The 49,598-nt window shown below is 17.5% G+C and carries 47 protein-coding genes (1 of these 47 cut by a window edge); 28 read left to right on the forward strand and 19 right to left on the reverse strand.

Translation table 11 applies throughout. The annotated features are described in order from the left end of the window. Nucleotides 1–71, reverse strand: partial view of a Nif3-like dinuclear metal center hexameric protein gene (locus tag GJT89_RS01990; RefSeq protein ID WP_168894921.1) — the 5' portion only. The gene continues 676 nt to the left of window position 1, outside the view; 71 of the gene's 747 nt are visible here — the first part of the coding sequence; it begins with the start codon at nt 69–71; the stop codon falls past the left edge of the window. Between the two features lie 187 nt (nt 72–258). On the opposite strand from GJT89_RS01990, the gene ffh reads away from it, so the two are divergent. From ffh to rplS, 5 genes are read left to right on the forward strand one after another with little or no spacing between them, the layout of a single operon-like run. Then, entirely contained in the window at nt 259–1,635 is a 1,377-nt protein-coding gene (ffh, locus tag GJT89_RS01995) for a signal recognition particle protein (RefSeq protein ID WP_168894862.1), read from the forward strand. A 26-nt stretch (nt 1,636–1,661) separates the two neighbouring features. Further along, nucleotides 1,662–1,895 (forward strand): 30S ribosomal protein S16, encoded by a 234-nt coding sequence (rpsP, locus tag GJT89_RS02000; protein WP_168894863.1) that lies wholly within the window; start codon nt 1,662–1,664, stop codon nt 1,893–1,895. A gap of 22 nt (nt 1,896–1,917) precedes the next feature. Further along, complete coding sequence (gene rimM / locus GJT89_RS02005) at nt 1,918–2,442, forward strand: ribosome maturation factor RimM (protein ID WP_168894864.1); 525 nt, start codon at nt 1,918–1,920, stop codon at nt 2,440–2,442. A gap of 27 nt (nt 2,443–2,469) precedes the next feature. After that, the gene (gene trmD / locus GJT89_RS02010; protein ID WP_168894865.1) at nt 2,470–3,246 is read left to right on the forward strand and encodes a tRNA (guanosine(37)-N1)-methyltransferase TrmD; all 777 of its coding nucleotides are present in this window, start codon (nt 2,470–2,472) and stop codon (nt 3,244–3,246) included. After that, complete coding sequence (rplS, locus tag GJT89_RS02015; protein ID WP_168894866.1) at nt 3,243–3,605, forward strand: 50S ribosomal protein L19; 363 nt, start codon at nt 3,243–3,245, stop codon at nt 3,603–3,605. The genes trmD and rplS overlap by 4 nt, the downstream gene beginning before the upstream one ends. Nucleotides 3,606–3,611: 6 nt before the next feature. Here the strand turns inward: rplS and recD are convergent, their stop codons facing one another. From recD to GJT89_RS02265, 6 genes are read right to left on the reverse strand one after another with little or no spacing between them, the layout of a single operon-like run. Further along, a complete protein-coding gene (gene recD, locus GJT89_RS02020; protein WP_168894867.1) occupies nt 3,612–5,465 on the reverse strand; it encodes an exodeoxyribonuclease V subunit alpha in 1,854 nt (617 codons plus the stop codon). A 32-nt stretch (nt 5,466–5,497) separates the two neighbouring features. Then, nucleotides 5,498–7,981 carry a UvrD-helicase domain-containing protein gene (locus GJT89_RS02025; protein WP_343034352.1) on the reverse strand — a complete coding sequence of 828 codons (2,484 nt, stop codon included), beginning with the start codon at nt 7,979–7,981 and terminating at the stop codon, nt 5,498–5,500. After that, nucleotides 7,978–9,036: a UvrD-helicase domain-containing protein gene (locus tag GJT89_RS02030; RefSeq protein WP_168894869.1), complete on the reverse strand. Its 1,059-nt coding sequence runs from the start codon at nt 9,034–9,036 to the stop codon at nt 7,978–7,980. The genes GJT89_RS02025 and GJT89_RS02030 overlap by 4 nt, the downstream gene beginning before the upstream one ends. An 18-nt stretch (nt 9,037–9,054) precedes the next feature. After that, nucleotides 9,055–12,252 (reverse strand): exodeoxyribonuclease V subunit gamma, encoded by a 3,198-nt coding sequence (locus GJT89_RS02035; protein WP_168894870.1) that lies wholly within the window; start codon nt 12,250–12,252, stop codon nt 9,055–9,057. A gap of 7 nt (nt 12,253–12,259) precedes the next feature. Then, a complete protein-coding gene (locus GJT89_RS02260) occupies nt 12,260–12,694 on the reverse strand; it encodes a prolipoprotein diacylglyceryl transferase (protein WP_246223067.1) in 435 nt (144 codons plus the stop codon). Between the two features lie 38 nt (nt 12,695–12,732). Next, nucleotides 12,733–13,089: a prolipoprotein diacylglyceryl transferase family protein gene (locus GJT89_RS02265; protein WP_246223068.1), complete on the reverse strand. Its 357-nt coding sequence runs from the start codon at nt 13,087–13,089 to the stop codon at nt 12,733–12,735. Between the two features lie 73 nt (nt 13,090–13,162). Here GJT89_RS02265 and GJT89_RS02045 point away from each other — a divergent pair, with 73 nt between their 5' ends. Further along, a complete protein-coding gene (locus GJT89_RS02045; protein ID WP_168894871.1) occupies nt 13,163–13,849 on the forward strand; it encodes a MutH/Sau3AI family endonuclease in 687 nt (228 codons plus the stop codon). Here the strand turns inward: GJT89_RS02045 and lysA are convergent. Further along, on the reverse strand, nt 13,846–15,117 hold the full coding sequence (gene lysA, locus GJT89_RS02050; RefSeq protein ID WP_168894872.1) for a diaminopimelate decarboxylase: 1,272 nt from the start codon (nt 15,115–15,117) through the stop codon (nt 13,846–13,848). The genes GJT89_RS02045 and lysA overlap by 4 nt on opposite strands. 300 nt (nt 15,118–15,417) lie before the next feature. On the opposite strand from lysA, the gene GJT89_RS02055 reads away from it, so the two are divergent. From GJT89_RS02055 to crr, 3 genes are all read left to right on the forward strand, one after another. Continuing rightward, nucleotides 15,418–15,672 (forward strand): HPr family phosphocarrier protein, encoded by a 255-nt coding sequence (locus tag GJT89_RS02055; RefSeq protein ID WP_168894873.1) that lies wholly within the window; start codon nt 15,418–15,420, stop codon nt 15,670–15,672. A 153-nt stretch (nt 15,673–15,825) separates the two neighbouring features. Continuing rightward, nucleotides 15,826–17,553: a phosphoenolpyruvate-protein phosphotransferase PtsI gene (gene ptsI / locus GJT89_RS02060; protein ID WP_168894874.1), complete on the forward strand. Its 1,728-nt coding sequence runs from the start codon at nt 15,826–15,828 to the stop codon at nt 17,551–17,553. Nucleotides 17,554–17,565: 12 nt separating this feature from the next. Beyond that, the gene (crr, locus tag GJT89_RS02065) at nt 17,566–18,078 is read left to right on the forward strand and encodes a PTS glucose transporter subunit IIA (protein ID WP_168894875.1); all 513 of its coding nucleotides are present in this window, start codon (nt 17,566–17,568) and stop codon (nt 18,076–18,078) included. A 119-nt stretch (nt 18,079–18,197) separates the two neighbouring features. Here the strand turns inward: crr and ruvC are convergent, their stop codons facing one another. The 3 genes from ruvC to aspS are packed head-to-tail and all read right to left on the reverse strand — an operon-like array spanning nt 18,198 to nt 21,188. After that, nucleotides 18,198–18,665 carry a crossover junction endodeoxyribonuclease RuvC gene (ruvC, locus tag GJT89_RS02070; RefSeq protein WP_168894876.1) on the reverse strand — a complete coding sequence of 156 codons (468 nt, stop codon included), beginning with the start codon at nt 18,663–18,665 and terminating at the stop codon, nt 18,198–18,200. A 35-nt stretch (nt 18,666–18,700) separates the two neighbouring features. Then, a complete protein-coding gene (locus GJT89_RS02075; protein WP_168894877.1) occupies nt 18,701–19,414 on the reverse strand; it encodes a YebC/PmpR family DNA-binding transcriptional regulator in 714 nt (237 codons plus the stop codon). A 16-nt stretch (nt 19,415–19,430) separates the two neighbouring features. Then, nucleotides 19,431–21,188: an aspartate--tRNA ligase gene (gene aspS, locus GJT89_RS02080; protein WP_168894878.1), complete on the reverse strand. Its 1,758-nt coding sequence runs from the start codon at nt 21,186–21,188 to the stop codon at nt 19,431–19,433. A gap of 663 nt (nt 21,189–21,851) precedes the next feature. Here aspS and argS point away from each other — a divergent pair. The 5 genes from argS (at nt 21,852) to potC (ending at nt 27,728) form a co-directional block, all read left to right on the forward strand. Continuing rightward, nucleotides 21,852–23,582, forward strand: coding sequence for an arginine--tRNA ligase (gene argS / locus GJT89_RS02085; RefSeq protein WP_168894879.1), 1,731 nt, complete (start codon nt 21,852–21,854; stop codon nt 23,580–23,582). A 73-nt stretch (nt 23,583–23,655) separates the two neighbouring features. Next, a complete protein-coding gene (gene mnmA / locus GJT89_RS02090) occupies nt 23,656–24,777 on the forward strand; it encodes a tRNA 2-thiouridine(34) synthase MnmA (protein ID WP_281351635.1) in 1,122 nt (373 codons plus the stop codon). A 189-nt stretch (nt 24,778–24,966) separates the two neighbouring features. Continuing rightward, nucleotides 24,967–26,094 (forward strand): spermidine/putrescine ABC transporter ATP-binding protein PotA, encoded by a 1,128-nt coding sequence (gene potA, locus GJT89_RS02095; RefSeq protein ID WP_168894881.1) that lies wholly within the window; start codon nt 24,967–24,969, stop codon nt 26,092–26,094. Continuing rightward, nucleotides 26,069–26,935 carry a spermidine/putrescine ABC transporter permease PotB gene (gene potB, locus GJT89_RS02100; protein WP_168894882.1) on the forward strand — a complete coding sequence of 289 codons (867 nt, stop codon included), beginning with the start codon at nt 26,069–26,071 and terminating at the stop codon, nt 26,933–26,935. The genes potA and potB overlap by 26 nt, the downstream gene beginning before the upstream one ends. Continuing rightward, nucleotides 26,928–27,728: a spermidine/putrescine ABC transporter permease PotC gene (gene potC, locus GJT89_RS02105; RefSeq protein ID WP_168894883.1), complete on the forward strand. Its 801-nt coding sequence runs from the start codon at nt 26,928–26,930 to the stop codon at nt 27,726–27,728. Before potB ends, potC begins: the two co-directional genes overlap by 8 nt. Before the next feature lie 24 nt (nt 27,729–27,752). Here potC and mutM read toward each other — a convergent pair whose 3' ends face one another. From mutM to rpmH, 5 genes are all read right to left on the reverse strand, one after another. Further along, a complete protein-coding gene (gene mutM, locus GJT89_RS02110) occupies nt 27,753–28,568 on the reverse strand; it encodes a bifunctional DNA-formamidopyrimidine glycosylase/DNA-(apurinic or apyrimidinic site) lyase (RefSeq protein WP_168894884.1) in 816 nt (271 codons plus the stop codon). Between the two features lie 6 nt (nt 28,569–28,574). Beyond that, a complete protein-coding gene (gene mnmE / locus GJT89_RS02115; protein WP_168894885.1) occupies nt 28,575–29,942 on the reverse strand; it encodes a tRNA uridine-5-carboxymethylaminomethyl(34) synthesis GTPase MnmE in 1,368 nt (455 codons plus the stop codon). Next, the gene (gene yidC, locus GJT89_RS02120; RefSeq protein ID WP_168894886.1) at nt 29,929–31,563 is read right to left on the reverse strand and encodes a membrane protein insertase YidC; all 1,635 of its coding nucleotides are present in this window, start codon (nt 31,561–31,563) and stop codon (nt 29,929–29,931) included. Before yidC ends, mnmE begins: the two co-directional genes overlap by 14 nt. A 110-nt stretch (nt 31,564–31,673) precedes the next feature. Continuing rightward, on the reverse strand, nt 31,674–32,018 hold the full coding sequence (rnpA, locus tag GJT89_RS02125) for a ribonuclease P protein component (protein ID WP_168894887.1): 345 nt from the start codon (nt 32,016–32,018) through the stop codon (nt 31,674–31,676). A 5-nt stretch (nt 32,019–32,023) separates the two neighbouring features. Beyond that, a complete protein-coding gene (gene rpmH / locus GJT89_RS02130) occupies nt 32,024–32,179 on the reverse strand; it encodes a 50S ribosomal protein L34 (RefSeq protein WP_168894888.1) in 156 nt (51 codons plus the stop codon). A gap of 173 nt (nt 32,180–32,352) precedes the next feature. Between rpmH and dnaN the strand changes: the two genes are divergently transcribed. Further along, on the forward strand, nt 32,353–33,480 hold the full coding sequence (gene dnaN, locus GJT89_RS02135; protein WP_168894889.1) for a DNA polymerase III subunit beta: 1,128 nt from the start codon (nt 32,353–32,355) through the stop codon (nt 33,478–33,480). Between the two features lie 38 nt (nt 33,481–33,518). Beyond that, on the forward strand, nt 33,519–35,930 hold the full coding sequence (gyrB, locus tag GJT89_RS02140; protein ID WP_168894890.1) for a DNA topoisomerase (ATP-hydrolyzing) subunit B: 2,412 nt from the start codon (nt 33,519–33,521) through the stop codon (nt 35,928–35,930). Between the two features lie 37 nt (nt 35,931–35,967). On the opposite strand, the gene rpoZ is transcribed toward gyrB, so the two are convergent. Then, the gene (rpoZ, locus tag GJT89_RS02145) at nt 35,968–36,219 is read right to left on the reverse strand and encodes a DNA-directed RNA polymerase subunit omega (RefSeq protein WP_168894891.1); all 252 of its coding nucleotides are present in this window, start codon (nt 36,217–36,219) and stop codon (nt 35,968–35,970) included. A 174-nt stretch (nt 36,220–36,393) separates the two neighbouring features. Here rpoZ and ppa point away from each other — a divergent pair, with 174 nt between their 5' ends. The 5 genes from ppa to infA all read left to right on the forward strand — a co-directional run bounded on the left by ppa (nt 36,394) and on the right by infA (nt 42,268). Beyond that, nucleotides 36,394–36,936 carry an inorganic diphosphatase gene (gene ppa, locus GJT89_RS02150; protein ID WP_168894892.1) on the forward strand — a complete coding sequence of 181 codons (543 nt, stop codon included), beginning with the start codon at nt 36,394–36,396 and terminating at the stop codon, nt 36,934–36,936. Between the two features lie 281 nt (nt 36,937–37,217). Further along, nucleotides 37,218–38,465 (forward strand): phosphopyruvate hydratase, encoded by a 1,248-nt coding sequence (gene eno, locus GJT89_RS02155; protein ID WP_168894893.1) that lies wholly within the window; start codon nt 37,218–37,220, stop codon nt 38,463–38,465. 58 nt (nt 38,466–38,523) lie between these two features. Continuing rightward, on the forward strand, nt 38,524–40,245 hold the full coding sequence (locus GJT89_RS02160) for an ATP-binding cassette domain-containing protein (RefSeq protein ID WP_168894894.1): 1,722 nt from the start codon (nt 38,524–38,526) through the stop codon (nt 40,243–40,245). A 27-nt stretch (nt 40,246–40,272) separates the two neighbouring features. Continuing rightward, entirely contained in the window at nt 40,273–42,018 is a 1,746-nt protein-coding gene (locus GJT89_RS02165) for an ATP-binding cassette domain-containing protein (RefSeq protein WP_168894895.1), read from the forward strand. 31 nt (nt 42,019–42,049) lie between these two features. Beyond that, entirely contained in the window at nt 42,050–42,268 is a 219-nt protein-coding gene (gene infA, locus GJT89_RS02170) for a translation initiation factor IF-1 (protein ID WP_168894896.1), read from the forward strand. Between the two features lie 53 nt (nt 42,269–42,321). On the opposite strand, the gene trxB is transcribed toward infA, so the two are convergent. Further along, nucleotides 42,322–43,290: a thioredoxin-disulfide reductase gene (gene trxB / locus GJT89_RS02175; protein WP_168894897.1), complete on the reverse strand. Its 969-nt coding sequence runs from the start codon at nt 43,288–43,290 to the stop codon at nt 42,322–42,324. Between the two features lie 149 nt (nt 43,291–43,439). On the opposite strand from trxB, the gene serS reads away from it, so the two are divergent. After that, a complete protein-coding gene (serS, locus tag GJT89_RS02180) occupies nt 43,440–44,723 on the forward strand; it encodes a serine--tRNA ligase (RefSeq protein WP_168894898.1) in 1,284 nt (427 codons plus the stop codon). 19 nt (nt 44,724–44,742) lie between these two features. Here serS and argR read toward each other — a convergent pair whose 3' ends face one another. Beyond that, nucleotides 44,743–45,222 carry a transcriptional regulator ArgR gene (gene argR, locus GJT89_RS02185; protein WP_425484084.1) on the reverse strand — a complete coding sequence of 160 codons (480 nt, stop codon included), beginning with the start codon at nt 45,220–45,222 and terminating at the stop codon, nt 44,743–44,745. Nucleotides 45,223–45,437: 215 nt separating this feature from the next. Here argR and rplM point away from each other — a divergent pair, with 215 nt between their 5' ends. The 6 genes from rplM (at nt 45,438) to cgtA (ending at nt 49,525) form a co-directional block, all read left to right on the forward strand. Beyond that, on the forward strand, nt 45,438–45,860 hold the full coding sequence (gene rplM, locus GJT89_RS02190; protein ID WP_168894899.1) for a 50S ribosomal protein L13: 423 nt from the start codon (nt 45,438–45,440) through the stop codon (nt 45,858–45,860). Between the two features lie 28 nt (nt 45,861–45,888). Then, entirely contained in the window at nt 45,889–46,287 is a 399-nt protein-coding gene (gene rpsI / locus GJT89_RS02195) for a 30S ribosomal protein S9 (RefSeq protein ID WP_168894900.1), read from the forward strand. A 139-nt stretch (nt 46,288–46,426) separates the two neighbouring features. After that, on the forward strand, nt 46,427–47,689 hold the full coding sequence (gene murA / locus GJT89_RS02200; protein ID WP_168894901.1) for a UDP-N-acetylglucosamine 1-carboxyvinyltransferase: 1,263 nt from the start codon (nt 46,427–46,429) through the stop codon (nt 47,687–47,689). 127 nt (nt 47,690–47,816) lie between these two features. Continuing rightward, nucleotides 47,817–48,134, forward strand: coding sequence for a 50S ribosomal protein L21 (rplU, locus tag GJT89_RS02205; RefSeq protein ID WP_168894902.1), 318 nt, complete (start codon nt 47,817–47,819; stop codon nt 48,132–48,134). A gap of 10 nt (nt 48,135–48,144) precedes the next feature. Then, nucleotides 48,145–48,414 (forward strand): 50S ribosomal protein L27, encoded by a 270-nt coding sequence (gene rpmA / locus GJT89_RS02210; RefSeq protein WP_168894903.1) that lies wholly within the window; start codon nt 48,145–48,147, stop codon nt 48,412–48,414. A gap of 97 nt (nt 48,415–48,511) precedes the next feature. Further along, nucleotides 48,512–49,525 (forward strand): Obg family GTPase CgtA, encoded by a 1,014-nt coding sequence (cgtA, locus tag GJT89_RS02215; RefSeq protein ID WP_168894904.1) that lies wholly within the window; start codon nt 48,512–48,514, stop codon nt 49,523–49,525. The last annotated feature ends 73 nt before the right edge of the window (nt 49,526–49,598 follow it).

The following is a 49,598-nucleotide window of genomic DNA, read 5'->3' on the forward strand; positions in this document are numbered from 1 at the left end:
ATATAATCTTTTATATTTAATTTTGTATTTAATTTATCATTAATAATAATTTCTAATTGTTTATTATTTATCATATATGTTTTTTATAATTTATATATATTTAATTTTTATTTTAAAATTTTATATTTTTTTATTTTAAAAAAAAATATTTTTATTATAATAATTATAAATTTAAAATATTAAATTAAATCTATATTTGTTATTAAAATTAAAATTTCTACATTTAATTTATATTCTTATTATATATGAGGAATTTAAATGTTTACTAACTTAAGTAATAAATTATCTAAAACATTATTAAAAATTAGAAACTACGGACGATTAACAGAAGAAAATATAAAAAAAACTTTAGATGAAATTTATATAAATTTATTAGAAGCTGATGTAGCTTTAGAAGTTGTTAAAGATTTTATTAATAAAATTAAAAAAAAAGCGATTGGAACAAAAATTAATAATAGTTTTACTCCAGGACAAGAATTTATAAAATTAGTAAAAGAAAATTTGATTCAAATAATGGATTCTTCAAATAAAAGTATTAATATAGCTACTCAACCTCCAGCAGTAATATTATTTACTGGATTACAAGGAGTGGGTAAAACAACAAGTGTTGTAAAATTAGCTTATTTTTTAAAAAAAAAATATAAGAAAAAAATTATTGTTGTATCTACTGATATATATAGACCAGCAGCTATACAACAATTAAATATTTTATCAAAAAATGTAAAAATAGATTATTTTGATGTTAATCAAAAAAATTCTCCAATAGAGATATCTAAAAAAGTATTACATTATGCTAAAATTAATTTTTATGATATACTTATAGTAGATACTGCAGGAAGATTACATATTGATAATATAATGATGCAAGAAATAAAAGATATCCATAAAACACTTAATCCTATAGAAACAATATTTGTTATTGATGCAATGACAGGACAAGATTCGATTAATAGTGCTAAAAAATTTAATAAAATATTACCTATAACAGGAATTTTTTTAACTAAAACTGATAGTGATACTAGAGGTGGTGCAATCTTATCAGTTAAATATATAATAAAAAAACCAATAAAATTTATTGGTACTGGAGAAAAAATTAATAATATGGATGTATTTTCTCCTGAAAAAATTACATCTAAAATATTAGGAATGTCTTCTGAATTATCTATTATTAAAAATATACAAAAAACAATTAATTTTAAAAAAAATAAAAATTTAATTAAGAAATTACAAAATAAAAATAATCTAGATTTACAAGATTTTATAGATCAATTAGAACAAATAAAAAAAATAGGTAGTAAAAATATAAACATTTTATTAAAAAAAATGAAACTAAATAATATACAATATTTTTCACATCCTATAATAAATATTATTAATATAGATGATCAAACTATTAATGATATAAAAACTATAATGAAATCTATGACTAATTTAGAAAAAAAAGATATTAATATAATTAATTTTTCTAGAAAAAAAAGAATATCTTCTGGTTCTGGTATACCCATTACAAAAATAAATATTATAATAAAATATTATAATCAAATGAAATTAATTACAAAAAAAATGAAAAAAAATAATAATATATATAAAATAATAAATAAAATTAAAAATTTTATAGGGAAAAAATTCTTTTAAAATTTAAAAATATGAGGAAAACAATTATGATTATAATTAGATTAACTAGAAAAGGAATAAAAAAAAAACCTTTTTATCAAATAATTGTTACAGATAATAGAAATGCTAGAGATGGACGTTTTATAGAAAAATTAGGTTATTTTAATCCATTTAATTTTAATGATAATAAAAAAAAAATAATTTTTAATAAAAAAAGAATTGATTTTTGGTTATCTAAAGGAGCCACTCTCTCTAAAAGAGTATATAATCTATTAAAATAATTTTTATTATAAAATAATAAATATGTTTAAAAAAAAAATAATTTTAGGACAATTTGGTAAAATTTATGGAATAAAAGGTTATATTAAATTATTTTCTTATACTGAAAAAAAAGTAAATATATTTTTTTATAAAAATCTATTTGTTTTAAATAATGAGAAAAATATATATTTTATAAAATTGAATAAATATATATGTCGAAAAAATTATTATATTGTTCAAATTAATTATTTATCTGATAATAAAGATGTAATTAATTTTGTTAATCATAAAATTTATATATTTAAATATAATTTAATTAAATATAAGAATAAAAATGAATATTTTTGGAATGATATAATTGGATGTAAAGTTTTTAATATTAAAAAAATTTATTATGGTATTATTATTAATATTATAGAAATAAAAATTCATGATGTTATTGTAATTAAATCTAATTATTTAAATATAAATAGAAAAAAAAATATATTAATTCCTTTTATTAAAAATAAAATAATAAAAAATATAGATTTAATTAATAATTTTATAGAAGTAGATTGGTATTTATAATTTTATGTATGGTATATAAAAATTATTATGTTAATTAATATTATTAGTTTATTTCCTGAAATGTTTCAATCAATTTTTAATTATGGTTTAATAAATAAAAGTATTAAAAAAAAATTATTAAACATTAATTTTTTTAATCCTAGAGATTTTACTGATAATAGTAAAGTAGATGCTTATATTTATGGAGGAGGTAATGGTGTAATATTAAGAGCAGAACCATTAATAAAATCTATTTATCAAGCAAAATTAAAAATGAAAAATAATACTAAATTAATTTATTTATCTCCGCAAGGAAAAAAAATTAGTATATCTCTTATTAAAAGATTATTATCGTATAATAATATAATATTAATTTGTGGTAGATATAAAGGTATAGATGAACGTATTATTCAAAATTTTGTAGACGAAGAAATTTCTATAGGAGACTATATTGTTAGTGGTGGAGAATTACCTGCTATGATTTTAATAGATATATTAGTAAGACAAATTCCTGGAGTATTAAATCATATATCTTCATGTTATACTGATTCATTTTTTAATAATGGTTTATTAGAGGCACCTAATTATACTCGTCCTAGAGTATTACAAAATTTATTAATACAAAACAAAGTTCCTTCTATATTATTAGAGGGAAATCATCAAAAAATCAAAGAATGGAGATTAAAACAATCATTAGGTATTACTTGGATAAAAAGACCGGATTTATTTAAAAAAAAAAAATTAACTAAGAAAGAAAAAATTTTATTTAATGAATTTAAAAATTCTTATTTAAAAAAAAATAATTTTTTGGGAGAAAAAAGATGAATAATATTATTAATTATATAGAACAAGAACAAATTAAAAATTATAAAAAATTTCCTTTATTTCGATCCGGAGATACAATAAAAGTAAAAATATGGGTTGTTGAAGGTTCAAAAAAAAGACTTCAAAATTTTGAAGGAATTGTTATTTCAATAACTAAAAAAAATAGTTTTAATTGTTCTTTTACTGTTAGAAAATTATCTAATGGTATCGGAGTTGAACGTGTTTTTCCTTTATATTCTAAAATAATTGATTCTATTCAAATAGAAAAAATAGGTTATGTAAAAAAATCAAAATTATATTATTTACGTCAATTAACAGGGAAATCAGCACGTATTAGAGAAAAAATTAATATTAAATAAATTTTTTTAGTTATTTTTATAATTTGTGATTTTTTTTTTTATATTAGAATATCTTTTAATTTTTAATTTTATTGATTTATAAAAAATTAATTCACTACTATAAATTGTTATATTTTTTTTTGATCTTGTAATAGCAGTATATATAAGTTCTCTTGTTAATAAGGGATATAATTTATTTGGTAATACTAAAGAAACATTTTTAAATTCTGATCCTTGGGATTTATGTACTGTTATAGCATATGCTATTTCGTATGCTGGTAAATTTTTAATGTTAACTATTGTATATTTTTTATTTGTTAATAAAAATTTAATTTTTAATTTTTGACTACTTTTATCTAAATAAGTAATACCAATATCACCGTTAAATAAATTTGAAAAACTATCATTTTGTGTAATAATAATTGGTCTTCCGATATACCAATTATTATCTTTTATATTATTATTTATTATTTTTTTATTTAAAAGTTCTTCTTCAATAATAAAATTAATTTCTTTTGTACCAAATGATCCGTTTTTTACAGCACAGATTATTTGATAATCATTAAACTTATTTATAATTTTAGTACTTTCATAATTATTTTTATTTAAATAAATAAAATATTTTTCATATTCATTAATAAAATTTTGTATCATTAATTTATATTCTTTTATATTAAGAATATTAATATAGTGTATATTATTAAAATTTTTTGATAAAAATAATTTTTTAATTCTTACAATATTTCCTTTTTTTATTGCAATTGCTAATTTATTAATTCCTGAATTAGTTTCATATCTATAATTATGTTTTAACACAGTAATAAAATTACGAAAAAAGAAGGTTTTTTTTTTAATATTTTTTTCTATTTGATTATCAACAATTATTTTTAACCAAGAAAAATATTCTTGTGTGAAAAAAAATTTTTTGAAAGAACATAAATCTTTAAAAATATTCCCGTATTCTATAGAAGGTAATTGATGATCATCTCCTAATAAAATCAAATGGCTTTTTTTAGGTAATGTTTTTAAAATAATATACATTAAATTAGAATCTATCATAGAAGATTCATCTATTATTAATAAATTTATATCTAAAATATTAGTATTATTAAATATATTTTTTCTGGTATATATACCTAGTTTTAATAAACTATGTATAGTAGTTGCTTTTTCTGGAATATTTTTTTTTTCTTTATCATTTATTTTTTCTTTAGGAATATTTTGAAAAAATTCATTTATAGATTCTGTTAATCTAACAGCTGCTTTTCCAGTAGCTGCAGCAACTTTTATTTTTAAAGTTTTTGAAAAAATTTTAATAAATGTAAATATTATTTTTGATATTATACTTGTTTTTCCTGTTCCAGGAGAACCAGTTATAATACTAATTCTATGTGTTAATGAAGAAATAACAGATATTTTTTGTAATATTTCATTTTTTTTAAATAAAAAATTTAATATATTTTTTATTTTATCTTCTTTTATAAGAATATAATTGTTTTTAGTAAAATTTTTGATTATAAAATTTTCTTCATCCCAATTTTTATATAAATATAAACAATTATTTTCCAATATAATGGGAGTAATTTTTTCCCCATTACTCACAATATCTTTATAAGATAATAATATTTTTTCCCAATTTGTAATTTTATTTATTTCTTGTATTTTCTTTAATAAAGAAAAATATTTTTTATTTTTAAAAATTATTTTTAAATATAATTTTGATATTGGTAAACAAACATTTCCTTTACTAATACTATTACTAAGTAAAGTAATAGCAAACATTAAAAATTTTTGTTTTTTAGAAACAAATATAAGAGCAAAATATAAATCAATTAAACGAATAACTTTCATTTTACATAATTTTTTTAAAAAATTATACATGTTTTTTATCATTAAATATTATTAAAATAAAATTAACAAAATAATTTATCTAATTTACTAATTATTTTATAAGATGGTTTAATTTCCCAAATACCATTTTTTTTTTTTTTATGAATTCCTCTAATATATAAAAATATAATTCCTCCAAAATTTTTTTCATAATTATAATTATTAATACGATAATTTAAATATTTATGTAAAGCTAAAGTATAAATGTGATATTGTATATCATAACGATTTAAACATATATCTTTTTCAAGATATTTTTTTTGATAGTATTTACTGTTATACCCTAACCAGTTAGTTTTATAATCTATAATATAATATTTTGTATCCCATAATAAAATTAAATCTATTATCCCTGTTAAAAATCCTTTAATTTTTTGAAAATTTAACTTAGGAAGTTTATTAGAAATAGAATCATATTTATTTATAATATTATTAAATTCTTCAAAAAAAAGGAAATTTTTTATTGATAATAAAAATTCAAATTCTGTTATTTTATTTTCATTATTTATTTTATTTAAAATAATTTTATTTTGACCTAATGATGTTCTTAAAATATTATTTAACCAGTTAGTTAATATAATATTCCAAGAAATATTAATATTTTTTTTAATTAATTCTTTTTTAATAAAATTTCTTGTAATAGATTTTGTAAAATCCAATTTTTCAAAAATATTATGAATCATGATTCCTATATTTTTCCCAATAGGAAAAGTATATTGTGTTTTTTTTATATTTGTTTGATTAAAATTTAAAAATTTATATTTATAACTATTATTAAAATAATTAAAATTATAACTTTGTTGTTTTTTTATTTTTGAATAACTTAATAATATTTTATTTATATAATTATAATTTTCATTTTTAAATTTAAATAAAGATTCTTTTTTTATATTTGTTTTATATATATTTTTTAATTTTAAAATTTTTTTTTGTTGTATATTTTTAATACAAATATTTTTATTTTTTAAACTATATAAAATTTTCTTAAAATCTATATTAGATATATTATTTTTTTTTTTAATTAAAAAATTTAAAGAAGTAGTATATAATGAATATAAATTTTGTTGTTTTAAATTATTAAATTTTATATTAGCAATCCCAATACTACAATGAAATATAGATCTTGTCAAAGCTACATATAATAATCTTAAATTTTCGGAAAGTGATTCTTTTAAAAATGATTTTATACTTTTATGATGTTTTTGAAAATCTATAGTTATTTTAAAATTTTTTTCATCATAAAAAATTATACCATTATCATTTATTAAATCTAAAGTATTTGAAGCAATAAATGGTAACCAAACAATGGGAAATTGTAAACCTTTTGATTGATGTATTGTCATAATTTTTATTTTATTAATATTATCATATAATTTATTTTGTTTATTTAACAAAATTTTATTAGGATATGTAATTTGTTGTAATAACCATTTTATTATTGCTTTATTATTTTTTTTATTAAAACATGAAATTTGTATTAGTTCACCTAAATATAAAATATTAGCTATTTTTTTTTTTTGAATAGAATTTAAAATATTTTTTTTAAAAAAAGAATCTTTTATAAAGATTGTTTCTAACATATTTAAAATACCTTTTTTTTCCCAAATAAATTTATATTTATGAAATTTATAAATTATTTTTTCAATAAAAGATTTTTTTTTATTATCATCAAAATAACATAAATTTATATTAAATAATTTTCTTGCTAAAAAATTTCTAATATTTTTTTTTTTATTAGGTTCTAAAATAGATGTTAATAGTATTAATAGTTCTTTAGCTTCTTGTTTTTTAAAAATATTATCAAATTTTGACAAATAAATATAAGGTAAATTAAATTTTATAAATTCTTTTTTTAAAATGTTATATTCATATCGATTACGAACTAAAACAGTTATATCTGAAATATTAATATTTTTATTTTTTCCATTTTTATTTAAAAAAGCTTTATTTTTTTGTCCTAAAATTATTAATTTATATATTTTATATGCACATTGATATGACATTTTTTCTTTATATAAATTTACACTAATCTCTTTATTAAGATACCAAAAAGTAATACCAGATTTTATTTTATTATTTATAATAAAATGATAATTTAATTTTTGTATTGTATAAGATATAGGATGAAAAATTATATTTTTAAATAAAAAAGGATATGATCTATTTGAAAATAATTTATTTACACCTTTAACCATTGTACTAGATGAACGCCAATTATTTTTTAATGTGTAACATTTTTTAATTTCAGATAAAGCTTTTAAATAAGTAAAAATATTAGCACCTCTAAAAGAGTAAATAGCTTGTTTAGGATCTCCTATTAATAGGATAATATTTTTTGGTTGATTCATATATATTTTTTTAAAAATATTATATTGTTGTTGATCTGTATCTTGAAATTCGTCTACTAAAATAACAGGAAATAAATTTCTTATATCTTTAGATATTTGATTTCCTAAAGTACTATTTAATTCTTTATTTAAAATAATTAATAAATCATTAAAACTTATTTTTTTTTTTTTTTTTTTTTTTTTTCAATATATTTATTTATATATTTTATAGCTTTTAAAATTATTAAAAATTTTAAATCAATAATTTTGTTTAAAAATTTTTCTATTATTTTAAATAAAATATGTTTTGGTATTTTTTTTTTATTAATCGTTTTATCTATTAAAATTTTTTGGGAAAATCTTAATAATTGTTTAGGATAATAATTATCTACAGTTTTTATGGAACTCCATATATTAATAATATCTATCCAATTATTTAATAATTTTTTATTATAAATATGTTTATTAATATTAGAATTATAAATATTATTTATTATAATATTTTTATATTTAATCCAAAATTTTTTTATTATATTAATATATTTTATATTTTTATAAAATTGTTCCGATATATTAATTTTTTTAAATAAATTTTTTATTATCGGTGTTGGTTTTCTTGATATAAAAGGTAATAATGAATTAAATAAATCACTAGGAGATTTCCAATAAAGAAGAATAATTTTAGTTATTTCTTTTGGTAATTTATAAAAATATTTTCTCCAAAAAATTATTGAAGCTTTTTTTTGTAAAATTAATTCATCATTGATTATTTTATTATTAAAAAAAAAATTATGAAGTTCATAATTTTTTAAATTTATAATTTTTTGACAAAAAGAATGTATTGTGTAAATAGATGCATTATTGATATTTAATTCAGCTTTTAATAATAAATCAACAGCTAATTTTTTATCTTTAATTTTTTTTATAAGTTTATTTATAACATCATATTTACTTTTGCCTTTTATACATCCTATACGTAGTATATAAATACTTTTTTTTATTCTTTGATATAAATCTTGTATTGCAATATCAGTAAAAGTTACCACCAAAATCTGTTCTACAGTTAAAGGAAGAATATTATTATTTTTTTGATATATTCCTAAAAGCATTCTTAAATATACTATTATAATAGTAAATGTTTTTCCAGTACCAGCTGACGCTTCTATAAGATATTCTCCTTTTAAATTTTCTTTAAATGGATTAAATTCTATAAATTTTATTATTTTATTTTTCATTATTTTATAATATTAATTTTAGTTAGCATAATACATAAGATCAAACATCCATTTTTGGATAAGTTTTTGAATTTGCAACCACTCTTTTTGATTTAAATTAAAATTTAATCTATTAAAATACAGATCATTAGATTCTCCTTTAAAATAATTATTTTTATACCAATAATAAAGAAAATTTTTTTTTGCTTTATTTTGAATATAATAATTACTATTAATACATTTTTTTTCTTTATCATAACAAGTATTTATCCATTTCCATGAACTTTGCATAGGTAACATAATAGGTGAATTCATACCAGATAAATAACCTTTAACGTATTTTTTTAATAAAACGTAAGCTTTTTCTTTAGATAAATATTGAAAAATATATTTTGTATTTTTTAAACCAAATATTACTAAACTATAATTAGTAGAAATATTATTTATACACAAAATTAAATGTTTGATCCATAAACTAATAATAGTTTTAATATCTATTATTTTAGGTTCAAATTTTATTAATTTAGTAGTATTATAATTAAAATATTTAATTTGTCCTTTTATATTAATATTTAAAATTTTAAAGTTAATTTTCTTAATTATTTCTTTATATGTATATTTTTTAAAATTATTATTAAATATTTTTTTCATTTTATTTACTTTTTCTTCCCACCATATTTCTCCATGATATCCATAAGGTAAAATATTATTATTTAAATAATAATTATATAAATTATTAATATTTTTATTTAAAATTAATGAATATAATATTTTTTTATTTATAATATATTCTTGTAAATAATTAATATTAAAGGGTTCTGTATTTAATAATTTAATTTGATCTAAATCTTGTAAATATATTTTTAATCTTTGATTAAAAAAACCTTTTACAGGATGTTTCCAAAAATTAATTAAATTATTAATTTTTATTTTTGTTATTTTAATAGGTTTAAAAATATTAATATTTTTATTATGTGTATTATCTTTTTTTTTATTTTTTGATAAAAAATTAAATTTATTTTTATAAATATATTTAACAATATAATCATTAATATTAATATTTTTAATATAATAATTATTAGAAATATATTCTAATAATTCATTTACTATACTAGAAGAAATATTTTTAATATTATTTATTTTTTTATTATTTAAATAACTAATATATAATTTTTTTTCTGTAGACATTAATAATTTTAAAAATAAATTTTTATCTTCATCTATATAATTTTTTTCTTCTTTATAAGGATAATGTTTCATTAAATCAAAAATAATAGGATATGATTTTTTTGGAAAATATTCATTATTCATACCTATTATAAAAACATCTTTAAAAGATATATTTTGAAATATGTTAAAAGAACAAAAATTTATTTTATTTATATGAAAAAAAAATTTTTTATGTTTTTTTTTAATTTGATATTTAATTTTTTCTATTATTATATCAATAGATATTTTTTTTTTATATTTTGACTCTAAACCATTTTCAATAAAAAATATGATTTTTTTTATAATATAATATATATTATTATACAAGTAATTACTATATGGGAAAAAATCAGAATATAATTTTAATATTATTTCTTTCCATTTTTTTAAAAAATGTTTTTTATGAAGTTTATTTTTCCATTTTTCTAATTTGAATAAAAAATTAGTAAATTTACCAAGTAATTCTTGAGATAAACTAATAGAACCATTATAAGGAATAATATTTTTCCATTTTTCAGAATTAAAAACATAACCTAAGAACATACGATGTAAACCTAATTTCCATGTATATTGGTCTTTAGTAAAAATAATTTTATTAAAATTTTTAAAATTTAAACCATATTTTATTCCTAATTTTTTAATCCAATAATTTAAATATTCTAAATCTTCTTTGTTTAAAAGAAATTTTTTAGATATATATTTATCTTCTAATAAAAAAAAAATTTCTTCAGGAGTAAACTTTTTATAAGGTAATTCTAGTAAAAATAAAATTTTTTTAAAAATATTTAAATTTTTTATTTTATCAGGATTAGAACTTATATTAATAGGTAAGTTACAATTTTTAAATATTGAATCAATAAATGGAATATATAATTGTAAATTAGGAGACACAATTAGTATATCATGTAAAAAATAATGTTTATTTTTTTTTAAATTATATATGATATTATCATATAATAATTTTACTTCTGTATAAAAATCTTCACAAATATATATTTGAATAGATTTATCTAAATAATTTATTTCTTTTTTTTTTTGATTATTTTTATAATTTATTTGATTCTCATGTGAATATAAAATATCATTTTTAATATTATTTAATAAATTTGTTGTATCATTTTTTATAAAAGTTTCAATAATTCTAGCTGGAAAATTCATTAATTTATTAATATTATTTAAATGATAATTTCCCCAGGAATACAATAATTTATTATAAAAATAATTTTCATTTTTAATATTAATATTTTCATTATATTTATAATTTGATATATTTACCCAATAATATTTAGATGGACTATATATAAAAATATGTATTTCCATGTATTTTTCTATTTCTTTCAATAATTTTAAATATATTAAAGGAATATTTTGTATATCAAATATAAATATTCTTTCTGGTAAAAAATTATATTTAAAATTATTGTTTTTTTTATATTTTTTATAAAATTTATATAATTTACCATAATTCCATAATGTTTTATTTAATTTATTTTTATAATATATTAATAATTCGTTCCATAATTTTGCTTGCCATATTTGATGTTTATCTGTTAAAGATGAAATAATTTTATTATTTTCCCATAATAGTAACCATTCTGGCTGATATTTTTGATATTTATCATATAAATTTTCTATTTGTATGGACAAATTAAATAAATAATCTAAATCTTTTATTTTATAAAAAAATTTTTTTTTGAAATAAGTAAATTCTGAAGTATATATTAATTTAGGAATAATTAATACTATTTTCCAAATAATACTTTCTTTACATAAAAAATCGTCTTTATCTATCTTAGGTATTATTTTTTTAAATAAATTCCAAATAAACTTGTCAAAAGAAAAAAAATTAATATTACCATATATTTCTAATATATTTGAAAAATTTATTTTCATTAATTTAGAAAAATTTATATTATTACATATGATTATTTCTGATTTTAATGGGTTAGTGAGTGGTTGTTTTAAAATTTGTATTTTTACAATATTTAATAAAATATCTATATTATTAGAATTATAAATTGTTAACATATTTAAATTATATTTTATTATTTAATTTTTTATAAAAAATAATTAATCCAAAAATTATCATTAGTATTGAAAAAAACTGTTCTATAGTAAAATAATAGTAAAAAAAATAAAATTGTATATTAGGTTCTCTAAAATTTTCTACAAAAAAACGTATTATACCATAAAATAATAAAAATAAACTAGATTTATATCCTACAAAAAAATTTTTTTTAAAAATTATATTTAAAATAAAAAATAAAAATATACCTTCTAAAAAGAATTCGTAAATTTGTGTAGGATGCCGAGGTAAATTACCATATTGTATAAATAATTTTTTGTATTTTAGATTTTTTCGTATATAAATTAAATCTTTTTCAATGGAATTTGGAAATATAAAAGCCCATGAAACATTTGTTACTTTACCCCATAATTCACTATTAATAAAATTACCAATACGTCCCATACCAATTCCTAATGGTACTACAGGTACTATAGAATCTGTTAATAATAAAAAATTTTTTTTTTTTTATAAGAATAAATTACTAAAACTATAATAATTCCTATTAAACCACCAAAAAATGACATACCTCCTTCCCATAATTTAATTAAAATAATTGGATTTTTTATAAAATCAGAAATATGATAAAATAATGTGTAACCTATTTTTCCACCTAATAATAAACCTATGAAACAGTAATATAATAAATTATTATTTTTTTTAATATTTTTTATTTTAAATATATTAATTATAAATAAAAAATTAATTAAATATAAAATACTATACCAATAAATATTTATTTTATTTATTTTTAAAAATATTGGATTTATATTGGGAAATAAAAAATATTTTGTATTCATTTTTTATTATAAATTTATGTTATTTATAATATTATTATATAATATATTATTTATAAATTAAATTTTAATATATATGAAAAAAATGTTTTCTTCAATTATTTATGAAGAAAAAATGTTATTATTAAGAGCACAATTAATAAAAGGATTTAATATAATTGATATTGCAAGATGGTTAAATTATAAGATACCTAAAAATATAAATAAAGATAAAGGTATTATGGGAAAATTAATTGAATTTTACTTAATAGGAAAACATCAAAATAATAAATCAAATCAAGATTTACCATATTTAGGTATAGAAATTAAAACAATTACTATAAATAAAAAAAATAAAGTAATTAATGATAATTTTATTTGTTCTTTTTCTTTGATTAATGAAAATAATTTTTTATTTTATAAAAGTAAATTATATAATAAAATATCCAAAATTTTATGGATACCTATCATTAAAAATATAAATATTCCTTTTTTTATGAATAAAATTGGAAAAGCATTTTTATGGAAACCTTCTAATGATGATAAAATAAAATTATTTAATGATTGGAATAATTTAACTAAATTATTAATTTTAGGACAAATAAATAATATTAATTCTTATAATGGTTATATTTTATTAGTTAAAAACAAATCTAACAAAAAAAAATTAACAAAAGCTATAGATAAAAATGGAAAAATTATATTTGTAACTCCTAAATCTTTTTATTTTAAAAAAAATTTTTTAAATTTTATATTAAAAAATAAAGTAAATTTTAAAAATTAAAATAATTCTAAATTTATTAAATCTTTTATTTTTTGACGACGTCTAATTATTTTAGGAATATTATTTTCAATTAAAATTTCTGGTATTAAAGGTCTACTATTATAATTAGAAGACATAGATGCTCCATATGCTCCAGTATCATGAAAAATTAAATAATCACCAATATTTACTATTGGTAACATAAAAAAAATAATTTCACCATTATCTGTTTGTGTAAATATATCTCCTGATTCACATAAAGGACCTGCAACAATAGTTTTTACTTTTGGATAAATAGACATATCTTTACCTTTAGATGATATAGCTGATATATAATGATAACTTCCATACATAACAGGACGAATTAAATCATTAAAACCTATGTTAACTAAAACAAATCTTCTATTTTTTATTATTTTTATAGCACATACTTGACAAATTAATATACCAGATTCGGCTACTAAAAATCTTCCTGGTTCAATTTCTAATTTTATATTTTTTTTAAAAAAATTTTTAATAATGTTTCTTGTATTATTCCATAAATTAAAATAATGATTAGTATCTACTTTTAGATCATTTATTTTATAAGGAATAGATAACCCTCCTCCTGCAGATATAATATCAATTTTTGGCATATATGTTTGTAAAACATTATATAACATTGAATTACATACTTTTTCTAAGTGTTGATAATTTACCCCTGATCCTATATGCATATGTATACCAATTAAATTTAAATTAAATTTTTTTATGATAGAAATAGCATTTTTTAAATCTTCATACCATATACCATGTTTACTTTTTTCTCCTCCTGTATTTGTTTTTTTATTGTGTCCATATCCAAAACCGGGATTAATTCTTAATAATATATTATGACCTTTTGATATATAACCTAATTGATATAACATATCAATAGAACCAACATTAACAGTAATGTTAGATTTTTTAATATATCTTAATGTTTCTTTATCAAAAACATCAGATGTAAAAATAATATCATTTATTTTTTTAGGATTATATCCTGCTACTATTGCTCTTTCTATTTCTCCTAAAGAAATAGCATCTACTTTTACTCCTTCATATCTCATTAATTTTAAAATATTTATATTAGAACAAGCTTTTTGTGCAAACCTTATTGTATCAAACTGTTTTAATTGTGTAATTTTATCTTTTATATTTTCTGCACAATACAACCAAAATGGAGTATTATAATTTTTTATTAAAGATAAAATAGTTTGAATCGAAATATTATTTTTATTATACTTTTTATCAAATAATTTTATTATCATTTTTATTATTTATCCTAAGAATAAAATTTTTATTAAAATATTTTTTAAATAAAAATAATATTTTAACAAAAATTTTAAATAAAACCATAAATTATACCTTTAATTAATTTAGTAGCCAAGATAATTTATCTATGTTATTTATAAAATAAAATATATATAAATCTATAATATATAGAATCATTATTTATATAGATAATTATTATTAATAATAAATTATTTTTAATTTTTTATAAATTAAATAAATATTAATTTGTTATAATAATAAATATTATAAAATATATTAAATTTTAGGACACAATAATGTTAGAAAAAGAAATTATTATCAATAGTAGAAATGGTCTTCATACACGTCCCGCAGCAATTTTTGTAAAAGAAGCAAAAAATTTTATATCAGATATTACAATTACTTCTAATAAAAAAACAGTTAATGCTAAAAGTTTATTTAAAATACAAACTTTAGGATTAACTAAAGGTACTTCAATTATTTTAAAAATTTCAGGAAAAGATGAAGATAATGCAATGAAACATTTAATAAATATAATTCAAAAATTATAAACTAATTTTTTATTTTTATAAAAATATTTATAATTTGTAAAATTATTATTTTTTATCCAATAATATTAAATTATTAATTTTTTATAAAAAAAATTTAATTTATTCTTAAAACTTAATAGAAAAAATTATTATCTAATAATAGAGGTAAAATATATGATTTCAGGAATTTCAGCTTCTCCTGGTATTTCTTTTGGTAAAGCTTTTTTATTAAAAATGGATAATATTATTATTAATTGTAATAAAATTAATAGTAATCAAATAGATTTAGAAATTAAAAAATTTTTTCATGGACAAAAAGAATCTATCAAACAACTAGAATATATAAAAAAAAATTCATTTAAAAAATTTAATTCTGATAAGTTATCAATTTTTGATGGTCATATTCTTTTATTACAAGATGAAGAAATGATTAAGGAAGTTTTATCTTTAATAAAAAAAAATTTTTTATCAGCGGATAATGCAGTAAATTCAGTAATAAAATCACAAATAAAAATATTAAAAAATTTAAATGATAAATATTTAAAAGAAAGAGTTATTGATATTAAAGATATAGGAAATCGTTTAATAAAAAATATTTTAGGTTTGAATACTAGAAATTTAGATAAAATAGATAATCAAGTAATTTTAATTGCAAAAGATCTTACACCTTCAGAAACTGCTCAATTAAATTTAAAAAAAATTTTAGGTTTTATTACTGATTTAGGGAGTAAAACTTCTCATACTGCTATAATGGCTCGTTCATTAGAAATACCTGCTATTGTAGGTACTGGTAATATAACTACAAAAGTTAAAACTAATGATTATATTATTTTAGATAGTATTAATAATAAAATATTTATTAATCCGTCAAATGAAATAATTAAAAAAAATCAAATAATATATAATCAATATATAATAGAAAAAAATAAACTTAAAAAAACATGTATTTTACCTGCTATAACTAAAGATAATTATAAAATTAAAGTTTGTGCTAATATAGGTTCATTAAAAGAATTAAAAAGTATTATTAAAAATGGTGCTGATGGTGTAGGATTATATCGTACAGAATTTTTGTTTATGAATCGAAATTCTTTTCCTACTGAAGAAGAACAATTTCATGTTTATAAAAATGTAACAAAAAATATGAGTGGAAAATCTGTTATTATTAGAACAATGGATATTGGTGGAGATAAAAAAATACCTTATATGAACTTACCTAAAGAAGAAAATCCATTTTTAGGATATCGAGCTATTAGAATTAGTATAGATCGTAAAGATGTTTTACATACTCAATTAAGAGCTTTATTAAGAGCATCTATTTTTGGTAAATTACATATCATGTTCCCTATGATAATATCAGTAGAAGAAGTTCTTTTTTTAAAAGAAGAATTAAATTTTTTGAAAAAACAATTACAAAATAAAAAATATGATTTTAATAAAAATATTCCTATAGGAATAATGGTAGAAACTCCTGCTTCTGCTATAATAGCTAATCATTTAATAAAAGAAATTGATTTTTTTAGTATCGGAACTAATGATTTAGTACAATATACATTAGCTGTAGATCGTGGTAATGATCTCATTTCACATTTATATAATCCAATGCATCCTGCTATATTTTATTTAATAAAAAAAGTTATAGATGCTTCACATTCAGAAGGAAAATGGACAGGAATGTGTGGTGAATTGGCAAGTGATGAATACTTTATCCCTGTATTATTGGGAATGGGATTAAATGAATTTAGTATGAGTGCTATTTCTATTCCAAAAATTAAAAATATTATTTGTAAAATAAAAATGAAACAAGCAATAGAATTAGCTAATAATATTTTATTACAGTCTAATGTTAAAAACATTAATAATTTATTATTAGAATTTAACAAAAAAATTAATCTTTATTAAGAGATAATAAATATGAATATTTTTTCTAGTTTTTTTAAAAAAAAACATAAAAAAATTAATATTACTAAAATATTTGCTCCTATCACAGGAAATATAATAGATATAGAAAAAGTTCCTGATATTGTATTTTCAGATAAAATAGTAGGAGATGGTATTGCTATTGATCCTAAAGAAAATTTAATAGTTTCTCCAGTTGATGGTTTTATTGGTAAAATATTTGAAACTAACCATGCATTTTCTATAAAAACTAAAAATAATATAGAATTATTCGTTCATTTTGGAATTGATACGGTAAATTTAAAAGGTAAGGGATTTAAAAGAAAATTTAATTTTATTGAAAATAATCTTAATATAGTTAAAAAAGGAGAAATTATTATTGAATTAGATTTAGATTTTTTAAAAAAAAATACTAAATCTATCTTAACTCCAGTAGTAATTTCTAATATTGAAAAAATTACTAAATTAAAAAAATATATAGGTAAAGTTATTGCCGGTATTGATCCTATATTAAAAATTTATAATTAATAAGATTTTAATCTTACAAAAAAATATTTTTTAATAATAAAAATTATTAAAAAATATAGTATATTATACTTTTTAAAAAATTGTTTATTAAAAAATAGTTTTTATATAATTATTACTTTTTATAAAAAAATACGGCTATGTGTAATAGCAATTGCTAACGCATCAGCAGCATCTGTTTTAGGGTAATTAGGTAGTTTTAATAACATAAAAACCATATCTTGTACTTGTTTTTTTTTAGCATTTCCTACACCAACAACAGTCATTTTTACTTTACTTGCTGAATATTCAAAAACAGGAAGATTATGATTAACAGCAGATACTATAGCAGCACTTCTTGCATGTCCTAATTTTAAAGCAGAATCTGCATTTTTAGCCATAAAAATTTGTTCTATAACAAAACTGTCTGGTTTAAATTTATTTATTATTTGACTTACCTTATTATAAATAATTTTTAATCTTGTAGGAAAATCTTTTATTTTTAAAATTATACATCCACTATCAATATAAATTATTTTTTTCCCATATTTTCTAATTAAACCATATCCTGTTACTATAGAACCAGGATCAATACCTAAAATTATCGTCATAATATAATCTTTTTTTTTAAATAATATAATATTTATTATATATCAGCATTATGATAAATATTTTTAATATCTTTACATGTTTTAGATAAAAAAAATAAATTCATTAATTTTTCTTTTATAAAAATACTTATTTTTTTTTTAAATAATGGTTTTACTATTAATTCTGTTTTAATAGGTTTTATTTTAAATTTTTTTATTTGTTTAGTAAAAAATTTATATTTTTTTTGTGTAAAAATTATTTTAATATTTTTTTTATTAAAAATAATATCATGTGCATTAAATTTTTCAGCAATATTTATAATATTTTCTGAGTTAGATATATATGTTATATGTATTTGTTTTTTAAACATATAATTTACTGTACCATTTTTGTGTAAATTACCTCCTATTTTATTTAAAATATAACGTATAAAAGATACAGTTCTATTATTATTATCAGTTAAACATTCTATCATTAATGCAACATTATTCGGACCATATCCTTCATAAAAAATTTCTTTTAATTTATTATTTTTTTCTTTTTTTGTATTTTTTTGTAAAAAATTATTAATAGTTAAACGATTTATATTATATGATAATGCTTTTTCTATAACTAAACGTAATTTAGAATTATATTTTGGATTTATTCCTTGTCCTATTTTTACAGCAGAATTTAATTCCTTAATGATTTTTGAAAAAATTTTACTTTTTTTATTATCTTGTATTTTTTTTCGATAACGTGTATTAGACCATTTATTATGTCCTGACATAAAAAACTATCCTTTTTTATTTTATATATGTTAATCCTAATTCTTTTAAAATATTATCATTAATAATATTAGGAGATTGTGTTAAGAGACATGTTGCTGAAGTACTTTTAGGAAAAGCAATTACATCACGAATATTATTGGTATTAGTTAATAACATAACTAATCGATCTAGACCTAAGGCTATTCCTATATGTGGTGGTGTTCCAAATTTTAAAGATTTAAGAAAAAAACCAAAATTTTTTTGTTGAGTTAATTTTTTAATTTTAAGAATACTAAATATTTTTTTTTGTATTTTAGAATCATATATTCTAGAAGAACCACTACCTATTTCATAACCATTAATTATTAAATCATATGAATCTGATAAAACTTCTTCAAGATTTTTATTTTGTAATATATTTTGTAAAAAAGATTTTTTAGGAGATGTAAAAGGATGATGTACTGAAACTAAATTTCCTATTTTATTTTTTTTAAATAATGGAAAATCTATAATCCATAATAAAGATAATTTATTATTATTAATTAAATTAAAGTCTTTTGCTAATTTTTTTCTTAATAATCCCATAGATGAAATATTACCATCTATTACTTCTGTACCAATAAAAATGATATCATTATTATTAGCATTACTTTTATAAATAATATGTTGTATTTTTTCTTTATTTAAATCTTTAGAGAAAAAATTTTTTTTATTATTTAATATATTAATTAATTTAGTATTATAAACTTGATATATATTTAAATCTTTTGTACCATATTTTTTTAAATAATGTTGATATTTTTTTAAATCTTTTATTTTTATATTATTTAAATATTTATTTTTAAGTAAAATAGAAATTATTCTATTTTTATTTTTCATTTTATTTTTTTTTATAAAAAAATTAGTTAAATTTATAAGTTTTAATTTATTTCTTAAATCAGGTTTATCAGTTCCAAAAAATTTCATTGATTCATTATAAGTTAAAATTTTAAAATCATGTAATAATACATTATTAATATTTTTCCATAAATAAAATATTATTTCTTCTATAAAAGATCGAAATTTTTTTGATTTTATAAAAGATACTTCTATATCAATTTGAGTAAATTCAGGTTGACGATCTGATCTTAAATCTTCATCACGAAAACATTTTGCTATTTGATAATATCTATCTAATCCTGCGATCATTAATAATTGTTTAAATATTTGTGGCGATTGAGGTAATGCATAAAAATTATGTTTATGTATTCTACTTGGTACCAAATAATTTCTAGATCCTTCTGGAGTTATATTTGTTAATATAGGAGTTTCAATATTTAAAAATTGATTTTTTTCTAAAAAATTTCTAACATAATAAATTATTTTTGATCTTAATTTTATTATATTAACCATTTTTTTTTGTCTTAAATCTAAATATCGATATTTTAATCTAGTTTCTTCTGTATTTACAATATTTATGTCAATAGGTAATGGTTTAGATTTACTAAATATATATATATCAAATACAATAATTTCTATTTCTCCAGTAAATAAATTAAAATTTTTATTTTTTTCTTTTCTTTCATTTATTATTCCTTTAATTTTAACACAGAAATTATTACGTAATTTAGTTGCTATTTTATAGGCAATTATATATTTAGGTTTAAAAACAGCTTGAATTATCCCTTCTCTATCTTTTATATTCACAAAAATTAATTTTCCTAAATTTCGGTAACTATCTACCCATCCATAAATAATTATTTCTTTATTAATATATTTTTTATCAATATGACCACAATAAATTTTATTTTTCATTTATTAAACCTTTTTAAAAAAATTAATATATTAATTTTATAACAAATAATAATTTTATTATGTAATAAAATTATATTTAATTATAATAATTAATAATTATATTTATTTATAAATTATATTTAATAATAAATATATTACTTTATATATTTTAAACAAAAAGACTGAATTAAATAAATTTATTTAAAATAAATTAAAAATTAATCATAATATTTTTAATTGTATTATATAATTAAAATTTTTTTAAAAAATATAACTAAATATATTAAAAATATTATAAAAAATAAATTTTATTAAATATTTTTAAGATTATATTTAATGATATAAAATATATACTTATGTTAAATTTATTAAAAATTTTTTTTAAATAAATATAGAATTATATTCTATTTGTATTACTAAACAAAATTTTCATAATAAAATAATATAATGTAATATTATTAATAATAATTAATTTAAATATTTAATTATAAAAAATTAAATAATTTATTTTTATATTATAAAATTATATTTAGATTATTTTAAAAAAATATTAGTTATAGTAATTTATATATTATAATTTCTTTAATTATAATTAAAATATTAAATATAAAATTTTTTAAAGAAATGAAATTTATTATTTATAAATTAATAAAATATTTAGACTAATTTTAAAATAGGTCATATATGAATATAAAAAAAATTCTTTCAAAAAAAATTCATAAATCAATGATAAAAGCAGGTATACCATCTCAATATAATGTAATATTACGTCCATGTAAAAAAGTAGAATTAGGACATTATCAAATTAATGGTATTATATCAGCAGCCATTTATTTAAAAAAAAAACCTAATGATTTAGCAAATAAAGTAGTTAAATTTTTAGATTTAAAAAATTTTTTATCTAAAATTACAATATCTAAATTAGGATTTATTAATCTTTTTATTAAAAAAAAATGGTTATCAAAACAAATAAATTTATTATTTATTTCTAAAAAACTAGGATTAACACAAAAAATTATATCTGAAAATATTATTGTAGACTATTCTAGTCCTAATATAGCAAAAGAAATGCATGTAGGTCATTTAAGATCTACAATAATAGGTGATTCTATGGTAAAAATTTTATTATTTGCTGGATATAATGTTACTAAAGTTAATCATATTGGTGATTGGGGTACTCATTTTGGAATGCTTATTGCTTTTTTAGATTCTGAAAAAAAAGAAAATAACATTTTAATATCTGATATAGATCAATTATATAAAAAAGCACGTAAAAGATATTCTGAAGATACAAAATTTGCAATAAAATCTAGGTCTTATGTAGTTAAATTACAAAAAAAAGACCCTTTTTGTTTGCAAATATGGGAAAAAATAGTAAATATTACTATGAATCATAATTATCTTTTATATAAAAAATTAAATGTAGAATTATCTTCTAAAGATACTATGGGTGAAAGCACATATAATGATATGTTACCAGATCTAATTATAGATTTGAAAAAAAAAGGAATAGCTGTTGAGAATAATAAAACTGTTATTATCCCTATTAAAGGATTAAAAAATAAACAAGGTAAATTAATGGCTGTAATTATACAAAAAAGTGATGGCGCATATTTATATGCAACAATTGATATTGCTTGTATTAAGTATCGTTATAAAAATTTTAAAGCAAATCGTATTATTTATTACGTAGATTCTCGTCAAAATCAATATTTAAATCAAATTTTCAAAATAGTAAAAAAAGCTCATTATGTTCCTTCTAATATAAAATTAGAACATCATATGTTTGGAATGATATTAAATAAACATAGAAAACCTTTTAAAACAAGAGAAGGAAAAAATATAAAATTAGATCATTTAATAAATGAATCTATTACAAGATCTAAAAAAATAATTATTAAAAAAAATCCTTCTATAAGAAAAAATGAATTAGAAAAATTATCTCATATCATCGGTATAGGAGCTCTTAAATATGCAGATTTGTCTAAAAATAGAATGAATAATTATATTTTTAGTTGGAATGATATGTTATCTTTAGATGGTAATACATCATTATACATTCAATATGCTTATGTTAGAGCACAATCAATTTTAAGTAAAATTGATATAAATTTTAATAATTTATTAAATTTAGAAATGAAATTTATAAATCATTATGAATTTAAACTTGCTATAACATTTTTAGATTTTGAAGAAATAATTTTAAAAATAGTTAAAAAAGGTACACCACATTTATTATGTAATTGGTTATATAAAATTTCAGTATTATTTTCTATATTTTATGAAAATTGTAAAATTTTAAATTTAAAAGATAACTTATTAAAAATAAGTAGATTAAAAATTGTTTTTTTAACTTCTTTATTTATAAAAAAAGGATTATTTTTATTAGGTATAAAAACTGTAAAAAAAATGTAAAAAATGTATTATTAATAATAAAAATATTATTTATTTAATAAATAATAATATATAATAAAATTATTTTATATTTATAAAAAATTTTTTTAAAAATTATATGTTTAAAAAAAAAGTAATAATTGCAATGTCAGGAGGTATAGATTCTTCTTTTTCTGCTTGGTTATTAAAAAAACAAAATTATCAAGTAGAAGCATTATTTATGAAAAATTGGGAAGAAGATGATATAACAAATAATTGTAATATTAAAAAAGATTTATTTTATGTAGAACATATTTGTAAAAAATTAAATATTATTTTACATAAAATTAATTTTGCAACTGAATATTGGGATTTTGTTTTTAAAAAATTTCTTTCTGAATATAAAAAAGGTTATACACCAAATCCTGATATATTATGTAATAAAATAATTAAATTTAAATATTTTATGAATTTTGCTTTTAAAAATTTAGGTGCAGATTTTATTAGTACTGGTCATTATGTTCGTTGTAAAAAAATTAAAAATCAGTATTCCTTATTAAAAGGAATAGATAAAAATAAAGATCAAAGTTATTTTTTATATACAATAAAAGAAAAACAATTAAAAAAAATTTTATTTCCTATGGGAGGTTTAAAAAAAACAGAAGTAAGATATTTTGCTAGAAAATTTAAATTTATTAATGCTAGAAAAAAAGATTCAACAGGAATTTGTTTTATAGGAGAAAAAAATATTACTAATTTTTTAAGTAAATATTTACCTTCTAAAAAAGGTAATATAATTGACATTAATGGTAATATTATTGGTATACATAAAGGATTAATACATTATACTATAGGACAAAGAAAAAGAATTGGTTTAGGAGGATCTTTATATTATGGTAATAAACCATGGTATGTCTATAAAAAAAATATCAAAAAAAATACTTTAGTTGTCGTACAAAATAGAAAAAATTTATATTTATATTTTATTGGATTAATATTAAAAAAAATAAGTTGGATTAATAATAATTATCCAGATGTTTCAAAAACATATACTCTTAAAACAAGATATAGACAAAAGGAAGTTAAATGTAAAATTTTTATTTTAAAAAATAATAAAATTAAAGTATATTTTAATTATCCTATATTTAGTATTACTCCAGGACAATCTGCAGTATTTTATTCTGAAGATATTTGTTTAGGAGGAGGTATTATAGAAAAAGGAATTTCAGTTGTTTAATTTTATTATATTTTTAAAATTTATTCTAATAAAAAATAGATTTTTTATTTTTTTTATATAAAAATAAAAAATTATTAAAAATTTAATTTTAATTTGTAAAAATTAGTAATTATAAAATTTAATTTTATGAATTAGTTTATATTAGTAATATGTATTAAGTATAAATTAATATTTAATTAGAGCATTTTTATGAAAAAAAAACATTTTAAAAATGTATTAATTAATCTTAATAATATAAATAAATCTTTTTTAGGAAAAAAAATTATTTCTAATTTAAATTTAAATATAAATGATGGAGAATTTATTACTTTATTAGGACCTTCTGGTTGTGGAAAAACAACAATCATTCGTTTAATAGCAGGTTTAGAAAAAGTAGATAGTGGTTCTATTATATTAAATCAAAAAGAAATAACAAAAGTTCCAGCAGAAAAAAGACAAATAAATACTGTTTTTCAAAATTATGCTTTATTTCCTCATATGTCTGTTTTTGATAATATAGCTTTTGGATTAAAAATGCAAAAAAAGACAAATAGAGAAATCACAAAAAAAGTTAAAAAAATATTAGATATGGTTCAATTACAAAAATTTATAAATAGAAAACCTCATGAATTATCCGGGGGACAACAGCAAAGAGTTGCTATAGCAAGAGCAGTAATTAATAAACCTAGAATATTATTATTAGATGAATCATTATCAGCTTTAGATTATAGATTACGTAAAAAGATGCAAAATGAACTAAAAGCATTACAAAGAAAATTAGGTATTACTTTTATATTAGTTACGCATAATCAAGAGGAAGCTTTAAGTATATCAGACCGTATTATCTTAATAAAAAATGGAAAAATTGAACAACAAGGGACTCCTAAAGAAATATATGAAGAACCAAAAAATCTTTTTGTTGCTAAATTTATAGGTGATATTAATATTTTTGATGCTGTTATTATTAAACAATTAAATAATTATAAAGTACAAGTAAATTTAGAAGGTTATATATGTAATCTTAAAGTTCCATTTCCTATTTTACCTGGAGAAAAAATTCATGTTTTATTAAGACCAGAAGATTTAAAAATTAAAGAAATTCATAATGATATTAATTCAGAAAAAGGACTTATTGGTTATATAAAAGAAAAAAATTATAAAGGAATGACATTAGAATCTATTTTAAAACTTAAAAATGGGAAAATTATTACCGTAAGTGAATTTTTTAACGAAAATGATCCTGATGTAGATCATTTTATTAATCAAAAAATGTTAATAAATTGGGTTAAGACATGGGAGGTTATTTTACCTTATGAAAAAAATAATGGAATATATTAAAAAAATTATGTTTTTTTTTATTATTAGTTGGTTATTATTATTTATATTTTTACCTAATATAATAATAATTATTATTAGTTTTTTAAAAAAAGATAATTATAATTTAATTTTATTTAAATTTTCTTTTAATAATTATTTAAAATTATTAAATTTTTTATATATTAAAGTTTTTATAAATTCTTTATTTATTTCATTTATTACTACGATTATTTGTCTTTTAATAGGATATCCATTTGCATGGTGTTTAACAGAAATATCTGCTAAAAAAAGATCTTTAATGTTATTTTTTTTATTTTTACCATTTTGGGTTAATTCTTTAATTAGAATATACTGTTTAAAAATATTTCTAGGAATTAATGGATGGTTAAATTATATTTTACTTTATTTTAAAATAATTCATAATCCTATTCATATAATATATACTCCTACAGCAGTAATTTTAGGATTAATATATATTTTATTACCTTTTATGATAGTTCCAATATATTCTAGTATTGAAAAATTAGATAAATTTTATATAGAAGCAGCTAAAGATTTAGGAGCTCCATTATGGAAAATTTTTTTTTATATCATTATTCCTTTAACTATTCCAGGAATTATTGCTGGTTGTTTATTAGTTTTTTTACCTAGTATGGGATTATTTTATATTTCTGATTTAATGGGTGGATCTAAAAATTTATTAATAGGAAATATTATTAAAAATCAATTTCTTAATATTAGAGATTGGCCATTAGGAGCAGCAACAAGTACAATAATAACATTATTAACTGGATTTTTTTTAATATTATATTTTAAAATTATAAAATTTTTAAATAAAAAGGAATTTCAAAATAATGTTTAAAAATATTTTCAGAGTCGTTTATATAAATATAATTTATTTTTGGTTTTACATTCCAATTATTCTTTTAATTGTAAATTCTTTTAATTCATCACGTTATGGAATAATATGGCAAGGATTTAGTACTAAATGGTATCATGAAATTATACATAATACTTCTTTATTAGAAGTTACATATCATTCTTTATCTATTGGAATGATTACTGCTACTTTTACAACTTTTATTGGTTTATTAACAGCTTTATCATTATATTATTATAATGATTATATTAAATCATTTATAAGTATTTTATTATATATAGTAATCATATCTCCTGATATTGTGATGGGTATTTCTTTATTGTTATTATTTATAATATTAAATTTTACTCTAGGATTTTGGTCTTTATTATTTTCACATATTACTTTTTGTTTACCTTATGTAGTAATCACTATTTATTCTAGATTAAAAAATTTTGATATTCATATAGTTGAAGCAGCAAAAGATCTAGGAGCCAGTGAAATAATTATTTTAACAAAAATTATATTTCCTTTGATATTTCCAGCGATTATTTCTAGTTGGTTATTAAGTTTTGCTTTATCTATGGATGACATAACAATATCGACATTTGTTACAGGACCTGAATATGAAATACTTCCATTAAAAATTTATTCACTTGCTAAAATTGGAATAACTCCAGAAATTAATGTTTTAGCAACTATATTAATAATTATATCTCTATTTTTAGTTATTTTAAGTAGAATTATTTTAGGAAAATCAAAAATATATAATCAAATTACTTCTTTAGTAGATTAAATTTTTTATTTTATTATAAAAAATTTATTTTTGACATTTATTACAAAAAAAAGTACTTCTTTTTCTTAAAAAAATTCTAATAATTTTTTTTTTACAAATTTTACATAACTTATCTTTTTTACCATATACAAAAAAATATTTATAGAAATTACCTACATTTCCATTAGGTTGATTATAATTACTTATAGAAGAACCACCATGTTTAATTGATTTATTTAAAATAAATTTAATATTTTTAACTAAAAATGTAATTTCTTTAAAAGTTAAAGTATTTGATTTTCTTGTAGGTAATATTCTAGATAAAAATAATGATTCATTTGCATAAATATTACCTATCCCTGTTACAATATTGTTATTCATTAATATTATTTTAATAAAAATACTCTTTTTTTGTGTAATATTATATAAATATATATTGTTAAATGAATCTTCTAATGGTTCAGGACCTAATCTCTGTAAAAATATATTATTTTTATAATTTTTTTTTTCCCATAACCAAAAACCAAATTTTCTAATATCTGTATAACGTAAAATTAAATTATTATTAACAATTAAATCAATATGATCATGTTTACTATATGATAAATTTTGTTTATGTATTAAAAATAATTTTCCTGTCATACCTAAATGTATAATAATTGTATTGTTTAATAAAATTATAATAATATATCTTCCCCTTCTTTTAATATCAAAAATTTTTTGATTTTTTATATTTATTATATATTTTGAAATGAAATATTTTAATTTTCTATTTCTAATAATAGAATAATTAATTATTTTACCTTTTAAAAAAGGTTTTATCATATTTTTAATAACTTCTACTTCAGGTAGTTCAGGCATAAAATTTTATTTACCAATACAAAATTGAGAAAAAATATTTTTTAATAAATCTTTAGAAGTAAATTTTTCTCCAGTAATAGAATTTAATTCTTTTTGTATTAATCTTAAATCTTCAGATAATAATTCTATAGAATTTGTTTTTAAAAAATTTTTTTGACTTTCTATTAAAAATTTATGTATATAATTTAAGGAATCTACATACCTTTCTCTAGCTGTAAATTGATCTTCGTTATTATTAGTATATATAATTTTTTTTTTAATAAAATTCATTAATAATGAAACTCCTTTATTATTTTTAATTGATAACCTTATAGTGACATAATTACAATTATTTGTTAATTCTGGAGTATTATTTGTCATATCTATTTTATTACGTAAAATAATCATAGGAATATTTTTTATAAATTTTTTTAATTTAATTTTGATCATTTCTGATAGATTTTTTTCAGATATTCTATCATCTACTATTAAAAATAAATAATGAGATTTTTTTATTTCTTCAAAAGTTTTTTTAATTCCTAAAATTTCAATTTTATTATCAGTATTACGAATACCAGCAGTATCAACTATTTCTATAGGAACAGAATTTATATAGATATTTTCATGTAAAATATCTCTAGTTGTTCCAGGAATATTAGTAATTATAGAAATATTTTTATCAGTAATCATATTCATTAAACTTGATTTACCAGAATTAGGGGGTCCAATTAAAGTTATTTTAATTCCTTCTTTAATTCTTATTCCATTATTAACATATCTTTGAATATTTATTAAATTATTTAATAATTCTTTTAATATATTCTTAATATTAAAACAAAAAATAGAAAAATTAATTTGATAATCAAATTCAAGAAAAGATTCTATTTTTACTCTTAAATTAGTAATAATATTTGAAAAATTTTTCAATAATAAAGAAAATTTTCCATTCATTAAATTCATTGCTGAAAATACTGCAGCTTTTGAATTAGCTGAAATAATATCAGTAATTGCTTCTGCTTGAGTTAAATCAATTTTTTTATTTAAAAATGATCTTTTAGAAAATTCTCCTGGAGAAGCAATTCTAATACCGGGTATTTTAATAATATTATTAATTAATAAATCTAATAATATAATACCTCCATGACATTGTAATTCTAAAATATCTTCTCCTGTAAAGGAATGAGGTTTTGGAAAAAATAATACAATACCTTTATCTATAATTTTATCTTTATAAAAAAAAGGTAAATAGTGTGCATATCTTGGTTTTATATAATTAAGTTTTAATATATTTTTTATCACTGCTAAAACTTTATGACCAGATATTCTTATAATTCCTATACTACCTTGACCTAAAGGAGTTGCTCTAGCTATTATTGTATATTTATTTTTTTCCATAATGTTCTTTATTTATTATATGATATATCCATTTTTGTTGTAATATAGTTATTAAATTATTAACTATATAGTATAAAACTAATCCAGAAGGAAGCCATAAAAAAAACAGGCTAAAAAAAATAGGTATTATATATGCAATTTTTTTTTGTATAGGATCATCATCATAATTATTTTTTGAAATTTTTTGAATAATTAACATACTAATACTCATTAATATTGGTAATATATAATATGGATCTTCTGAAGATAAATCTTGAATCCAAAATAAAAATGGAGTATGTCTTAGTTCTATAGCATTAGTTAATACATAATATAATGCTAAAAAGATAGGCATCTGTATAAGAAAAGGTATAAAACCAGAAAATGGATTTAATTTTTCTTTTTTATACAATAATAATATTTCTTGACTAAAACGTTTTTTATCATTACCAAATATTTCTTTAATTTTTTTAATTTTTGGTTGTAAAAAATGCATTTTAGCTATAGTAACATATTGTTGTTTTGATAATGGATATGTTATAATTCTTATAATTATAGTAATTAAAATTATTGAAAAACCCCAATTTCCTATTATTTTAAATAATAAATTTAATAATTTAAATAATGGTTTGGATAAAAACCATAAAAAACCATAATCGATAGTTAAATCTAAAAATGGAGCTACTTTTGACATTTGTTCTGATATTTTAGGACCTATCCATAATTTTGATAAGAAAATTTTTTTCCCCCCTGATAAAATTAAATGATTAGAAGTTTTAAATCCAATACTTGTAATATTATTAGATATATTTTTTATATATATATTATTTTTTTTAGAATAATTAGGAATAATCCAAGCTGAAGTAAAATATTGTTGTAATACAGCTATCCATCCATTTTTAGCATAAATATTAATATTTTTATTTTTTTTAATATTAGAAAATTTATATTTTTTAAATTTATTATATTCAGTTGAATATGCTATACCATTAAATGTTTTAATAGAAATATTATTTTTTTTTTCCAAATATTTTTTAGGTATATTATTAGAATGATTTATTTGTCCAAATACAGATATATAAATAGGGTTTAATGTTTTATTAAAAATCTGATGATTAACAGTTATTGCATAACTTCCTTTTATAAAGGTAAACATTTTTACATATAAAATATTTTTTTTATTAAAAATTAAAGGTACTTTTAATATATTTTTATTTTTTCCTAAATAAAAATATTTTTTTTTTGAAAAAAATTTTTCATTTTTATAAATATCTTCAATTTTTTTAAAGTTATCTTCTTTTAGAATACCACATTTAATTTGATATATAAAATCAGATTTATTTTTTAATAAAGTAAAAAAATTTTTAGAATTTAATTTATCTGAATAATTTAGAAAATATACTTTTTCAATATTACCTCCGTATGGATTAATATATAAGAGAAATTTATCGGTCTTAATTACAATATTATTTTTTTTAGTTATATTAAAAAATTTTTTGTAATTTTTATGATTAAGAATATTTTTATTGATAATTAATTTTGTATTGTTTTTTGTATAATTATGTATTTTTCCCCAATTATATAAAATTGTACAACTAAACAAACAAAAAATGATTAAAATAAAATTGTTTTTAGAACACATTATTAATCTCACATTAATTTATTAAAATTTATACTGTAAATTAAAATAAAAATAAATTATTATTCATAATAATAATAAAATTCTCAAATAAATTTTTTTAAAATAATTAGTTATATTTTATAAATATTCCATATTTTTTCTAAATATATTTTAAAATAAAAATTATTTATTTTTAAAATATTTTTATTATTGATAATAATAACATAATCCATATTATAAAATATACGTTGATTTAAGCGAAAATATTCACGAATAATTCTTTTGAATTTATTTCTAATATTTGTTTTTTTTATTTTTTTTTTTTGTATAATAATACCGATTCTAGAATATTGTAATTTATTTACATGACTTAAAATAGTAAAATATCTATTTTTTATTTTATTTGGTTTGTTGAATATAAAATTATAATCTAATGAAGTTAAACGTTTATTTTTAGAAAATTTTAAATTACTCACTTTTTTTATTTAAATTTAATTTTATCTGATACTGTTAAATAAATACGATTTTTAACTCGACGACGATTTATAATATTTCTTCCATTATGTGTTTTCATTCTAATTCTAAAACCATGAGATCTTTTTCTTTTTAATATCGATGGTTGAAAAGTACGTTTCATTTAAATTTATACCTATATATATTATTTATATATAATTTATTATTACACAAAAAAAAGTTTTTATATATTTTTTTTTGAAAATTAAATTAATACTACTAATATACTTTTTTTATATGTTATTATTATAATGATAGTGTTTTATGTTATATATTTTAATTAGAAAATAAAAAATTATGGATCATGAAATTATAATTAATCGTGAATTATTGATAAAACCATTACAACATATTACAAATATTATTACTAATCATTCTATATTACCAATTATTAATAATATTTTAATAGAATTTTTAGAAAATGGAATGATTATTTTTAAAAGTACCAATTTGGAAATAGAAATAATATCTATTATAAATAATAAATTTAATAAAAAAAAATATTCTATTACTATACAAGGAAAAAAATTTTATAATATATGTTATAGTTTGCCTAAAAATAAAGATATTAAAATTTTATTTAATAAAAATCAAGCTATAATATCATCACAGAAATGTCTTTTTACAATAACTACATTTCCTATATATAATTTTCCTAAAATAAATTTTTTTAAACATGATATAGAATTTAATATTACTCATAAATTAATAAAAACTTTTATTAATTCTACTTATTTTTCAATAGCAAATAATGATGTAAGAAAATATTTAAATGGTTTATTATTAAAAATTAAAAATAATATTTTAAATATTGTATCAACTGATGGACATCGTTTATCAATTTATACTACTTATATTTCTAATACAAAAATAATTAATAATTATGCTATAATTGTACCACGTAAAAGCATATTTGAATTATCTAAATTAATTAAAAATACTGATGAATTAATAAATATAAAAATTAATAACAATAATATATGTTTTATTTTCAATAATTTAAAATTTACATCTAAACTAATAAAAAATGAATTTCCTAATTATCTTAAGATAATACCTAAAACATTTGATAAAACAATTAATATTAATCGTATTTTTTTAAAAAATGCTTTATATAGAATTTCTATTCTTGTTAATAATAATACTAAAGGAGTAACATTATCATTTAAAAATTATAAATTAAAAATTTTTAGTATTAATATTAATAATGAAACAGCTGAAGAAATATTAACAATAGATAAACATAATAACAAAATAAAATGTGATATTGATATATCAATAAATATTAGTTACTTAATTGATGTAATAAATGTATTAGATGGTGATATTATTAAAATATCTTTTATTAATAATATTTCTAGTATTAGAATAGAAGATAATAGTGATAAAAATAAATTTTATTTAATTATGCCCATGAAAATTTAAAATTTTATTTAAAATATAAAAATATGTGAGAGTTTAATTTGAATAATAAATATTATAGTTCATCAAGTATCCAGATTTTAAAAGGTTTAGATGCTGTAAAAAAAAGACCAGGTATGTATATAGGCAATACAGATGATGGTACAGGTTTACATCATATGGTTTTTGAAGTTATCGATAATGCAATAGATGAATCTTTAGCAGGTTTTTGTAAAAAAATTAATATCATCATACATAATGATAATTCTATTTCTATTATTGACGATGGTAGAGGAATACCGACTGGAATACATAGAGAAGCAAAAATATCTGCAGCTGAAGTAATTATGACTATATTACATGCTGGAGGAAAATTTAATAATAAATCATATAAATTATCTGGGGGATTACATGGTGTAGGTATTTCTGTAGTAAATGCTTTATCTAAAAAATTAGAATTAACTATAAAAAGAAATGGAAAATTATATAAACAATTTTATTATAATGGTATTCCAAAAGATAGATTAAAAATAATAGGAATTACTAATAATACAGGTACTCATATTAGATTTTGGCCTAATTATAATATTTTTAATAAAATTCAAGTATTTAATTATGAAATTTTATCTGAAAGATTAAGAGAATTATCATTTTTAAATTCAGGATTATTTCTTTCTATAACTGATGAAAAAAATAACAAATACGATTTTTTTCAATATATGGGAGGAATAAAAGAATTTATTAAATATTTAAATAAAAATTATGATCCTATTCATAAAAATATTTTTTATTGTTATACAAAAAATAGTTCTATTAATATAGAAATAGCTATGCAATGGAATAATTCTTTTAAAGAAAAGATATATTGTTTCACTAATAACATACCTCAAATACAAGGAGGTACACATTTATCAGGATTAAAATCCGCTATAACACGCACATTAAATTCATATATAGATAAAGAAGGTTATAATAAAAAAAAGAAAATAAATATAATAGGAAAAGATACTAGAGAAGGATTAATAGCAATTATATCTATTAAAATTATGAATCCTAAATTTTCTTCTCAAACTAAAGAAAAATTAATATCATCAGAAGTAAAGTCATTAGTTGAATGTTATGTTAATCAACAATTAATGTTTTTTCTTTTAGAAAAACCTAGAGATGCTAAAAATATAATAGAAAAAATTATATATGCAGCTAAAATAAGAGACACAGTAAGAAAAACTAGAGAAATAATAAAAAATCAAAATTTTACAGAAATATCAAGACTACCAGGAAAATTATCAGATTGTCAAGAAAATAATCCTGCTTTATCTGAAATTTATTTAGTAGAAGGAGATTCTGCTGGTGGATCAGCTAAACAAGGTAGAAATAGAAAAAACCAAGCTATTTTACCATTAAAAGGTAAAATTCTTAATGTTGAAAAAGCTAAATTTAATAAAATTCTTTCTTCTCAAGAAATAATTACTTTAATTACTGCATTAGGTTGTAATATTAATTCTGGAAAATATAATTTAGAAAAATTAAGATATCATAATATTATTATTATGACAGATGCAGATGTAGATGGGGCTCATATTCGTACTTTATTATTAACATTTTTTTATAGACAAATGCCAAAAATTATTGAAAGAGGATATATATATATAGCTCAACCTCCTTTATATAAAATAAGGAAAGGTAATCAAAAATTATATATTAAAAATGATGAAGAAATGACTTTATATAAATTAAAAATAGCATTAAATAATGCAATTTTTTATTTTAAAAAAACAAAAAAAACATTATCTAATAAAAAATTATGGATTTTAGCAAAAGAATATAATTTTGTTAAAAAAGTTATAAAATTTTCTAAATATATTTTTTTAAAAAAAATATTCTATGCATTATTATATAATTTAAAATTAAGTAAATTTGATAATTATGATAATGTCAAATTATGGTTAGATAATTTACTTTTATATTTAAATAATAATTTAATGAATATTACATTTACAGGATCAATTAATAAAAATATAGAAAAAAATATTTTTGAACCTATAATTTATGAAAATAAATATGGAAACAAAAATAGATATTTATTAGATAATAATTTTTTTATTAGTACAGAATATAAAAAAATATTTTTATTAGGAGATAAATTAATTTCCTTAAAAAATAAAAAAATTTCTTATATAAAAAAAAATAAAAAATATAAAAATATTAATTCTTTTGAAGAAGGAATTAAATGGTTATTAAAAGAATCTAGAAATAGTTTTACTATACAAAGATATAAAGGATTAGGTGAAATGAATCCAAATCAGTTATGGGAAACAACAATGAACCCTTTAACTCGTAGTATGTTAAAAGTAACAATTAAAGACGCAGAAAAAGCTAATCAATTATTTTCAACTTTAATGGGTGACGAAGTTGAACCTCGAAGATTATTTATAAAAAATCACGCATCACAAGTAATAAATATTGATATCTAATTTATTTGAAATTAAAATAAAATTATTTTAAATAAAATTAATAATTATGTAAATTCATTGTTTGAAATCTTTGTTCTATATTTTTTTCATACTTATTAAGTATTTTATTATTAATTAATCCTTGTTCAATTTCTCTTAATGCTAAAATAGTTGTTTTATCATTTTTTTCTTCTAATAAAGGAATTTTACCTCTTATTTGTATTTGTCTTGCTCTTTTTGAAGCAATAATAACTAAATCAAATCTATTACCTATTTTTTTAACTGCTTTTTCTACTGTAATTCTAGCCATATTTTTTCTTTATTAAAACTATTAATTTTATATTTTATATAAAAATATTTAGAATATAAAATATGTATATATTTTATATATATAAAAATCATTATATTTATATTATAATCTAACATATTTAAAATATACAATAATTAATATTAATATTTTAAATATAATTTAAGGTAATTAAATATGAATTTTAATAATATTTCTTCTGGAAAAAAGATACCTAATGATATTAATGTAATAATTGAAATATCTTTAAACTCAAATTCAATAAAATATGAAGTTAATAAAAAAAATGGAATATTATTTGTGGACCGCTTTATTCCTACTCCAATAATTTATCCATTTAATTATGGATATATAAATAATACATTATCTTTAGATGGAGATCCTTTAGATGTAGTTGTTATAACCAAATATTCAATTTTACCTGGTTCTGTAATTAGATGTCGTCCTATAGGATTATTAAATATGTTAGATGAATCTGGTGATGATAAAAAAATAATTGCAGTACCACATAAAAAAATTTCTAAAGAATATTGTTTAATAAAACAAATAAAAGATTTACCTATTTTAATACAAGAACAAATTATATATTTTTTTAAACATTATAAAGATTTAGAAAAAGAAAAATGGTGTAAAATTAATGGTTGGGAAAATTTAAAAAAAACACATGAAGAAATTTTATTTTCTATTAATAAATTTAAAAAAAAAAATATTAATTATTAATATTTTTTGAAAATTTATTTTAAAAAAATTTAATATAAACATTTTTTATATTATAATTTAATTAAATTTTACTAAAAATATATTTTATTAAAAGTAATTAATGAAGAAAATTTTATTAATGTTAAAATTTTTTAAAATTAATATTTTAATATTTATATTTTTTATAAAAGAATTATTATTTATGAATAAATATGTAAATTTTTTATAAAATTGCTTAATATTTAAAAAAAATTTTAATAATTTAATATATTTATATATATTTTATAAATTAAGGAATCATAATGTCTAAAATAAAAAAAATTATAGGTAGAGAAATTCTTGATTCTAGAGGACATCCAACTATTGAGGCAGAAGTTCATTTAAATAGTGGAATAATAGGAATTGCTTCAGTTCCTTCTGGTGCTTCTATTGGATCTAAAGAAGCAGTGGAATTACGTGATGGAAATAAAAAAAGATTTTTAGGTAAAGGAGTTTTAAAATCTATTAATATAATTAATACTACTATTAATAAATATTTATTTAATCAAAATTCATTAAATCAATCATATATAGATAATATTATGATTAATATGGATAATACTAATAATAAATCTAATTTTGGAGCAAATACTATTTTAGCTGTTTCTCTAGCTAATGCTAGAGCAGCAGCATTATTTGAAAATATACCATTATATAAGTATATAGGTATTATTAATAATACATCAAAAAAATTTTTTATGCCATTACCTATGATAAATATTATTAATGGTGGAAAACATGCCGATAATAATTTAGATATACAAGAATTTATGATACAACCTATTAGTGCAAAGAATATAAAAGAAGCAATACGTTATGGTTCAGAAATTTTTCATCATTTATTTAATGTTCTTAAAAAAAATAAAATGATTACATCAGTAGGCGATGAAGGAGGATATGCTCCAAATTTAAATAATAATAGTGAAGTATTTGATTTAATAGCAGAAGCTATTAAAAATGCTGGATTTATTTTAGGTAAAGATATTACTTTTGCTATTGATTGTGCTGCTTCTGAATTATATTATAATGGTAAATATAATTTACATAGTGAAAATATAAGTCTTTCTTCGAAAGAATTTACACATTTTTTATTAAATTTAACAAAAAAATATCCTATCTCCTCTATAGAGGATGGTTTAGATGAATCAGATTGGGAAGGTTTTATTTATCAAACAAAATTATTAGGAAATAAAATCCAATTGGTAGGAGATGATTTATTTGTTACTAATACTAAATTTTTAAAAAAAGGTATAAAAAAAAAAGTTGCTAATGCAATTTTAATAAAATTAAACCAAATTGGTTCTCTTACTGAAACTTTATCTACAATAAAATTAGCAAAAAAAACAGGATATAAAATTATTATTTCTCATAGATCAGGAGAAACAGAAGATTCTTTTATTTCTGATTTAGCTGTTGGTACTAATGCTGAACAAATTAAAACTGGATCTATGAGTCGTTCTGAAAGAATTTCAAAATATAATCAATTAATTAGAATTGAAGAAAAATTATAAAATAATTTTTATAAACTATGTTGTGTTTTCACTCAACATAGTAAAATTAATATTTTTTATGAAAAAATACAAAGAAAAACAAATAATATATTGGTTAAAAAAACAAAGTTTTTTTGCTAAAAATTTATTAAAAATATCATATTTATTAAATATTATTAATATTTTTATAATTATAATTCAAAATTGGATTTTAGCTAAACAAGTACAATCTTTCTTTATTGAAGAAAAAAAAAATCTAATTTTTTATTATAATATAATATTATTTTCTTGTTTTATTACTAGACCATTAATAACATTATTAATTAATAAAACTAATTATAATTATAGTCAATTAATAAAAAATATTATTCGAAAAAAAATTATAAATAAATTATTACATGAATATTATGAACATTTAAAAAATAATATGTTAGGATCTGATTTGTCTTTAATTATAGATCAAGTAGAATATTTACAAAATTATTATCAAAAATATATACCTCAATTTTTTATTGTTAAAATAACATCTTTAATAATTTTAATAAATATATTTTTTATTAGTTGGATAACAGGTTTTTTACTTATTATTATTAGTATATTAATTATTTTTTTTATAATATTGATTGGTAAACAAACTATAAAAAAAAATAAAAAAAATTTTAAAATATTATCACTTTTAAATGGATTTTTTCTTGATAGATTAAAAGGAATAGAAATTATTCGTTTATTTAATTTAAAAAAAATAGAAATAAAAAAAATATCATTATATATTGAACAATTTAGAAAAAAAAATATTGAAATATTAAAAATTGTTTTTTTAACTTCTGCAATTTTAGAATTTTTTACTACAATTTCTTTAGCATTTGTAGCTATGTATTTTAGTTTCACATATTTAAATATAATAAATTTTGGATTTTATAATAAAAATATTGAACTATTTCATGGTTTTTTTATATTAATTTTAATTTCTGAATATTTTCAAAATTTTAATAATTTAGGAATACTTTATCATATTAAATCTAAAGCAATTAGTGCTGCTGATAATATTATAAAATTATTAAATAATCAAAAATTTACTAATATAAATATTAAAAATAATTTTTTCTTTAAAAAAACAAAAAAAATAAAAATAGAAGCTAAAAATTTAATAGTTAAAAATAAAATAGGTGATATATTAATAGGTCCTATTTCTTTTAAAATAAATTCTAAAAAAAATATAATTATTAGTGGGACTAATGGATGCGGTAAAACAACATTATTTAATGTTTTATTAGGTTTTATACCTTATAATGGATCATTAAAAATTAATAATATAGAATTTAAAAATATAAATTTATATAATTGGTATAAACAAATATCATGTATTATGCAAAATCCTAGACTTTTTCCTAATATAACAATTAAAAAAAATTTATTTTTTAATAAAAAAATAAAAAAAAAAAAAATAAAAGAAATTATCAAAAAAATTGGTATAATGAATTTTATAAATAAATTACCTGATAAATTAAATACAATTATTGATGAAAAAAATTCATGCTTATCAATTGGACAAATACAAAGAATAGTCATTGCTAGATCTTTAATAAAAGATGGTATTTTATTATTATTAGATGAACCTATAAGTAATATTGATATGAAAAGTCAACATAATATTATGAAAGTAATACAAAAAAATACTTCATCTTTTAATATTAGTATAACTATTACCCATAAAATATATAATTTTAATTATTATGATGAAATTTGGTATATGAAAAATGGTAAAATTTTTAAAAAAATATATCCAAAATTAAAAAAATAAATTTTCCTAAAAAAGGAGTTTTTAAAAATGTTTTATTTATTATATTTTTTGAAATATTATAAAAAATATATTAAAAAAATTTTTTTAGGTATTATTTTATCCATAATTAATAATTTATTATATATTATATTATCCATAATATCTGGTTATTTATTAACCTCTACTTTTTTATTAAGTATTAATAAAAATAATTTCATATATTATAACTATATTATACCTTCAATTATTATTAGAATTATTTCAATAATAAAAATTATTACAAAATATTTTGAAAAAATAATTCAACATAATACTACTTTATATTTATTAAAAAGTGTAAGGATTTTAATTTTAAAAAAAATATTCCCTTTATATCCATCTAATTTAACTATATTTCAAAATATTGAAATATTAAATATGTTAGTCTCTGATATCGAAACATTAGATTTTTTATATATACAAATAATTTCACCTATTTTTAGTGTTTTTATTACAATATTAATAATTTTTATAAATTTTATTTTTTTAAATTTTTTTTTTTCTTTAATGTCATTAAGTATTTTTATTATTTTAATATTATTATATTCAGTATATTTTTATAAAAAAGGGAAAATAATAGGGGAAAAAAATATAAAAATAAAAAAGAAATATTATTTTACTATAAGTAACCTTTTATCATATCGTATAGAACATAGATTATTTAATAATATTAAATATATATTTAAAAAAATAGATTTATTAGAATTTAAATGGCAAAAAATACAATTTATACAGAATAAATATAATACTCAATCTCAAGTATTAATAATTTTTATTATTAATATTAGTATATTATTATTTATAATTTATAGTCATATATATTCTTATAATATAAATATAAAACATAAAATTATTTTATTTTTATTATTTTTAACTTCATTATCTAATATATTACTTCCTATAAGTAATATTTTTCAAAATATTAGTGAAATATTTTTATCAGCTAAAAATATATTTAATATTATAGAACAAAAACCTCTTATTAATTTTACAAATAAAAATAAATATAAAAAAAAAAAAATTTTAACTATAGATATAGTAAATTTATCATTTCGTTATAATAATAAATCTCCATATGTATTAAAAAATATATCATTAAATATAAAACAAAAACAAAAAATAATTATAACTGGACATAATGGTAGTGGTAAATCTACATTATTAATGTTATTAACAAGAGCATGGGACCCTTTTAAAGGTAATATTTATTATAATAAATATAATTTAAAAAATTGGGATTTATTCTTATTAAGAAATAATATTAGTGTTATAAGCCAAAGAGTATATCTTTTAAGTGATACATTAAAAAATAATATTCTTTTAAATAATCAAAATAATAAACATATTAATGATAATTATTTAATAAAAATTTTAAAATTAGTAGGTTTAGAAAAATTATTAGATAATAAAAAAGGATTAGATTTATGGATGGGAGATGGAGGTAAAATTATTTCTGGAGGAGAATTAAAAAAATTAGGCATAGCACGAACTATAATACATAATGGAAATTTAATTTTATTAGATGAACCTACTGAAGGATTAGATGTTTTAGCATCTAATCAAATTATGAATTTAATATTTTCTATTTTTTATAATAAAACAATTATTTTTATTACTCATAATATTAATATTTTAAAAAAAGCAGATTGTATCTATTTTATAGAAAATGGTTATTTAATTAAAAAAGGTAAATTTAGTAATTTAATAAAAAAAAAGAACTATTATTGGAATTTTATAAAAAATAATATAGTATAATTTTATATATTTATAATAATAAGGAATTTTTGTGTCTAAAGAAAATAATATAGAAATGCAAGGAGTAGTATTAAATACATTACCTAATACTATTTTTCATGTGAAATTAGAAAATGGTCATATAATAACTGCTCATATATCTGGAAAAATGAGAAAAAATTATATTCGTATATTAACAGGAGATAAAGTAACTGTAGAATTAACTCCATATGATTTAAAAAAAGGTAGAATTATTTTCCGTAGTCGTTAATAAATTTTAAATTTAATTTTAAGTTAATAACTAATTTAATAAAAAATTAATTATTATTCGTTTTTATTTAAAAATTTTTGTGCATCTAATGCAGCCATACATCCTGTAGCTGCTGATGTTATTGCTTGTCTATAAATATGATCCATAACATCTCCAGCAGCAAAAATTCCAGGAATATTCGTTTGTGTAAAAAAATTTTTATGATTTAATTTATAATGATTTGTTAATATATAACCTTTTTTATTAAGTTTTAATTTTTTTTGAAATAAACTAGTATTAGGAATACTACCTATTAAAATAAATATACCATATACGGGTATTATTTCAGTACTTTGATTATTAAGGGAAATAATTTTTATATTTGTAACTCCAGTATGATTACCTAATATTTTTTTTACTACATAAGGAGCATGTAAAATTATTTTTTTATCTTTTATTTTTTTTTCAATTTTTTGAATTAATATTTTTTCTGCAGTAAAATAATTTTTTCTATGTATTAAATGTACCTGAGAAGAAATATTTGATAAATATAATGCTTCTTCTAAAGCAGTATTTCCACCTCCTATAACAGAAACTATTTTATTTCGATATAAAAATCCATCACAAACAGCACAATAGGATATTCCTTTACCTAAAAATTTTTTTTCAGAAGATAAACCTAAAAGTTTTGGATATGATCCTGTTGCTATAATAATACTTTTACAAATAAAATTAAATAAATTTCCCTCTAAAATAAAAGGAGATTTTTTAAAATTAATAATTTTTATTATTGTATCATTAATAACTTTAGTATTAAAATAGACAGCATGATCATTTAATTGTTTCATTAATTTTGATCCAGTTATATATGGAAAATTTCCTGGCCAATTTTCTATATTTAATGTTTGTATTAATTGTCCTCCAATATTTTTTCCAGTTATTAAAATAGGATTTAAGTTTGCTCTTGCAGCATATATAGCTGAAGTAAAGCCAGCAGGACCAGAACCTAAAATAAGAAGTTTTGTTTTTTTTGTATTTTTCATATTTATTTATTTTTTATTATCATGAATAATATTTTATATATTAGAATTAAATAATACATAATATACTATGTTTATAAAATAAATTTATATTATTTTATATATTTATATTATAATACCTAATTATTTAATATTTAGTATAGGAAACTATTATGTTGGATGTTAAATTATTACGTAATAATATTGATTATGTTTATAATATTTTAAAAAAAAGAAATTTTGATTTAAATATTAATTTAATAAAAAAATTAGAAAAAAAACGAAAAAATTTACAAATAAAAATGGAATTTTTACAAGTAAAAAGAAATCAAATTTCTAAAATTTTATCACAAAAAAATAATAATAATATTGTTAAATTAAAAAAAAAAGTAATCAATTATAATAATAAAATATCTAAATATAAAATTACATTAGATAGTGTAAAAAAAGATATAAATATAATTTATAGTATGATACCTAATTTACCATTAGAAGATGTTCCTATTGGTCAAAATAGTAGTGAAAATAAAGAAATTGGGAAATGGGGTAATATAAAACAATATAATTTTCTTGTACGTGATCATTTAGAATTAGGTATTTTAAATAAAGGAATTGATATAGAATCAGCTGTAAATTTAAGTGGATCAAAATTTATTATTTTAAAAGGATTAATAGCATATTTACATCGTATTCTTATTCAATTTATGTTAGATATACATATTAATAGACATGGTTATAAAGAAATATATGTTCCATATATAGTTAAAAAAAAAAATTTATATGGAACTGGACAATTACCAAAATTTAATAAAGATCTCTTTCAAATAAAAAATTTTAAAAATAAAAATAAATGTGAATATTTTTTAATTCCAACAGCAGAAGTTCCATTAACTAATTTATTAAATAATAAAATTGTTGAAGAAAAAATATTACCGTTAAAATTAGTAGCTCATAGTACTTGTTTTAGATCTGAAGTTGGTTCATATGGACAAAATGATAAAGGTTTAATACGTACACATCAATTTGATAAAGTAGAATTAGTACAATTAGTTAAACCTGAAAATTCGATAAAAACTTTAGAAGAAATTACTCAACATGCAGAAAAAATATTACAATTATTAAATTTACCTTATAGAAAAATGTTATTATGTACAGGAGATATGAGTTTTTCTTCAAGTAAAACATATGATTTAGAAGTATGGTTTCCATCAAAAAATAAATATTATGAAATTTCTTCTTGTTCTAATATGTGGGATTTTCAATCTAGAAGAATAAAAGCAAGATATAGAAAAATAAAAAATAATGAAATTAATTTTATACATACTCTTAATGGATCAGGACTTGCAGTAGGAAGAACATTAGCTGCAATAATGGAAAATTATCAGCTCGAAGATGGCACAATTATTATACCAAAAATATTACAGTCATATATGAAAGGAATAACACATATAAAATAATAATTTTATTATTTTTTATTTATACTTTTTGTTTAAATAAATTTTGTATAGAATTATATAGATGAATAGTTTTAAATAAACGAGTAGGTACTACAAAAATAGTATCGTCTCCAGCAATAGTGCCTAATATTCCTTCTGGTTTTCCTAAAGAATCTAATAATCTTGCTATTAATTGAGCAGCTCCAGGACTTGTATGAATAATAATTAAAACATCATTATAATCAATGTCTAAAACTAAATTTTTTAGTGGACTAGTTGTATTTGGTACACTTAACTCTAAAGGAAAACAATAAACCATCTCCATTTTAGTATTTCTAATTCTTACTGCTCCAAATTTTGTTAACATTCTAGATACTTTAGATTGATTAATATTATTAAATCCTTCTTTTTGTAAAGCGTTTACAATTTCAGTTTGTGTACTAAATTTTTCTTGTTTAATTAAATTTTTAAATATTTTAACTAAATTATCCTCTTTTTTTTTTGTAAAAATTATTCCCATAAAAATCACCAATAAAATAAAAGCAAAAATTATTTATTTAAAATAATAAAATTACTATTTACTAAATTTATTAAAATTTAAAAAGACTAATTGCATTTATAGCGTAACTATATTATCATATTTTAATAAAAATTTATATTTTTTTATTAAAAAATTTAATAATATATAAAAAAATTTAATTTTATTAAAATTTATGTTTTGGATAAATATACAATATGAATAATATCTTAAAAAATAATCTTCATCATCAATGGTATCTTATAAATGCAAAAAAAAAAATTTTAGGAAGATTATCTAGTATAATTACCTATTATTTAATGGGTAAACATAAAATTTTATATAAACCTTATATTGATATAGGTGATTATGTTATTGTAATTAATGCTGAACAAATTAAAATTACAGGGAAAAAAAATAAAAATAAATTTTATTTTAGTCATAGTGGATATGCTGGAGGATTAAAGAAAATATCTTTTGAACAATTAATTAAAAAAAACCCTCAAAAAATAATTCAACATTCAATTAAAGGTATGTTACCTAAAAATAAAATAGGAATGTTAATGTTAAAAAGATTAAAAATTTATAAAGGTAAAATTCATAAACATATTGCTCAAAAAAAATACATTTTAAATATTTAATTATCTTTTATTATCAGGATGTAAAATAATGAAAAATATTGTTAATTATTATTATGGTACAGGAAGAAGAAAAAGTTCTTCGGCTAGGGTATTTATTAAAAAAGGTAATGGATCAATTAATATTAATAAAAAAGATATAAATATTTTTTTTGTTAGAAATACACATCGTTTAATGATTATAAAACCCTTAGAATTAATAAATATGAATAATAAATTAGATTTATATATTACTGTAAAAGGAGGTGGTATTTCTGGACAAGCAGGAGCTATTAGACATGGAATTACTAGAGCTTTAATAAAATATGATGCTTTTTTTAGAAAAGATCTAAAAAAAATAGGTTTTATAACTCGTGATGATCGTAAAGTAGAACGTAAAAAAGTAGGATTTAAAAAATCTAGACGTAGTCCGCAATTTTCAAAACGTTAAAAATTAATTTTTATAACTATTAATTACAGTAAATTTTTTTATAAAAAATTTTATTAAAATAATTTTAATATTTATAAATTAATTAGATTTAAAATTATAAATTTTAATCTTTTTTATGAATGTTTTTCCGAGAATAAATATGGATAAATTTATTATAAAAGGTCCTGTTCAGTTAAAAGGAAAAATAAATATTTCTGGATCTAAAAATGCTGCTTTACCTATTTTATTTGCATCTATTTTAATAGATGAATCAGTAGAAATTAAAAATATACCCAAATTAAAAGATATAGATAACGCTATTAAATTACTTTTACATTTAGGAGTAAAAATAAAAAAAGGAAAATCATTAATAATAAATGCAAATAATTTATATGATTATTATGTTATTCCTAAAAATTTGGTTAAATCTATTAGAGCTTCAATTTGGTTAATAAGTCCAATATTAAGTCGTTTAGGTAAAATTAAAATATCTTTACCTGGAGGATGTTCTATTGGAACAAGACCTATTGACTTACATATTAAATATTTAAAAAAATTAGGTGCTAAAATTTATATAAAAAATGATAATATTTATGCTTATATAAATAAAACATTTAAGGGTTCTCATATTATAATGGAAAAAAGTAGTGTGGGAGCTACTATTAGCATTATTTTAGCTGCTATTTATGCATACAAAATAACTATTATTGATAATGCAGCAAAAGAACCTGAAATAAAAGATTTAGCTAATTTTTTAAATACTATGGGAGCTAAAATTAAAGGTGCTGGTACAAATCAAATAATTATTAAAGGTGTTTTTAAATTAAAAGGAGGTATTTATAAAATAATATCTGATAGAATAGAAACAGGAACTTTTTTAATAGCTGCTGCTATATCTGGAGGACAAATATTATGTCAAAAAACTAATCCTAAAAATTTAGATATTGTATTAAAAAAATTAAAATATACTGGTGCAGAAATTAAGACAGGTAAAAATTGGTGTAGTCTTAATATGAAAAATAGAAAACCTAAAGCAGTTGATATAATTACAGGACCTTATCCTAATTTTCCTACTGATATTCAACCACAATTTACTTTATTAAATTTAATTGCATTAGGTAAAAGTAAAGTAACAGAAACTATTTTTGAAAATAGATTTTTATATATACATGAATTAATAAAAATGGGAGCAAACGTTTTTTTTAGAAAAAATCAAGTAATTTGTAAAGGAGTCAAGAAACTTTATAGTGCAAAAATTGTAGCAACAGATTTAAGAGCTTCAATAAGTTTAGTTTTAGCTGGTTGTATTGCTTCTGGAAAAACTATTATTAATAATATTAATTATATTGATCGTGGTTATGAAACCATAGAAAAAAAATTAATATCTTTAGGTGCAAATATTAAAAGAATAAAGAATAATTAATATAAATATTAAAATATAATAAAATAATTAAGATAATATTTTTTATTAATTATTTTATTATATTTTATTATATTTTATAATTTTAATTATATAGATTAAAATTAAATTATTTTATAAGGATGATAGCATGTATGCTATTTTTGATAGTTGTGGTAAACAATATAAAGTTATTCAAGGACAAATTATTAAACTAGAAAAAATTAAAGGAAAAATTGGTGATAATATTGAATTTAAAAATATTTTAATGATATATGATAAAAATAAAATAAATATTGGTACTCCTATTATTATAGGAGCTAAAATAATAGCAGAATTAATTTTACATGGGAAAGAAAATAAAATTAAAATAATTAAATTTCGTAGAAGAAAACATTATAAAAAAACGCAAGGTCATCGTCAATTATTTACTAATATTAAAATTATTAAAATTCAATATTTAAAATAGGAATTTTTTTATGGCACATAAAAAAGCTGGAGGATCCTCTAGAAATGGAAGAGATTCTCATGCGAAAAGATTAGGTATTAAATGTTTTGGTGGAGAAAAAGTAAAATCTGGATTTATTATTATTAGACAAAGAGGAACTAAATTTCATGCAGGAAATAACGTTGGTTGTGGTAGAGATCATACTTTATTTTCAAAAATTAACGGTATTGTTAAGTTTACAAAAAAAGGGTTTAAGAAAAAAAAATATATTAATGTTATAAAAAATCATTTTAATAAATAAAAAATTTAAATAAATATTTTAAAATATTAGATATTTTATATGTTTTAAATATATATATATCTTTTATATATTATTTTTTGTTTTATATGGAGTTATAATGAAATTTTTTGATAAAGCAATTATATATATAAAATCAGGTAAAGGAGGAGATGGATGTATTAGTTTTCATCGTGCAAAATATATACCCAAAGGAGGTCCTGACGGAGGTAATGGAGGTAAAGGAGGTAATATATATTTTATATCTAATAATAATATCAACACACTTACTAATTTTTTTTGTCAAAATAATTATATATCTGAAAACGGATCACATGGTAAAAATTGTCAACGTACAGGAAAAAATGGGAAAAATTTAATTATTCAAGTTCCAATCGGAACAAAAATTATTGATATAGAAAAAAAAAAAACTCTTATATTTTTTGATCGAAATAATCAAATTTTTTTAATTGCACAAGGAGGAAAAGGTGGATTAGGAAATATTAATTTTAAATCTTCTATTAATAGAACTCCATATAAAAGAACAAAGGGTAGTTTAGGAGAAAAAAAAAGAATAAAATTAGAATTATATTTAAAAGTAAATATAGGTATATTAGGTTTTCCTAATACAGGAAAATCAACATTTATAAAAAAAATATCTTCTGCTAATACTAAGATTGGTGATTATTTTTTTACAACAATAAAACCTGTTTTAGGTACTGTTAAAAATAAATTTAATAATAATTTTTTTTCGATATTAGATGTTCCAGGTATTATAAAAAAATCTTCAATTGGTAAAGGATTAGGTTTAAATTTTATTAAACATTTTAAATATTGTAATTTAATACTACATTTTATAGATATATCAATAATTAATAATCATGATAAAATCATTAATGCTATAAATACTATTAATTTTGAAATTAAAAAATTTAATAAAAAAATTCTTTTAAAAGATCAATGGCTAATTTTCAATAAAATTGATTTATTTGATAATATGAATGATTTAAAACTTTATATTAATAATATATTATTAAATTTTAAATTTATAAAAAAATATTATTTAATATCTTCTAAAGAAGATATTGGAATTAAAAAATTATGTACAGATATTTTTCAATATTTATATAATTAAAAATTTAATTTTATTAATTATTGTATTAAAGAATAATATAACATATTTGTGTAATTTTATTTGGATTATAAAA

This window comes from Enterobacteriaceae endosymbiont of Donacia versicolorea, assembly GCF_012570965.1.
GTDB lineage: Bacteria > Pseudomonadota > Gammaproteobacteria > Enterobacterales > Enterobacteriaceae.

Excerpts from the sequence above, each read along its gene's own strand:
- ffh (WP_168894862.1), top strand. The coding sequence starts at position 259 with ATGTTTACTAACTTAAGTAATAAATTATCTAAAACATTATTAAAAATT.
- rpsP (WP_168894863.1), top strand. The coding sequence starts at position 1,662 with ATGATTATAATTAGATTAACTAGAAAAGGAATAAAAAAAAAACCTTTT.
- rimM (WP_168894864.1), top strand. The coding sequence starts at position 1,918 with ATGTTTAAAAAAAAAATAATTTTAGGACAATTTGGTAAAATTTATGGA.
- trmD (WP_168894865.1), top strand. The coding sequence starts at position 2,470 with ATGTTAATTAATATTATTAGTTTATTTCCTGAAATGTTTCAATCAATT.
- rplS (WP_168894866.1), top strand. The coding sequence starts at position 3,243 with ATGAATAATATTATTAATTATATAGAACAAGAACAAATTAAAAATTAT.
- recD (WP_168894867.1), bottom strand. The coding sequence starts at position 5,465 with ATGTATAATTTTTTAAAAAAATTATGTAAAATGAAAGTTATTCGTTTA.
- GJT89_RS02030 (WP_168894869.1), bottom strand. The coding sequence starts at position 9,036 with ATGAAAAATAAAATAATAAAATTTATAGAATTTAATCCATTTAAAGAA.
- GJT89_RS02035 (WP_168894870.1), bottom strand. The coding sequence starts at position 12,252 with ATGTTAACAATTTATAATTCTAATAATATAGATATTTTATTAAATATT.
- GJT89_RS02260 (WP_246223067.1), bottom strand. The coding sequence starts at position 12,694 with ATGGGACGTATTGGTAATTTTATTAATAGTGAATTATGGGGTAAAGTA.
- GJT89_RS02265 (WP_246223068.1), bottom strand. The coding sequence starts at position 13,089 with ATGAATACAAAATATTTTTTATTTCCCAATATAAATCCAATATTTTTA.
- GJT89_RS02045 (WP_168894871.1), top strand. The coding sequence starts at position 13,163 with ATGAAAAAAATGTTTTCTTCAATTATTTATGAAGAAAAAATGTTATTA.
- lysA (WP_168894872.1), bottom strand. The coding sequence starts at position 15,117 with ATGATAATAAAATTATTTGATAAAAAGTATAATAAAAATAATATTTCG.
- GJT89_RS02055 (WP_168894873.1), top strand. The coding sequence starts at position 15,418 with ATGTTAGAAAAAGAAATTATTATCAATAGTAGAAATGGTCTTCATACA.
- ptsI (WP_168894874.1), top strand. The coding sequence starts at position 15,826 with ATGATTTCAGGAATTTCAGCTTCTCCTGGTATTTCTTTTGGTAAAGCT.
- crr (WP_168894875.1), top strand. The coding sequence starts at position 17,566 with ATGAATATTTTTTCTAGTTTTTTTAAAAAAAAACATAAAAAAATTAAT.
- ruvC (WP_168894876.1), bottom strand. The coding sequence starts at position 18,665 with ATGACGATAATTTTAGGTATTGATCCTGGTTCTATAGTAACAGGATAT.
- GJT89_RS02075 (WP_168894877.1), bottom strand. The coding sequence starts at position 19,414 with ATGTCAGGACATAATAAATGGTCTAATACACGTTATCGAAAAAAAATA.
- aspS (WP_168894878.1), bottom strand. The coding sequence starts at position 21,188 with ATGAAAAATAAAATTTATTGTGGTCATATTGATAAAAAATATATTAAT.
- argS (WP_168894879.1), top strand. The coding sequence starts at position 21,852 with ATGAATATAAAAAAAATTCTTTCAAAAAAAATTCATAAATCAATGATA.
- potA (WP_168894881.1), top strand. The coding sequence starts at position 24,967 with ATGAAAAAAAAACATTTTAAAAATGTATTAATTAATCTTAATAATATA.
- potB (WP_168894882.1), top strand. The coding sequence starts at position 26,069 with ATGAAAAAAATAATGGAATATATTAAAAAAATTATGTTTTTTTTTATT.
- potC (WP_168894883.1), top strand. The coding sequence starts at position 26,928 with ATGTTTAAAAATATTTTCAGAGTCGTTTATATAAATATAATTTATTTT.
- mutM (WP_168894884.1), bottom strand. The coding sequence starts at position 28,568 with ATGCCTGAACTACCTGAAGTAGAAGTTATTAAAAATATGATAAAACCT.
- mnmE (WP_168894885.1), bottom strand. The coding sequence starts at position 29,942 with ATGGAAAAAAATAAATATACAATAATAGCTAGAGCAACTCCTTTAGGT.
- yidC (WP_168894886.1), bottom strand. The coding sequence starts at position 31,563 with ATGTGTTCTAAAAACAATTTTATTTTAATCATTTTTTGTTTGTTTAGT.
- rpmH (WP_168894888.1), bottom strand. The coding sequence starts at position 32,179 with ATGAAACGTACTTTTCAACCATCGATATTAAAAAGAAAAAGATCTCAT.
- dnaN (WP_168894889.1), top strand. The coding sequence starts at position 32,353 with ATGGATCATGAAATTATAATTAATCGTGAATTATTGATAAAACCATTA.
- rpoZ (WP_168894891.1), bottom strand. The coding sequence starts at position 36,219 with ATGGCTAGAATTACAGTAGAAAAAGCAGTTAAAAAAATAGGTAATAGA.
- ppa (WP_168894892.1), top strand. The coding sequence starts at position 36,394 with ATGAATTTTAATAATATTTCTTCTGGAAAAAAGATACCTAATGATATT.
- eno (WP_168894893.1), top strand. The coding sequence starts at position 37,218 with ATGTCTAAAATAAAAAAAATTATAGGTAGAGAAATTCTTGATTCTAGA.
- GJT89_RS02160 (WP_168894894.1), top strand. The coding sequence starts at position 38,524 with ATGAAAAAATACAAAGAAAAACAAATAATATATTGGTTAAAAAAACAA.
- GJT89_RS02165 (WP_168894895.1), top strand. The coding sequence starts at position 40,273 with ATGTTTTATTTATTATATTTTTTGAAATATTATAAAAAATATATTAAA.
- trxB (WP_168894897.1), bottom strand. The coding sequence starts at position 43,290 with ATGAAAAATACAAAAAAAACAAAACTTCTTATTTTAGGTTCTGGTCCT.
- serS (WP_168894898.1), top strand. The coding sequence starts at position 43,440 with ATGTTGGATGTTAAATTATTACGTAATAATATTGATTATGTTTATAAT.
- argR (WP_425484084.1), bottom strand. The coding sequence starts at position 45,222 with ATGGGAATAATTTTTACAAAAAAAAAAGAGGATAATTTAGTTAAAATA.
- rplM (WP_168894899.1), top strand. The coding sequence starts at position 45,438 with ATGAATAATATCTTAAAAAATAATCTTCATCATCAATGGTATCTTATA.
- rpsI (WP_168894900.1), top strand. The coding sequence starts at position 45,889 with ATGAAAAATATTGTTAATTATTATTATGGTACAGGAAGAAGAAAAAGT.
- murA (WP_168894901.1), top strand. The coding sequence starts at position 46,427 with ATGGATAAATTTATTATAAAAGGTCCTGTTCAGTTAAAAGGAAAAATA.
- rplU (WP_168894902.1), top strand. The coding sequence starts at position 47,817 with ATGTATGCTATTTTTGATAGTTGTGGTAAACAATATAAAGTTATTCAA.
- rpmA (WP_168894903.1), top strand. The coding sequence starts at position 48,145 with ATGGCACATAAAAAAGCTGGAGGATCCTCTAGAAATGGAAGAGATTCT.
- cgtA (WP_168894904.1), top strand. The coding sequence starts at position 48,512 with ATGAAATTTTTTGATAAAGCAATTATATATATAAAATCAGGTAAAGGA.